Annotated in this window: 43 protein-coding genes, 1 pseudogene and 1 riboswitch (1 of these 45 running past the window's edge); of the genes and pseudogenes, 28 read left to right on the forward strand and 16 right to left on the reverse strand. The window is 37.1% G+C overall.

The annotated features are described in order from the left end of the window. Positions 1–217: the final stretch of a multi antimicrobial extrusion protein MatE gene (locus SLH51_RS11205; protein ID WP_335961346.1), read on the forward strand. It extends 1,130 nt beyond the left edge of the window; the window shows 217 of its 1,347 coding nt (coding positions 1,131–1,347); the start codon falls outside the window, past its left edge; it ends in the stop codon at positions 215–217. Between the two features lie 306 nt (positions 218–523). Here the strand turns inward: SLH51_RS11205 and SLH51_RS11210 are convergent, their stop codons facing one another. Then, the gene (locus SLH51_RS11210) at positions 524–1,525 is read right to left on the reverse strand and encodes a DUF3231 family protein (RefSeq protein WP_335961347.1); all 1,002 of its coding nucleotides are present in this window, start codon (positions 1,523–1,525) and stop codon (positions 524–526) included. Positions 1,526–1,747: 222 nt separating this feature from the next. Between SLH51_RS11210 and ssuE the strand changes: the two genes are divergently transcribed. Both ssuE and SLH51_RS11220 read left to right on the forward strand, forming a co-directional pair. Next, positions 1,748–2,290: an NADPH-dependent FMN reductase gene (gene ssuE / locus SLH51_RS11215; protein WP_335961348.1), complete on the forward strand. Its 543-nt coding sequence runs from the start codon at positions 1,748–1,750 to the stop codon at positions 2,288–2,290. 131 nt (positions 2,291–2,421) lie between these two features. Beyond that, complete coding sequence (locus SLH51_RS11220; protein WP_335961349.1) at positions 2,422–2,733, forward strand: hypothetical protein; 312 nt, start codon at positions 2,422–2,424, stop codon at positions 2,731–2,733. Positions 2,734–2,818: 85 nt separating this feature from the next. On the opposite strand, the gene SLH51_RS11225 is transcribed toward SLH51_RS11220, so the two are convergent. Beyond that, complete coding sequence (locus tag SLH51_RS11225) at positions 2,819–3,796, reverse strand: 2-hydroxyacid dehydrogenase (protein ID WP_335961350.1); 978 nt, start codon at positions 3,794–3,796, stop codon at positions 2,819–2,821. Between the two features lie 154 nt (positions 3,797–3,950). Beyond that, positions 3,951–4,065, forward strand: a riboswitch (TPP riboswitch). 133 nt (positions 4,066–4,198) lie between these two features. Between SLH51_RS11225 and thiC the strand changes: the two genes are divergently transcribed. Together thiC and SLH51_RS11235 are read left to right on the forward strand one after the other, a co-directional pair. Next, positions 4,199–5,983, forward strand: a complete 1,785-nt coding sequence (gene thiC / locus SLH51_RS11230; protein WP_335961351.1) for a phosphomethylpyrimidine synthase ThiC — start codon at positions 4,199–4,201, stop codon at positions 5,981–5,983. Positions 5,984–6,006: 23 nt separating this feature from the next. After that, positions 6,007–6,174, forward strand: coding sequence for a serine protease (locus SLH51_RS11235; RefSeq protein ID WP_335961352.1), 168 nt, complete (start codon positions 6,007–6,009; stop codon positions 6,172–6,174). A 312-nt stretch (positions 6,175–6,486) separates the two neighbouring features. On the opposite strand, the gene adh is transcribed toward SLH51_RS11235, so the two are convergent. Continuing rightward, positions 6,487–8,004, reverse strand: coding sequence for an aldehyde dehydrogenase (adh, locus tag SLH51_RS11240; RefSeq protein ID WP_335961353.1), 1,518 nt, complete (start codon positions 8,002–8,004; stop codon positions 6,487–6,489). A gap of 115 nt (positions 8,005–8,119) precedes the next feature. Here adh and SLH51_RS11245 point away from each other — a divergent pair. The 9 genes and pseudogenes from SLH51_RS11245 to SLH51_RS11285 all read left to right on the forward strand — a co-directional run. Then, positions 8,120–8,656 (forward strand): annotated as a pseudogene (locus tag SLH51_RS11245) (RNA-guided endonuclease InsQ/TnpB family protein); the annotation flags it as partial. A gap of 243 nt (positions 8,657–8,899) precedes the next feature. After that, positions 8,900–9,241: a hypothetical protein gene (locus SLH51_RS11250; protein WP_335961354.1), complete on the forward strand. Its 342-nt coding sequence runs from the start codon at positions 8,900–8,902 to the stop codon at positions 9,239–9,241. Positions 9,242–9,243: 2 nt separating this feature from the next. Further along, positions 9,244–9,384 carry a hypothetical protein gene (locus tag SLH51_RS11255; RefSeq protein WP_335961355.1) on the forward strand — a complete coding sequence of 47 codons (141 nt, stop codon included), beginning with the start codon at positions 9,244–9,246 and terminating at the stop codon, positions 9,382–9,384. A gap of 393 nt (positions 9,385–9,777) precedes the next feature. Beyond that, the gene (locus SLH51_RS11260) at positions 9,778–10,308 is read left to right on the forward strand and encodes an RNA polymerase sigma factor (RefSeq protein ID WP_335961356.1); all 531 of its coding nucleotides are present in this window, start codon (positions 9,778–9,780) and stop codon (positions 10,306–10,308) included. Next, positions 10,305–11,228 (forward strand): hypothetical protein, encoded by a 924-nt coding sequence (locus SLH51_RS11265; protein WP_335961357.1) that lies wholly within the window; start codon positions 10,305–10,307, stop codon positions 11,226–11,228. The genes SLH51_RS11260 and SLH51_RS11265 overlap by 4 nt, the downstream gene beginning before the upstream one ends. A gap of 124 nt (positions 11,229–11,352) precedes the next feature. Continuing rightward, positions 11,353–13,140, forward strand: a complete 1,788-nt coding sequence (pepF, locus tag SLH51_RS11270) for an oligoendopeptidase F (RefSeq protein WP_335961358.1) — start codon at positions 11,353–11,355, stop codon at positions 13,138–13,140. A gap of 239 nt (positions 13,141–13,379) precedes the next feature. Beyond that, positions 13,380–13,679 (forward strand): hypothetical protein, encoded by a 300-nt coding sequence (locus tag SLH51_RS11275; RefSeq protein WP_335961359.1) that lies wholly within the window; start codon positions 13,380–13,382, stop codon positions 13,677–13,679. A gap of 186 nt (positions 13,680–13,865) precedes the next feature. Then, positions 13,866–13,970 (forward strand): YjcZ family sporulation protein, encoded by a 105-nt coding sequence (locus tag SLH51_RS11280; protein ID WP_335961360.1) that lies wholly within the window; start codon positions 13,866–13,868, stop codon positions 13,968–13,970. A gap of 159 nt (positions 13,971–14,129) precedes the next feature. Then, positions 14,130–14,759, forward strand: a complete 630-nt coding sequence (locus tag SLH51_RS11285; RefSeq protein WP_335961361.1) for a LysE family transporter — start codon at positions 14,130–14,132, stop codon at positions 14,757–14,759. Here the strand turns inward: SLH51_RS11285 and SLH51_RS11290 are convergent. Further along, positions 14,743–16,113, reverse strand: a complete 1,371-nt coding sequence (locus SLH51_RS11290) for an amino acid permease (protein WP_335961362.1) — start codon at positions 16,111–16,113, stop codon at positions 14,743–14,745. The two genes, SLH51_RS11285 and SLH51_RS11290, sit on opposite strands and share 17 nt — an antisense overlap. A 165-nt stretch (positions 16,114–16,278) precedes the next feature. On the opposite strand from SLH51_RS11290, the gene SLH51_RS11295 reads away from it, so the two are divergent. Then, on the forward strand, positions 16,279–17,154 hold the full coding sequence (locus SLH51_RS11295) for a metal-dependent hydrolase (protein ID WP_335961363.1): 876 nt from the start codon (positions 16,279–16,281) through the stop codon (positions 17,152–17,154). 18 nt (positions 17,155–17,172) lie between these two features. Here SLH51_RS11295 and SLH51_RS11300 read toward each other — a convergent pair whose 3' ends face one another. The 3 genes from SLH51_RS11300 to SLH51_RS11310 all read right to left on the reverse strand — a co-directional run bounded on the left by SLH51_RS11300 (position 17,173) and on the right by SLH51_RS11310 (position 19,585). Then, entirely contained in the window at positions 17,173–17,358 is a 186-nt protein-coding gene (locus SLH51_RS11300; RefSeq protein WP_335961364.1) for a hypothetical protein, read from the reverse strand. A gap of 378 nt (positions 17,359–17,736) precedes the next feature. Continuing rightward, a complete protein-coding gene (locus SLH51_RS11305; protein ID WP_390183797.1) occupies positions 17,737–18,654 on the reverse strand; it encodes an MBL fold metallo-hydrolase in 918 nt (305 codons plus the stop codon). A gap of 52 nt (positions 18,655–18,706) precedes the next feature. Further along, positions 18,707–19,585: a dimethylarginine dimethylaminohydrolase family protein gene (locus SLH51_RS11310; protein WP_335961366.1), complete on the reverse strand. Its 879-nt coding sequence runs from the start codon at positions 19,583–19,585 to the stop codon at positions 18,707–18,709. Positions 19,586–19,795: 210 nt separating this feature from the next. On the opposite strand from SLH51_RS11310, the gene SLH51_RS11315 reads away from it, so the two are divergent. Continuing rightward, the gene (locus SLH51_RS11315) at positions 19,796–20,167 is read left to right on the forward strand and encodes a hypothetical protein (RefSeq protein WP_335961367.1); all 372 of its coding nucleotides are present in this window, start codon (positions 19,796–19,798) and stop codon (positions 20,165–20,167) included. 115 nt (positions 20,168–20,282) lie between these two features. Then, positions 20,283–21,038 (forward strand): exodeoxyribonuclease III, encoded by a 756-nt coding sequence (locus SLH51_RS11320; RefSeq protein WP_335961368.1) that lies wholly within the window; start codon positions 20,283–20,285, stop codon positions 21,036–21,038. Between the two features lie 62 nt (positions 21,039–21,100). Here the strand turns inward: SLH51_RS11320 and SLH51_RS11325 are convergent, their stop codons facing one another. Continuing rightward, positions 21,101–21,919, reverse strand: a complete 819-nt coding sequence (locus SLH51_RS11325; RefSeq protein ID WP_335961369.1) for a Cof-type HAD-IIB family hydrolase — start codon at positions 21,917–21,919, stop codon at positions 21,101–21,103. 194 nt (positions 21,920–22,113) lie between these two features. Between SLH51_RS11325 and SLH51_RS11330 the strand changes: the two genes are divergently transcribed. Further along, positions 22,114–23,166 carry an iron-containing alcohol dehydrogenase family protein gene (locus tag SLH51_RS11330; RefSeq protein WP_335961370.1) on the forward strand — a complete coding sequence of 351 codons (1,053 nt, stop codon included), beginning with the start codon at positions 22,114–22,116 and terminating at the stop codon, positions 23,164–23,166. Between the two features lie 87 nt (positions 23,167–23,253). Here the strand turns inward: SLH51_RS11330 and SLH51_RS11335 are convergent, their stop codons facing one another. Next, the gene (locus tag SLH51_RS11335; protein ID WP_335961371.1) at positions 23,254–23,424 is read right to left on the reverse strand and encodes a hypothetical protein; all 171 of its coding nucleotides are present in this window, start codon (positions 23,422–23,424) and stop codon (positions 23,254–23,256) included. A 153-nt stretch (positions 23,425–23,577) separates the two neighbouring features. Here SLH51_RS11335 and SLH51_RS11340 point away from each other — a divergent pair, with 153 nt between their 5' ends. From SLH51_RS11340 to SLH51_RS11355, 4 genes are all read left to right on the forward strand, one after another. Then, positions 23,578–24,210 carry an MOSC domain-containing protein gene (locus SLH51_RS11340; RefSeq protein ID WP_335961372.1) on the forward strand — a complete coding sequence of 211 codons (633 nt, stop codon included), beginning with the start codon at positions 23,578–23,580 and terminating at the stop codon, positions 24,208–24,210. A gap of 110 nt (positions 24,211–24,320) precedes the next feature. Further along, positions 24,321–25,793, forward strand: a complete 1,473-nt coding sequence (locus SLH51_RS11345) for a phospholipase D family protein (RefSeq protein WP_335961373.1) — start codon at positions 24,321–24,323, stop codon at positions 25,791–25,793. A 297-nt stretch (positions 25,794–26,090) separates the two neighbouring features. Continuing rightward, a complete protein-coding gene (locus SLH51_RS11350; RefSeq protein ID WP_335961374.1) occupies positions 26,091–26,873 on the forward strand; it encodes a Cof-type HAD-IIB family hydrolase in 783 nt (260 codons plus the stop codon). 212 nt (positions 26,874–27,085) lie between these two features. Further along, positions 27,086–28,375, forward strand: a complete 1,290-nt coding sequence (locus SLH51_RS11355; protein ID WP_335961375.1) for a glycoside hydrolase family 18 protein — start codon at positions 27,086–27,088, stop codon at positions 28,373–28,375. A gap of 121 nt (positions 28,376–28,496) precedes the next feature. Here SLH51_RS11355 and SLH51_RS11360 read toward each other — a convergent pair whose 3' ends face one another. Continuing rightward, positions 28,497–30,290 (reverse strand): ABC transporter substrate-binding protein, encoded by a 1,794-nt coding sequence (locus SLH51_RS11360; RefSeq protein ID WP_335961376.1) that lies wholly within the window; start codon positions 30,288–30,290, stop codon positions 28,497–28,499. A 319-nt stretch (positions 30,291–30,609) separates the two neighbouring features. Between SLH51_RS11360 and bioB the strand changes: the two genes are divergently transcribed. From bioB to SLH51_RS11375, 3 genes are all read left to right on the forward strand, one after another. Continuing rightward, positions 30,610–31,620, forward strand: coding sequence for a biotin synthase BioB (gene bioB, locus SLH51_RS11365; RefSeq protein ID WP_335961377.1), 1,011 nt, complete (start codon positions 30,610–30,612; stop codon positions 31,618–31,620). Positions 31,621–31,717: 97 nt separating this feature from the next. Then, positions 31,718–32,110, forward strand: a complete 393-nt coding sequence (locus SLH51_RS11370; protein ID WP_335961378.1) for a thiol-disulfide oxidoreductase DCC family protein — start codon at positions 31,718–31,720, stop codon at positions 32,108–32,110. 1,346 nt (positions 32,111–33,456) lie between these two features. Continuing rightward, entirely contained in the window at positions 33,457–35,553 is a 2,097-nt protein-coding gene (locus tag SLH51_RS11375) for a peptidoglycan D,D-transpeptidase FtsI family protein (RefSeq protein WP_335961379.1), read from the forward strand. 63 nt (positions 35,554–35,616) lie between these two features. On the opposite strand, the gene SLH51_RS11380 is transcribed toward SLH51_RS11375, so the two are convergent. Then, positions 35,617–36,183, reverse strand: coding sequence for an LOG family protein (locus tag SLH51_RS11380; RefSeq protein WP_335961380.1), 567 nt, complete (start codon positions 36,181–36,183; stop codon positions 35,617–35,619). 208 nt (positions 36,184–36,391) lie between these two features. Between SLH51_RS11380 and SLH51_RS11385 the strand changes: the two genes are divergently transcribed. Further along, complete coding sequence (locus tag SLH51_RS11385; protein WP_335961391.1) at positions 36,392–37,204, forward strand: ABC transporter ATP-binding protein; 813 nt, start codon at positions 36,392–36,394, stop codon at positions 37,202–37,204. Positions 37,205–37,282: 78 nt separating this feature from the next. Here SLH51_RS11385 and SLH51_RS11390 read toward each other — a convergent pair whose 3' ends face one another. The 5 genes from SLH51_RS11390 to SLH51_RS11410 form a co-directional block, all read right to left on the reverse strand. Next, positions 37,283–37,786 carry a cupin domain-containing protein gene (locus SLH51_RS11390; RefSeq protein ID WP_335961381.1) on the reverse strand — a complete coding sequence of 168 codons (504 nt, stop codon included), beginning with the start codon at positions 37,784–37,786 and terminating at the stop codon, positions 37,283–37,285. A gap of 177 nt (positions 37,787–37,963) precedes the next feature. Further along, positions 37,964–38,236, reverse strand: coding sequence for a DUF4363 family protein (locus SLH51_RS11395; protein ID WP_335961382.1), 273 nt, complete (start codon positions 38,234–38,236; stop codon positions 37,964–37,966). Positions 38,237–38,361: 125 nt separating this feature from the next. Continuing rightward, entirely contained in the window at positions 38,362–39,090 is a 729-nt protein-coding gene (locus SLH51_RS11400) for a DUF421 domain-containing protein (protein WP_335961383.1), read from the reverse strand. Between the two features lie 262 nt (positions 39,091–39,352). Next, a complete protein-coding gene (locus SLH51_RS11405) occupies positions 39,353–39,691 on the reverse strand; it encodes a YolD-like family protein (protein WP_335961384.1) in 339 nt (112 codons plus the stop codon). Beyond that, positions 39,688–40,917, reverse strand: coding sequence for a DNA polymerase IV (locus tag SLH51_RS11410; protein ID WP_335961385.1), 1,230 nt, complete (start codon positions 40,915–40,917; stop codon positions 39,688–39,690). The genes SLH51_RS11405 and SLH51_RS11410 overlap by 4 nt, the downstream gene beginning before the upstream one ends. A 287-nt stretch (positions 40,918–41,204) precedes the next feature. On the opposite strand from SLH51_RS11410, the gene SLH51_RS11415 reads away from it, so the two are divergent. Further along, positions 41,205–41,795, forward strand: a complete 591-nt coding sequence (locus tag SLH51_RS11415) for a polysaccharide deacetylase family protein (protein WP_335961386.1) — start codon at positions 41,205–41,207, stop codon at positions 41,793–41,795. Positions 41,796–41,937: 142 nt separating this feature from the next. Then, complete coding sequence (locus SLH51_RS11420) at positions 41,938–43,011, forward strand: polysaccharide deacetylase family protein (protein WP_335961387.1); 1,074 nt, start codon at positions 41,938–41,940, stop codon at positions 43,009–43,011. Positions 43,012–43,228: the final 217 nt, after the last annotated feature.

The following is a 43,228-nucleotide window of genomic DNA, read 5'->3' on the forward strand; positions in this document are numbered from 1 at the left end:
ATTTTCACAATCAGCTAATGTAATGTTAACCTTTATTGTCTTATTGGTCGTATCAGGATTGGCTCCAAATTGGAATGGAATGATCGGTGCGTTAGCCCAATCAGTAGGTATGCTTGCTGAATTGTGCGTCTTGCTTTTAATTCTTGTAAGAAACTCAAATAAATTAGAGCAAAAAAGAATGTATCAAGTACGGAAAGGCAAATCTGTAAGTGGATAAATTCTAAAAGATGAGGAGAATATTTTTAATCCTATAAATTGTTTATCCAACTAAAAATACTGGTCCCAGAAAGGGATCAGTATTTTTTCTTGCTTCTAATATCGATGTGAATTGAGTCTGAGGAGGTAAGAGAAGCAACCAAGGTTTAATTGGATCTTTTCAAATATTCGCAACACATTTGGAAAAAGTGATTTTACAATATACACAAGTTTTTGTAGCATTTTATCTCCTCCTTATCATTAGCTTGATGTAAAAAGGGTGAAAGTATAATCGACTTTTATTGGTAAACGATACGTTCGTAATCTGTTACCTAGAAGATAATTGGTCTCGATCTGCTGCTTCTGGAGGTTGTTCCAACCATCCTTGATCGATCATTAAATTTGCTCCGTCTTCTAGATAAATACCGACATTCATTAGAAAACGGATGTACATGGTGCCAATATCGTGTCTTCCGCTAACGGATAAGGCATTTCCGTTAGATCTGATCTTCATTGAAAACATGTCAATTTTATGTTGTAACATTAATTTATCTGAGAAAGGTGAATCGGTTGAGTTTGTTACTAAGTGATCCAGCAGTGGTTGAGAAGGTAAATCCTCTTTATGAAGTTGCTGGGAGCATGCATCAATATGTTTCTTTGTAATGTCTCTTCCTCTGACAAGGTATTCTCTAACTGGTTTTTTTTGGGCTACTTGGCTAAATCCTATTAAGAGGGTGTGACTTGTTACATTGCTTTGAATGATATCATAAAGATGCGCAATTTCTAACGCATTGAGTGATCTCACATTTCCTAAAAACCCAGTTAAATAACTTCTCTTTGTTACAAAATCTACTTTTGTTGGGATAGGAATATAGGGTGGCTTCTGTATAAAGCCTTTATTAGTTAATACATCATTAACTTGATTCATTAGTTTAGCAGTGGAAGTAAGACAATAAGTGAAAAATTCTCTAATATCTGCTCTCACCATTAAAGGAACAGCTACTCCGTAGATACTCATTCCTGCTTTACAAGCGTATTTTAAATAATGAAGATAAAATTCATCCATGAACAACTTAGGAGCTCCTAAGTTGACATCTTTCTTAGTGAACCCAAGTGGAATAGGGAAATTCTCGTTAATAAAGATCCCTTTGATTGTTTGTATAAATTCATCACTTAAATTTAAAGCACTCTCAAGAACAATTTTAATATGTTCGTCCTCAACGTGCTGAAGATAATAACTTAGAACATATTTAGACATGGTATTCCCCATATAAGTTGCCCAAAGTTTCCCAAGTTCTGCTGATGTTAATTTTTCATGAGTTACAGACATGGATTGTACTCCTTACTTTTTTTAATAAGTTTCCCTTTTGACCTTTATTTGCGTCATCCAATATCAACCAAAAAAAATATGTTTCTTATGCAGAGTTATTTTAAGATGTAAAATTTGACACAAATTAGAGACTGAAATACAGTTAGTATTATAAGTTATCCCTAAGACTTCGAATGCTGACAAGGAGAAAGTGGGATTATAAGTACAGGAGTGTGATGGTGAATGGCAAAAATCGTAATTATTTCAGGTGGTCCTTCCAAAACAACAAGACTAAAAGGGATTATTGATTATGCTAATAATTTTCTTAGTGAAAAAGGCTTAACAGTTGAGGAGCTACATGTTATCGACATCCCAGCTGAAGATTTAATTTTAGCAAAATATAATAGTGAAGCGATTGTAGCTGCAAATGCAAAGGTGGAAGACGCGGATGCGGTTATCGTGGCAAGCCAAGTGTATAAAGCTTCGTTTACAGGAATTCTAAAAACATATTTAGATTTATTGCCGCAAAAAGGGTTGGAGAATAAGATCGTATTGCCTTTAATGCTAGGTGGGACAATTTCTCATTTATTAGCCATTGACTATAGTTTAAAGCCAGTTTTATCCTCACTCGGTGCACAAAACATGATTAAAGGTGTTTTTACATTAGATACTTGTATTGAGCGTGGGGAAGATGGAAGTACGACGATTGAGCAAGAAGCGAAAGATCGTTTAGAGAAAGCTTTCATTGATCTAACAACTGAATTAAAGAAACAATCCGTTTCATAATTAAGAAATGACGAACTTGCTCATCAAAGTTCGTCTTTTTTGTTTTTTTGTTAAAAGTAAATGACGTTTTACACATATTCAGGTCAATTAAAGGCACAAACTAAGGAAAATAAGAAAGGAGCGAGGTCAAAATGCCGATTTATAATAGCAACACAGGAGCTAGTTCAGGTAGTCAACAGTTTCCTCTTCTCGGTCTTTTTCATACTGATTCAGAATCAGTAAAAGATGCTCATGATGCATATGATGTTTACGTGAATGAAGAATATGTTGGAAAGAAAATTCTAATTACGGAATCAGAAGAAGTGGAAGATGTTGTTGATTTCTTAAAAAAACAAGGTGTACAAAATATCTCTGCTGATTTAAACGGCGATCACTATGTAATAAGAACTAAAGATGAAGATCACGTTAAACACATACTTGATACGTATTTGCAGAATCGGTAATAAAGCCCTGCTATGACAAAGGCCATAGCAGGGGTTTACAGCAAGTCTTTATATACTTACTCTTTGAGTATATGAAGACTTTATCTTATATAGGCCACAATTCTTCGTTTATTAAACTTGGCGCCTTCTTCCGACTTAGTCCAGCATGTAAGTTCTTTGCTGCGAGCTTTGACATGTTAAACTCGCATTCGGTCGTTGATGACCCGATATGAGGAAGTGTGACGATGTTTTTCAATTGAAGCAATGGGTTATTTGGGTTCGTCGGCTCCTGTTCAAATACATCAACCCCTGCTGCATGAATATCTCCGTTTTTAAGAGCATGATAAAGTGCATCTTCGTCAACATTTTTCCCGCGGGAACCATTAATAAAGATCGCAGTCTTCTTCATTTTCTTAAATTCAGCTGCACTCATCATTTTGTATGTGTCGTTCGTTGCCGGAACCATTAAGCAAACGAAATCGGATTGATTTAGAAGGTCGTCAAGCTCACAATAAGTAGCTTTATACTGTTGTTCGACTTCTATGTTCCTTGAACGATTATGATAAAGAATGTCCATTCCAAAACCAAAATGGGCTCTTTGCGCTATAGCACGACCGATATTGCCCATTCCAATGATTCCTAATGTTTTATGATGTACATCGACACCATATTGGTCTGGTTGAAGCGAGATATCCCACTTTCCAGCTTTAACGACATGATCCAATTCTGGGATTCGTCTCGCTGTAGAAAGCAGCAGTCCAAATATGGCATCTGCCGTCGTATCATCAAGAACACCTGGTGTATTGGTAGCCATAATCTTGCGTTTCGTTAGCTCTTTAATATCTAAATTATCATAGCCAACGGATACATTCGAAACAATTTTTAGGTTGGGTGCTAAATCTAATAATTCTTTGTTTACTTTCAAGGCAAGACCAATAATTCCATCGGTTTCTTTTAAGGCTTGATCAAACGCTCGATTTCCTATGTATTCATGGTTTTGGAAGCTAGTTAGGTCATAGTTTTTTTCTAACTCTTTAATTACGCGATCATCTACGCGCATATACACAAGTATTTTGGGTTTCATATGATACACCTTTCTGTGAGTTGTAATCATTCATTAAACAGTACCATATAATTTTGAATGTCACCAATGTTGACTTAGGCATTTAGAGCTAATTCCCAAAAAAGTATTTGATTATTCTTTCCTTTCCTATATACTTATAACGAAAACTAATTTAATAGATAACTAGGGGAGTCCAATAAGCTGGGCTGAGAAACAAGAGCGTGAAAGATTGTTGACCCTTTGGACCTGATCTGGCTCATACCAGCGTGGGGAAGTTTAGAATGTTTCATTATGATCATACTTCTTTCATTTAGCCGGGTCCAACCATTTACTTTGGTTCCCGGCTTTTTACGTATCTTCATACTTCCTTCTTTTTATGTTCACAGATCTCGTCCTTTCTATTTTAAAAAAGGAGAGATTTTCATGTCCACACCATCATTGAACGAGAAAAACATTTCCATTATGTCTAGCTTTTCTGGTAGTAAAAAAGTCTATGTCGAAGGATCAAGACCTGACATCCGAGTGCCTATGCGTGAAATTGAACTAAGTCCGACTACTGGTACTGTCGGTGAAGAGGAAAATCCTCCAGTACGTGTCTATGACACAAGTGGTCCGTATACCGATCATCATTATGAAGTTGATATTACAAAAGGGCTTCCTGCTTTGCGGAGTACGTGGATTAAAGAACGTGCAGACGTCCAAGAGTATCAAGGTCGTGAGATTAAGCCTGAAGATAATGGATACATAAACGAAGATGATCCGCGTGCGAATGATAACGTGTTTCCTCGTTTAAAGCGTATGCCATTACGAGCCAAGCAAGGAAAAAATGTGACACAACTTCATTATGCGAAAAAAGGGATTGTTACGCCTGAAATGGAGTTTATTGCAATTAGAGAAAACCTCGACCCAGAATTTGTTCGTGATGAAGTTGCGAAAGGGAGAGCAATTATTCCTGCAAATATTAATCATCCAGAAACAGAACCAATGATTATCGGGCGTAATTTCCACGTGAAAATTAATGCGAATATTGGGAATTCTGCGGTAACTTCCTCCATTGAAGAAGAAGTTGAAAAAATGACATGGGCGACTCGTTGGGGTGCAGATACGATGATGGATCTATCAACGGGGAAAAACATACATACAACTAGAGAGTGGATCATTCGAAACTCAGCAGTTCCAGTAGGCACCGTGCCTCTATATCAAGCATTAGAAAAAGTAAAAGGAGTTGCTGAAGATCTAACGTGGGAAGTGTATCGTGATACATTAATTGAGCAGGCTGAACAAGGTGTCGATTACTTTACCATTCATGCGGGAGTACTCCTTCGCTATGTTCCATTAACAGCAAAGCGTCTAACAGGTATTGTGTCGCGAGGTGGGTCAATTATGGCTCAGTGGTGTTTATTTCATCATCAAGAGAATTTCTTATATACTCACTTTGAAGAAATTTGTGAAATCATGAAAGCATATGATATTTCCTTTTCTTTAGGAGATGGTCTTCGTCCTGGGTCAATTGCAGATGCAAATGATGAAGCACAATTTGCAGAGTTAGAAACACTAGGTGAACTTACAAAGTTAGCGTGGGAGCATGATGTTCAAGTAATGGTCGAAGGACCAGGACATGTGCCAATGCATTTAATTAAAGAAAACATGGATAAGCAGCTTGAAATATGTCATGAAGCTCCATTTTACACGTTAGGCCCATTAACAACAGACATTGCACCAGGTTATGATCATATTACTTCGGCGATCGGTGCAGCGATGATTGGCTGGTTTGGTACAGCAATGCTTTGTTATGTGACACCGAAAGAACATTTAGGTTTGCCAAATCGTGATGATGTCCGTGAAGGAGTTATTACGTACAAAATTGCTGCACATGCAGCTGACTTAGCGAAAGGTCATCCAGGAGCACGTGTCCGTGATGATGCTTTGTCGAAAGCTCGATTTGAATTCCGCTGGAGAGATCAATTTAATTTAGCGTTAGACCCAGAGCGTGCAATTGAATACCATGATGAAACATTGCCAGCAGAAGGAGCAAAAACAGCTCATTTTTGCTCAATGTGTGGTCCGAAGTTTTGTAGTATGAGAATTTCTCATGACATCAGACAGTATGCAAAAGAAAACAAACTGGAGTCAAGTGAAGCCATTGCAAAAGGAATGCAAGAAAAGGCAGAGCAGTTTAAGAAATCTGGAGGAACGATCTATCAGTAAGCAGCTTATAGGAGGTTTTACCGATGAAGGTCAATGATATCCAAGAGAAGATTCATCAGTTACAAGACCAATTGAATTATTGGGAAAATCACTTAAAAGATGTTCAAAATGACTGCAATCACGACTATCAAGAGGATTCATTTTATAAAAAATGCATAAGATGCCAGAAGATAGAGGCTATCTACTATTAAAATGTAGGACTTTATTTAAATCTATTTGCTAACTTTTGACACATATAGAGATAAAAACCACAAGCGTAGAACTATGCTTGTGGTTTATTCAATTCCTCTCGTTCTTCATTAGTAAAAAACCTCGATCTTGTTAAAAACCTTTTTCCTTCAGGTTTTTTTATCAAAAGTAGTGCGAGCATAATTGCGATGGCTCCGCACGCCGTGCGCCTTTTGAGAAGGTCGCTCAAAAGGCTTAAAACATAACGTCGGCTGCGCTCATCGCTTCGACTAAGCACAAAAAAGGTCAAAGACCGACCTTTTTTGTGCTTAGTCTTAAAAGAATCCTAGTGAATCGGAGCTGTAGCTTACTAGCATATTTTTTGTTTGTTGATAGTGTGTTAGCATCATTTTGTGGTTTTCTCGGCCAATTCCTGAATTTTTATAGCCGCCAAAGGCTGCGTGGGCAGGATAGGCGTGGTAGCAGTTCGTCCAAACGCGGCCAGCTTCGATGTCACGTCCAAAGCGATAAGCGTTGTTGATGTTTCGTGTCCAAACTCCAGCACCTAAACCATATAATGTATCGTTTGCAATCGATAGTGCTTCTTCTTCTTCTTTAAAGGTGGTGACAGAAACAACAGGACCAAAGATTTCTTCTTGGAAAATACGCATCTTATTGTTGCCTTTAAATACAGTTGGTTTAATATAGTAACCGTTTTGGAATCCTTCGATCGTATTTCTAGAGCCGCCTGTGAGGCAGGATGCACCTTCTTGTTTTCCAATATCTAAGTAAGACAAGATCTTTTCCATTTGCTCATTTGATGCTTGTGCCCCCATCATTGTTGATGTATCAAGAGGATTTCCTGTTTTGATTTCATTTACTCTTGCAAGGGCTCTTTCCATAAATTCATCGTAAATTGATTCATCAATTAAAGCACGTGAAGGGCATGTACAAACTTCTCCCTGGTTTAATGCAAATAGGACAAAACCTTCGATAGCCTTATTTAAAAAAGCATCATCATAATCCATCACATCTTTGAAAAAGATATTTGGTGATTTTCCACCTAATTCTAGCGTGACAGGTATGATGTTTTGGGAAGCGTATTGCATGATAAGTCGACCTGTAGTAGTCTCCCCCGTAAACGCAACTTTGGCAATTCGTGAACTAGTTGCAAGCGGCTTACCTGCTTCAACCCCGAATCCGTTGACTACATTTAACACTCCTGATGGTAAGAGATCTTCAATTAGTTCGACTAAGACCATTATCGAAGTGGGTGTTTGTTCGGCCGGCTTTAAGACAATGCAGTTTCCGGCAGCAAGGGCAGGAGCAATTTTCCAAACGGCCATTAGGATTGGGAAGTTCCAAGGGATAATTTGCCCCACCACACCGAGTGGTTCATGAAAATGGTAGGCAACAGTATCGTCATCAAGCTGGCTTAGTGATCCTTCTTGAGCACGAATCGCTCCGGCAAAATAGCGGAAATGATCAATGGCAAGCGGGAGATCGGCATTTAGTGTTTCACGAATTGCTTTTCCGTTGTCCCAAGTTTCAGCAACAGCAAGCATTTCTAAATTTACTTCAATGCGATCAGCTATTTTATTTAAGATATTTGCTCTTTCGGCGGGAGAGGTTTTCCCCCATGACTGTTTTGCACCATGCGCTGCTGTAATTGCTAATTCAACATCGTCTTTCGTTGAACGAGCAACTTCACAAAAAACGTCTCCAGTAACGGGTGTCACATTTTCAAAATATTGTCCTTCAATGGGAGCAACCCATTCACCATTAATATAATTTTCATATCGTCTTTTAAAGGATACTTTTGTATGCGGTGTACCTGGTTGATCATAAATCATTATAATTTCCTCTCCTCTAACAAATAGTATAAAACGTTTACATTAAAAGATATTAAATGATCTACTATATTATTCCAGTTTGCTAGTTTCTAGTGAAGATTATTTTAATCATTATTTGGTTAAGAGTGCTAATTGGATTAACATGAAGCAACATAGAGAGTTTCTTATTGAAAATAAAATCAAGTCATGCACGATTTCCATGACTTCATCGGGAAAATACTACATTTCAATTTTGACTGAATATAAAAAAGAGATAAAGAAGAAAGAAATTCAACAGGTTGTTGGATTAGATTTTGCGATGGATGGTCTATTTGTCGATAGCGAAACAGGTAAGAAAGCCAATTACCCACGTTTCTATCGTCAAATACTTGGTAAATTAGCAGTCGAACAAAGAAAATTATCTCGCAAGAAGAAAGGCTCTTCAAATTGGAACAAGCAGCGCATTCGAGTAGCTAAACTACAAGAGAAAGTGGCGAACCAACGAAAAAACTTTCTACATCATCAATCAAAATAATTAGCAACAAACTATGATGCCGTTATCATTGAGGACTTAGATATGAGAGGAATGTCACAAGCACTCAAATTTGGTAAACGTGTAGCTGACAATGGTTGGGGCATGTTCACAGCTTTCTTGCACTACAAACTAAAAGATTATTGAGGTAGAGAGTACGTTCTCGCTACTACTTTTGGTTTTGACGACGATCATTTTTACAGAAAGGCTCGGGTGAGGAATGCGGAGAATCAAAAGAATAATAATTTGTAAAGGACTTCCGGTTTATCCCATTTTGTAAAAATAATCTCATCATCTCAAAATAAATATAATACAATTGTTTAAGATAAACGATATCACATAAGCACTCTCTAAAACATACATTAGGTTAGGGGGTGTTTTTTTATGATGTATGGAAATAATGGAAATTATAGAAAGCCATTTCAACCTCCAAATCCAGCCAATAAGCAGGGGCCTATAAACACACCTTACTCCATACAAGATTTATTTAAAGGAAAAAATTTAGATCTAATTGCCGCAGCTTTATTATTATCAGGAAAGCTTAAAGTTGATAGTGTTGAGTTATTTCGTGGTGCTCCAGCAGTCTCTGTAACATTACTCGGAAAATATATTACACCTAACAAGGAGAAACAGAATGCTTTAGCAGATTTTCTTGAAGAAAATGGAGATATGACTCTGGATGATGTATTTGAGGCCATGCAAAGGCGAATGGAGAAGGAGGATTAGGAATGGGGAAAAGTAAAACGGTTAACTGTAGTTCAAGCTTTGATGGGAAGGCTTTCACAGGTGGAATCATGCTTGCTATTTTACTTTTTTTGTTGATTTTTGGTTCAACTGATATTGAAGGATTAACTGATGCACCTGAATAAATGGAATAGATTATTTTATCATAGACATTAGACAATTAAATAAGATTTATTCTGTTTCCTTATAAATCGTAAGGAAATATTACATAAGATAGGTTATTACTTCGTGGTCAATCAGAAGAACAAAATCTTTCTAACACAATAGAACTGGATTTAGGTTACCGACATGATTAAAAAGCAACTATGATAGTGAGGAAAATGCGACTATACTATCATGTCAAAAGCATTTTAGAACTTCTACAAGCATATTCATAGAGATGAAGGGCTTAGCGCCGTTCTTGTAAGCATTGCATCCGTGATGCTTTTTTCTTTTTGTTATAAAATGAAACTTCTTGGTACAATGGTTCGTTTAATAAATATCGTAACAAGTTAAGTTGAATAACGGAGGGTACAAAAATGGAAGAACAATTAATCGAGCGGGCGAAACAAGGGGATGATGATGCCTTCCAGCAATTAATTGAACAGCACCTAAAAACCGTTGAGAAATTTGCATTTCAAATAGGGGTCTCCTCGACTCATATTGAAGATGTCACTCAAGAAGTATTTTTGAAAGTCTATCGTTTTATTCACAAGCATAATAGAGGGAAATTTACGACATGGCTCTATTCAATTACATTAAATGTGATTCGTGATTTTTATCGAAAAGAAAAGCAAATGAAGCGCAAAACAATTGAATTACAAAAGTATGCTACTCAACAGACATATATTCAGGATCACTTTGATGAGGAAGCTAGAGAGCTTCATCAAATGATTCATCGACTTGAGGATAAATATAAAATCCCAATCGTTCTTCATTTTTTCCATGGGCAAAACTATCAAGAGATTGCGAATGTGTTAGGTGTGACAGAAGGAGCAATCAAAACAAGAGTTTTACGTGCGAAACAAAAGCTAAAGGCGGAGTATGAAAAAGTAGGTGAGCAACTATGAATGAGAGAGATTTTGAAAAAACGTTAGAACGATTAAATAGTCATTATGAAGATATGCCAACTCAATCTTCTACTACAAAAATAATGGCAAACATCAAAAAGAGTAAAAAGCGTAAGTGGAATTGGGCAAGGTCTTATCAAAAATGGCAAGTAGCTGCTTTAATCATTGTGATGGTTGGAATTGGATACGTGTTAGGAGCTAGCCAATTCATGAACCAGCCTGAAATAGCAATGGAAGAGACAGCCATAGGTGATACAACTGCTGATTCTGCTGGAACGATGGAAAGCGCAAGTTTTTCAACGAAGCAGGCAGAGCCTTTTGGGGAGGAAGAAGAAGCCGCTGCAGAATCTGGTGAAGAGATTAACATATTAAGATCAGAAGATGTAATTGACGATTCATTTCCTATTACAATCACAGATGAAGAAGGAAATGAAGTCGAGAAACAAGTAAAGGTATTAGAAGATAAACAATTTTCGTTTTCGACGTATTATGATGCCAACTTTCATGTAGAAGAAGTAGTAAGCGGGGATGGGCGTTCGATTCAGATTTATGCTGATTATGGAGAAGGACTAGTTGAACTAGCTTTGTTTGAAATCTTTCAATTTGAGAGTGCCATGAGTTATGACGATCAAGTGGAAGCATATCGTATGATGATGACTGAGTCAGGTTATATAGAACTTGAGTCAAATGACTATCTACTTGGTATTGGTATTCCTGGTCAAGCTGTACAAGAGTTTTTATTTCAAAAAGATGATGTGAACATACATGTTGCACCAGTTCAACATGGTGAAGAGTATTTGTTCTTTAAAACAAGTACGGTAACAAATAAAAATTCTGAGATGATTGAATACATGGAAGGGTTTAATAGAGAACTTACTGTAATATTAAATCGAGATTATTTTAAGTGGATCTATAATTAACCTTATTGTTGGAGGCAGCTATGAAACATGGCTAGCCTCTTTTCTTTTGGTTCTTACTTTCAAATGTAGTAACATATACCTTGTAAGGTAGTACATACCATAGAGCTGAAGGGAGTTTGGTAAAATGACAACGTATAAATCAAGAAAAGATGTCCCGGTAAGTGAAACGTGGAATTTAGCTGATATTTATGAAGAGCTGTCACAATGGGAAGCAGATTTACAGTCGGTAGAAGAGCGTACCCAGAAGTTGAAAGCGTTTGATGGTAACATAAACGATGCACAATCTTTATATGACTATTTAATTTTAAGTGAGGAAACAGGTTATACGTACAAGAAATTGTATGTATATACGATGTTTCAGGTAGATCTAGATACAAGAGACACGAAAGCACAATCCTTGCAGGATCGTGCCAAGCAGCTTGGCGTAAAACTTAGTTCAGCAACCTCCTTCTTTATGCCATTTTTACTCAGTCTAGATGAGAGTACGTTGAAAGGGTATATCAAGGAAGTAAAAGGTCTTACGTACTTTGAAGAAGATTTATTAGAATCTTATCGTTACAAAAAACATGTGTTGCCAAAAGAAAAAGAAGAAGTATTATCTGAACTTGGCGAGGCGCTCTCTGCTCCTAGTAACACATTTGGCATGATTAATAATGCAGATATCAAATTTGGTGACGTGACAACAAAAGACGGGGAAACAGTAGAACTTACAAGGGGAATGTACTCTAAATTAATTGAAGATGACAATCGAGAAGTGCGTCAAGAAGCTTATAAAGCGTATTATAAGCCTTATGTCCAATTAAATAACACAATCGCATCTACTTTATCTTCTGCTATTAAAAACAATGTAACATTGTCAAAAATGCGTCATTATCCGTCAGCATTAGAAAAGTCACTTTTTTCGGATATGGTTCCAAAAGAAGTGTACGACAATCTTATTGAAGCGACAAAGGCAAATATTGAACCGTTGCACAGATATACGAAAATCCGAAAGCAAACACTCGGACTTGATGAGCTTCGTCAGTATGATTTAAATGTACCGCTTGTAAAAGATGTGAAAGAAGAGATTTCATTTGATGAAGCGTATGAAACAATGTTAAAAAGCTTGGCACCACTTGGCGAAGAGTATGTAGAAACACTGAAAGGCTTTAAAGAAAAACGTTATTTTGATGTGCGAGAAACACCTGGAAAAAGATCGGGTGCGTATAATTTAGGACTTTACGGTGTTCATCCATTTGTTTTATTAAATCATCAAGATGATTTAGATAGCTTGTTTACACTCGTACATGAATGTGGGCATGCGATGCACTCATGGTATTCATCTAACCACCAACCACAAATTTCAGCAGGTTATTCGATCTTTGTGGCAGAAGTAGCATCAACCGTTAATGAAGTCCTACTCATCCGCTATTTATTAAAGCATACAGAAGATGAGAAAATGAAAAAGCACTTACTTAATCATTTTATTGATAGCTTTAGAGGAACTCTCTTCACACAAGTAATGTTTTCTGAGTTTGAAAAGATTACACATGAAAAAGCAGAGAAAGGTGAACCATTAAATGCCGAGGTCTTTAATGAGGTGTATGAAACGATCTTTAGAGAGTTTAACGGAGATGAAATTGTGTTTGATGAGGAAGTAAAATACGGTTGGTCAAGAATCCCGCATTTTTACCGTCCTTTTTATGTTTATAAATATGCAACAGGCTATGCATCAGCCATTCAGATTGCCGATCAGCTCTTAGAAGGGAAGCCAGAAACACTTGAGAACTACTTGACCTTTTTAAAGAGTGGGAGTTCTGATTATCCGTTGGAGTTATTACAAGCAACAGGTGTTGATCTGACAAAGCCTGAGCCCATTCGAAATGCACTTGCTATATTTGGTGAGTTAGTCGATGAGTTTTCTAACTTATAATAATGTTTGACCTACACATTTGAGCGTGTAGGTCTTATTTACGTAGAAACAAGTCTTGTTTTGATGTATGTTTTTTCGACTAGAATCGCATCTTAAAGTAAGAGAATGATTTTTCAACCATTAAGCAATGAGCGGGACTATTTCACCTATATTTGGATATATAACAAAGCTAATAGAAGAAAAAAAGAAATCACTAAAAATTTAATTTCACGTACCAAAATGAATTGGAGGAATTAAAATTGCAAATTTATTTTTCACCGGAGTTTATGAAAGATGATGCACAAGTATTAAATATAGTTACCGACTCGAATAAACCGGTTGGGTATATGGCCTTTCTTATGGAAGAAGATAAAAAGATGATGTATGTTTATGGCCAGCTGCAGGAAGAAGGGGTGTATGAGGATTTTAAAGACCTCGTCAAGCCTTATTTACAAGGATTGAAAAAACTCAAGCCTGAGCTAGAGGTTTATTCGTACTTGTCAGTTGGGGGTAAAAAGGTTGAGTTAGAGGAAGAGGATGAATCAAAGAAAGAGAAGTAATTCTATTCTACATGAGCCTGTTTCATTTCATCTCTAAAGTGTTTTCGTATAATGATATTTTTTCATTTTCATAAAGGGAGCTCTATTATTTTTTTGAAAATACTGTAAAGAGCCCAAACGAAATTCAAAATTATACATACGATAAGATTGTAAGAAAACACAGACTTTATGAGGAGATGATTTTTCATGTCAGGAACTGCAGGACATTGCGGAGGTTTTGCGTTATTAGTTGTTCTATTTATCTTATTAGTAATTATCGGTGCTAGCTGGTGTGGCGGATACGGTTATTAATAAGTAAGAAGCTGGCTCATATCGAGTCAGCTTTTTTCGTTATTAAAATTCTTTAGCTTATTTAAATTCATTCTTCAGTGGTAAGAATGTGCATTTCTTCATATGAATGTACAAGCGGTTGGGTTGTCCAACTTACATTATTCATTGGAGGATGAATGTATGAGCGTGTTTTTAGGCTATATTATTTTAGGGTTGAGTTTAGCTGCACCGATTGGTCCAGTGAATGCAGCTCAATTAGATCGAGGCATAAAAAATGGTTTTTTTCATGCTTGGTTAGTGGGATTAGGCGCCACTGTTGCAGACGCCTTGTATATGCTGCTAGTGTTCGTGGGGATTGTACAGTTTATTGAAATTCCTATCATTCAAACCTTTCTTTGGATTTTCGGATTTTTTGTATTGGTTTATACTGGAATTGAAAGCGTTTCGGGTGCTGGCAGAATTTCTGTTGACAATACAAGGAACAAAAGTGAATCGCATATAAAATCATTTTTCTCAGGTTTTTTTATGTCACTTTTTAATCCGCTTACGATTCTTTTTTGGTTAGGTATCTTTGGCTCCATTTTAGCCAAGACCGTAACTACATATGGAACTGGTCAAGTTATTTTGTATAGTGCGGCTATTTTTATTGGAATTACAGTATGGGATTTAATAATGGCTACATTCGCAAGTACGTTACGTAAATATTTGACAAATCGACTCTTAACGATTGTATCCATTGTTTCTGGTTTTTCTCTTATTGGTTTTGGTGTATATTTTGGAATTCAAGCTTTGCTTATTTTAATTTCGTAAACAGAGAAGGATTATCAGGTGGTTGATCGTCCTTTTCTTTTTTCCAAAAATGTCGCATGATTAATGTCACAATAGCGACAATTATGACAAAAAGCAGACTAATATAAAAACCAGGACGACTTGTATGATGAAATAAAGTGCCCCCAACTCCTAATAGTACCAAAATAAAGCCCATAGCCCGTTTTACTTTATCCATTGTTGTAAGCTCAAGCAATCGGCCGTATGAACCGAGAATAAATAGCCAGTTATATAACAACATGATTCCAGCTGCAGTTGTGACATATTCATATAAGCGACCAGGGATAGCAATCGCTAAAATGATGGATACAACCATCCCAGCTGTTGTTAAGCCGATCGCTGGCAAGGCAATTTGTTTGCCAACTCTTTTTGCAAAAAGACTGGGAGCATCCTTGTCTTCAGCTAAGGTTACAAGAATTCGAATGACAGCAAACAACGAGGCGACCATTGTTGAAAAGCCAGCAATGATAAATACAGCATTAAAGAAATGGTTGACGTAAGGAATATTGAAAGCGTTAAGAGCAGTAACGAAAGGGCTCTGTTCTGTTGTAATGTTATTCCACGAAACCATCAGTAGAGCAAGTCCCACAGAAGTAATATAAATAATAGCTAAAACGGTCAGCATCACTTTTCCTGATTTTGGAGCGTCATTCATATCTTTTAATCGAATGGCGAGTAAACCCATAATTTCGATACCGGCAAATCCGTAAAATCCATAAATGAACGCCGGTAACAACCCCTTTACTCCGTTTGGTAGAATAGAGTCGTATGTTCTTGGAACAGGTATGGTTTCATCAGCTTGTCCGAAAAGTCCAAAGAGAGCAAGAATGGCAAGAATGATAAACATGACGATCGCGGCGATTTTTAATACGGCCAAAAGATTCTCGACGCGGTCAAAACTCTTTGTCCCAACTAATATAACAAGAATGCCCAGTGCTGCATAAACACATGCAAAGACCCATAATGGGACGTTGGGGAACCAAAAGCGAGTAAAAATCGATAGAGCGGTCATTTGACTACCCATAATAAGCATTTCAGAGAGCCAATAGACCCAACCACTACTAAATCCTGCCCAGCGTCCATACGCAGTTTTTGCGTAAGATCGAAAGGAACCTTTTTCAGGATGGTTGATCGTCATTTTCGCGAGTGCCTCAAAAACGAAATAAGTTCCGATTGCCGCAAAAGCAAAGGCTAAGAGCACAGAAGGTCCTGCCATGTCAATTGCAATACTTGAGCCTAGAAAGAAACCTGTACCAATCGTTCCAGCTACACCTAATAGCGAGAGTTCCCACCATCTTAATGGCTTCTCAGCTTGCTCAGCTGCTTTTGTTTTCATTCTCATCACTCCTCATTTCGAAGTTATTGTTCGGAAAAATCCAGTTGTTTATGTAATGAAACAATCACAATTTATGGGAATCAACATAATAAAGGCTTATTATTTTGCATTTTTCTATGTGGACGATATGATAAAATTGTAAATAACTTTTAGGACTGAGGATTCTTGGATACAATTACGCACACCTTATTTGGCTTAACAACCTACGGAGCAATAAATAAAAATGAAATGAACGAAAAAACAAAAAGGGCTCTTTTGTTTTCATCATTAGTTGGCAGTCAAATTCCTGATATTGACGTCATCGCGAATGTAACAGAAACAGGTAGAATTATGGAGCAAATGTGGCATAGAGGGTTGACGCATTCCTTTTTCTTAGTTCCTATGTGGGCTCTTATTATTTATGCAATTGCTTTTCTAATTTGGAAGCGGAAGGATAAATTGATCTTTTTTATCGCATGTTTAAATGTCTTTATACATAATGCATCAGATGCATTAAATGCATGGGGAACAGGGGTATTTGAGCCTTTTTCACAAGTTAGAGTGACATTCGGGGTCATTCCGATTGTCGATTTTGTTATTTGGGTTGCCATATTATTAGGTTTTCTAATCATACGGGTAAAAAAGGAAATCCTCAGGCATAAAATTTGGCGTATAGTCTGGTGCTTCATCCTCATATATGTTGCCGTGCAAAGCATTCAAGGCTATATCATACTTAATGAGGCGAATGAGGGATATGAACAGGTAGCGCTGTCGGCAAGCTTTGTTCCTAGTCAATTTACAGTGATAGGGAAGAAGGAGCAGACGATTAACCTGTATAGTGCAAATATTTGGAGTAAAAACCGTTTACTTGAGACGGTTATCTCTAGTGAAGAGGCTAGTCTGGAGCCTTTATTTGAGAAAAATCCTAAAGCTGTTGTATTAATGGAGTGGGCACCTTTTGTTGTAGTCGTGGAAACTGATGAGAGGCTAGGCGTGTACGATCCGCGTTTTTTACGAAACGGAGAATCTTTTCTGTTTGAGTATATTACCTTAACTGAGTGACTAGAGTGACTGCCATCGTCACTCTTTCTTTCTATACCCATCGTTATTATTTACTTGATTTTTTGTATAATGAACAATAATGGACATTAACTCTGCTTTGGATATGAAATCTCCGAATTCCTCTGTATACTTCTGTTGCAGTTTTTCTAAATGATGAAGTGAGCGTTTGCTTAGTCTGGAAAATTGTTTGTCTGTAAAATCCATTTGAAATCTCCTTTCTATTCAAAACCTATATATTATATGAAGTCATTCAAGAAATTGTGCTAGGTAGGAAGAAAAAAATTTCAAGGATTAGCAAAAGCTAACCTTCTATTGGTGAAATAACGGAAGTTAACATAATCCCGGTTCCTTCTCCTTTTAATTATGGGAGTCGACAGGGAAAGTCATTTACTGTGTTAATCGACGCTATGATTAACTGACGTTAAAGAGTTCGAGAACGTGAAAACTTATTGTTCTCAATCGATTCCAATTTGTTTAACACTCATGTAAGTGCGGATTAAAAGGAAGTAAGAAATAAAAGTAAGACCTAGGGTGATTTGCACTAATGCGAATTCATCCTGGGTCTATTCTTGCGTGTGGGGTTTAGCTGAATTTCGTTTCTCCGATCTTCATGATCGTTAGCTTGTTAGAAGATATCTCCTTACGTTGCCACTCTATTTGCAGTCGTTTTAAAGCCTCGGGACCTGTGTCCATGGATAGGCGGTATGTTCCATAGTGCATCGGAACAAAATTTCGTGCTTGAAGATCGAGGAAGGCCTGTACAGCCATTTCGGGATTAATATGTTGCAGGCCTGATAACCATTCAGGTTCATAATCGCCTATAGGCATAAATACGGTATCTATACAAAAACGTTGACCAATTTCTTTGAACCCTCTAAAATACCCAGTATCACCAACGAAATGAAAGGTCTGTTCCATTGATTGGATGATCCATCCACCCCAATGTGTCATGTTTTTGTCAAAGAGGTTTCGTCTACTCCAGTGCTGTGCAGGAACGAAATGAAGAGTGATTCCTTTGTATTGAAAATAGTCCCACCAATTTGCTTCATGTACGTTTTTAAATCCTTTCATTAGAAAGCGTGTTTTTAAGCCAAAGGGAACATAGTAGTGGGGATCTCCTTTTAATTTTTTTAAGGAAGGGAATTCGAGGTGGTCAAAATGAGAGTGAGAAATAAGAACAAGATCAATATTTGGTAATTGATTAATGGCAATGCCTGGTGGTACTAAGCGTTTTTCAAGCCCCATCCAATTTGCGAATACCGGATCTGTTAAGATATTTAGTCCGTTTAACTGAATGAGAAAGGTCGAATGCCCAATCCATGTGTATGTTGTTTGTGATCGGTTTTGTTGCAACTGTGTACTATTATTATGTTCACTGACCGATATTAAACTCGTTAAATCTTTGCCAGAATTACGGATTTTAAAATAATGAATGAGTTGACGAAGGGTAACTTTGTTTTTCTCAATGTTATCTAAGTTCCGAAATGGTTTCCTAAAGATTTCTCTCACTCCCTTGTTCGAGGTATAGGGAAATCAAGAAGTGTAGCTTACACTACACCTCTTTGTCACTCAAGTCTCCCTCTCTTAAGACGGGAAGAGTGCAACACCTGAAAGATCCACCTGACTTAATAATTTCAGTAATGTCAACTTCGATAACCTCGTAGCCTCTTTCACGTAATTGCTCATTAACATTCGTGTTAACAGGAAGACTGAAGACTTTTTTGTTTCCGATTGATAGTACATTTGTACCAAGTGTAAACTGTTCTTCTTTCGTCACCTCCATTAAATTAAATCGAGAAGATAAGAAGTCAATTTCTTTCTGCTTTAAAGCCCCTGGATAAATAAGTGCATCTGTTGGAGATAAAATATTAAAAACACAATCTAAATGCAAGTACTTCTCTGTAAAAGGAACCGTTACAACCTCATTGTGTGGTAAGATGCTTTGTAAATGATTGATTGCGTTTTTATTGGTTCGATTACTTACTCCAACATACATGGTTTCGCCATCAACAATGACATCACCACCTTCAATCATATCTCCGAGTAAATTATAATAAGAAATTCCTTCTTGTTTTAACCAACCTTTTAGAACTTCTTCTTCGCCTTGTCTTACTTTGTTCGCCATTTCGGCTGCGAACATAACATGACCAAAGGTGAACCCGATATCACGTGTGAACACTTGCTCAGGAAACATTTTTAATGCGGGTAACAGGACCACATCTACATCATGCTCTTTTAAAGCTTGCACAAATTTCTTATGTTGAGCCATGGCAAGTTCAATGTGAATCCCTTCATCTTTAAACTTCTTTTGCGTTTCATTAATGACATCGCGGATGGTCATATATTCAGGCTTACATAAAATAACTTGTTTCAAAACATCATATTCAGATCGTGCAAATGGTTTTTGTGGTTGTTTAGAGAAAATAGACATTCATTATCCTCCAGTTTCGTATTCAGTCGTCATCTGAAATAGTTTTCCCAGTAGTAGCAAAAATATATAAGCTATTGCATCACACTTTTTAGGTTACAGGAAAAAAATATTAGCAGCAAGTTTGTTATAATTGGAATGGATGTTTTAAGTGCCTTTGAAACGATCATAATGAAAAAAGTCACCAATTTTCTTGATATATAAGGAGGACATGTGGAACAACTTATCAACTTTTTGGAAACGCAACCTACATGGCTGTTTCTTATTGGTGTTGTCATTGTCGTGTTTTTTCTCATTTCGTTACTGAAAACAGTAGTTAAGTTCGCTGTGATCTTACTTGTTGTGAGCATCGGAGCTGTCGTTTTATTTGATATTGCACCAGAAGTTCTTACTGAAATAGGAGTGGATTCTGTTAAACGAGGAACTGTTATTGTCCAAGAAAAAGTAATTCCGATGATTTCAGCAGGATATCTTGGCGAGTTGTTCGAACAAAATGATTCAGTAAATGATTTATTTGAGCAGCTTGAATTAGATGTTCATACTGAAAAGGATGCGATAGCGGATATGCTCGAGGAGAACAAGTGATTTTTTTGTAAAATAAACCGGACGTGAATTCGTTCGGTTTATTTTCATTTACCGTAATTAAGTTCTTTAGTAAGATGAATAATAAAGCGAATGAATAAAGGAGTACTCTTAAATTATGAAACTAGTTTCTTGGAACGTAAATGGTATTAGAGCATGTGTAACAAAAGGTTTTTTAGATTATTTTGAGGAAATGAATGCAGATGTATTTTGTTTACAGGAAACAAAATGTCAGGAAGGTCAAATTGATTTGCCATTGGAAGGGTATTTTCAGTATTGGAATTATGCAGAACGTAAAGGGTATTCAGGTACGGCTGTGTTTACGAAGAAAGAACCATTGTCTGTTCAGTTTGGAGTAGGTGAATATTTTCCTGAGAACGAAGGGCGTGTAATTACGCTAGAATTTGAAACATTTTATCTTGTTACAGTTTATACACCAAATTCAAAGAGAGACTTATCCAGACTTGAATATCGACTTGAATGGGAGCATCAGTTTAGGAAGTATTTGCAGCAATTAGAAGAAAAAAAGCCTGTTATTGCCTGCGGAGATTTGAACGTGGCCCATCAGGAAATTGATCTAAAAAATCCAAAATCAAATCAAAAAAATTCAGGTTTCACAATAGAAGAGCGTAGTGAAATGACGAAATTACTTGCTGCTGGTTTCGTAGATTCTTATCGCTATTTTTACCCGAAAGACGAAGGGTGCTATACATGGTGGTCTTATATGAACAAAGTGAGAGAGCGCAATATTGGATGGAGAATTGACTATTTTATCGTATCAGAACAACTAAAAGACGTACTTATGGATGCGCACATTCATTCTGAGGTAATGGGAAGTGATCATTGTCCAGTTGTATTAGATATTGATCTTTAAATGCAGGAAAGAGGTGGGGGTGCCACGAAAAGCTAACGATACTTTTCGTGGCACCTTGCTTTTTATACAGATGCTTTTGCTAGCACAAACTTTTCAATAACTTTTGCAACACCATCATTCATATTCGTGTCTGTTACATAGTCGGCCATTTCTTTAATATCATCAGGAGCATTGCCCATGGCAACTCCAAGACCAGCAAATTCAATCATCGCAAGGTCATTATAGCTGTCTCCCATTGCGATCACTTCTTCACGTGTAATGCCTAGAGATTCAATAAGAGAGTTTAAACTCGACCCTTTCGTTACCCCTTTCTCGAGGAATTCTAAAAAGTAAGGCTTTGAGCGCATAATACTTAAAGAGCCATCAAATTCATCTTGAAGTCGCTGTTCAACTTTTACAAGCTTCTCTGGATCTTCACACATTAACACTTTTACAACAGGTTCTGTTACTGTTTGAACAAAGCTTGTAATATGTTTTACTGGCAAACCAGTGAGTCTTCCTTCCGTTTTTGTATATTGATTCTCTATTTCCGTTACAATTTCATCTTCGACATATGTATGGATGTAGACCCCTTCTTGCTTGCTTAATTCATATAAACGATGAGCAACTTCTGGTTGAAGAGTACTACTGAACTGTTCTTCTTTTGTTTTGTAATTAATGATTTTTGCACCATTATAAGAAAGTATAAAACTACCGTATTCATGTAATAAAAGGTCTTCTGCAATAGCGTTCATCCCTTTAGTTGGGCGACCAGAAGCTAAAACGACTTTTACCCCTTCTTGCTGGGCTGCCATTAGTGCTGTTTTTGTCCGTGTAGAAATGGTATGGTCATCTCGAAGCAATGTGTCATCTAAATCAAGTACAATCATTTTATATGCCATGTTTTTAGTTCCTTTCTGAAAAAAGAATATAGATCAACTATAAAGCAAAAACAACTAGGAGACTAGTTAAAATATCACTTTTAAAAATGAAGAAAGGTAAACTGTATGAGGAGCTATAGTAAACATTGACGTATGTGTATAGGTACGTTATCAATAGTATATGTATAACTTCTTGATGAGTGGGGTGCCATAAAATGGACAATCAATTAACAAGCATATCAATTCCTACAATTTTAGAAATAGGTGAAGGGGTTTTAACAAAATTAGAAAGTTTTTTATTGGAGCATAAGTTACGTGAAGTTGTAATCTATTTTGATGATTTTTCATATGAACAATTCAGTAAACAACTGCAAGAGTCGTTTAAAATGGTTCGTCTTATCGCTATCAATATATCACCGTCAATGGATATACATGACCTTCTTTCAAAGGCATTTGAACTTGGAAATGTTGATGCAGTTATTTCAATTGGTGGAGGGGCTGTAGTAGACTACGGGAAGTATATATCTTACATAAGGAAACTGCCATTTATTAGTATGCCGACATCTGCCTCAAATGATGGGTTTGCCAGCAGCAATTGTTCGATTCATGTGAACGGGAAGAAAACAACGGTACCGGCAAAAGTACCTTTTGGAGTGATTGTTGATTTATCGATCATTAAACAAGCACCAAATCGCTTTATTTTTGCTGGTATTGGAGACTTAATGTCTAATATAACAGCATTGTATGACTGGGAGTATGAGAATCAAAAAGGAGTAAGTACGATTAACGCATTTGCTGCAATGATAAGTAAAAAAGCAGTAAATAGTTTTGTACGTACTCCGATGGAAGATATAAAGGCTACGATATTTTTGAAAGAATTGGTTAGTTCGATGACGATGGGGGGCATTGCTACAGTCATTAGTGGAAATAGTGCTCCGATCAGTGGGTCAGAACATCTTCTTTCTCATGCATTAGATCAAATTGCAAAAGAACCGCAAATGCATGGCATTCAAGTAGGGATTGCGACCTATATAATGGCCAAAGTTCAAAACCATCGCGCAGAGCGGATAACAAAAGTATTTGAAAGGACAGGGTTCTTTAAATACTGTTCAACTCTTCCTTTACGAAAAGACGAATATATCGAAGCAATTGATCTAGGCCCAACGATTAAGCCAAATCGTTATACATACTTACACAATAAACAATTTCAAATAGAAGCAAAGAGAGTAGTGAACGAAGACCCAATTCTTATTGATTTGTTTTCATGAGTAAGGAAAAAGTGACTCTAAATTGCCTGATTCTTTATGTATCATAATGATTAGAATAGGCAATTTACTTTGAGCCACGTAAGCCAATTACATCGAGCTTCGTTCAATGGCATTATCCCAATTAGGGAAATAATGCAGAGCACTTCTCATTAGTTCAGGGTGCGTTTTTTTTATCTTTTTCTTGTTCAGACTCTCGCCCTCAGCGCTTAATTGTTGGATTTCCATAATGACTTGTTCCGAACTCATAGTAACGTCCATATCGTAACCTCCTTGACAGATTTATTACAATATTCGCCTTAGAAAAATTATTTATACTCATACATAAACTTTTTTAATAAACTTATATTTGAAGGAGAACAAAAAGGAGTAATTAAGAAATTCTAATTTGGGTAATAAGGAGGATCTATTATTATGACTATTGGTACCATTATTTCACTCAATATAGGGCAAACAAAGAACATCTCTGATGAAGATGAAAAACAAATCGACTCCGCTATTTATAAACATTCAGTTTCTGACACTAGTTTGTATTTATCAACGACAAACCTTGAAGGCGATGAGCAAGCAGATTTAGTTAATCATGGAGGATCAGATAAAGCTGTTTGCGTATATCCATTCGAGCATTATTCATATTGGGAGAATAAGTTCGGTTTTGATCTTCCGATTGGAGCCTTTGGTGAAAATATCACCTTACGTGGGGTCCCTGAGTCCAAAGTATTTATTGGAGATACGTGGCAGTGGGGTGAAGCCATTGTTCAAGTTAGTCAACCGAGGCGACCTTGTTTCAAGGTGGCGAAACGACACGGAATTAAGAAATTACCTTTATATATTCAAGAAACAGGGTTTTCAGGCTATTATCTACGAGTGGTGAAGGAGGGCAATGTTTCAGGAAAAGATCCTTTTAGTCTTCTTAATCGAATGTCTGATGTATCGATTGAACATGTTAATCGAATTACATTTTATGACAAAGAGAATTACGAGGAAATCAAGAAGTTACTAAATCTGAAAGAACTTTCTGAAGCTTGGAAGGCGTCGCTAAAGTAATAACGTAGATTGTTTATCTTTTAACGAGGTAAAAACGATAGAATGTAACATATTATCGTATTAGTGTTGTTAAAGAGCTGTCATCTTGGAAATGAATAGGAGAGATGCGGATGCCTGAATTAGAAAAGAAGCCAATCCTGAATCGAACTCAAAACAAGTGGGTGTATTGGTTAAGCGTATGTTTGGCAATCGTCGTTTTTCTAGTCATCTTTGGTCTTTCGTATGTAAGAGTCACATCTCCTCCAGAAGGCATTTCATATGAAGGAGATGTGCATTTTATTGATGAAGTTGAATTCCTTACTGATAATACTTATGAGAAAAATGGTGAAGTGCATTATGAACAGGAAATTTTTGATCGTGTCTATGACATGATTGAGAGTGCTGAGAAATTCATTTTACTTGATATGTTCTTATTTAATGATGAATATGACCGTGAAATGGATTTTCAAGCTTTATCAGAAGAGTTAGCCAATACACTGATTGCAGCGAAAAAACGAAACGAAGAATTACACATAGTGGTCATTACTGATCGAATTAACACATTTTACGGGTCTTATCAATCTGATATTCATTCTAGCCTACAAGAGAATGGGATAACGGTTATTTATACGAATATGAAACCGTTACGTGACTCCAATCCGATTTATTCTTTAGCTTGGAGAAAAGTTGTTCAGTGGTTTGGTACTCCAGAAGGCGGCTGGCTTCCCAATCCGTTTAGCCCTGATTCAGATAAGGCAACCGTTCGTTCATATTTAGAACTGCTTAATTTTAAAGCGAATCACCGAAAAGTAATTGTTACAGAAAAACAAGGGATGGTCACTTCTGCCAATCCTCATGATGCAAGCAGCTTACACTCGAATATTGCCTTTTTATTTGATGGAGATATCTTAGAAGAGTTGATTGAAACAGAAGTGGCAGTCGCAAAGTTAGCGGGTTTTGATCTAAACGAGCTTATAAATTTTGATATAGAAACAAACTTTCCTTCAAACGGGCAATATGAAATACAGCTTTTAACTGAAGGGAAAATAAAAAAGCATCTAATACAAGAAGTTTCACAAACGATAGAGGGAGATCAGATATCAGTTGGGGCTTTTTATTTATCTGATCGAGACGTAATGAAGGAATTGCTTGCAGCCAGTAAGCGGAATGTTCGTGTGAGACTAATTCTGGATGCAAATAATGATGCATTTGGACGAGAAAAGAATGGAATCCCGAATCGTTCTGTAGCTTCAGAACTAATTAAGAAATCAAATTCTGATATTGAAATAAGATGGTATAAGACAAACGGAGAACAATACCATACAAAATTAGTCTACATTGATAAAGAGAAGAATGATGTCTTACTTGGTGGCTCAGCCAATTTTACAAAACGAAATCTAGCAGACTATAATTTAGAAACGAACGTAAAAATTACCGCTGATTCCACTACTGAAATGATGCAGGAAGTAAACGAATACTTCGAAACACTTTGGACAAACGACCAAGCGACTTACACAGCTGACTACGAAGAATTCGCGGATGAATCGTACGTGAATCAACTCATATACCGCTTCCAGGAATGGAGTGGAATGTCGACTTTTTAGAGAGTTAGAGCAAAAAGGGCCGGTCTTGTCCTTTTTGCTCTAACTCGAAGCTATGAGCGAAGCCGCTACAGGGTGTTAAGCTTCTAGGAGTGGGTTTCTCCTAGAAGCGCGTAGCGAGAGAAGCCATAGCCCGCACTTAAGTGCAATAAGCAAAAAGGGCCGGTCTTGTCCTTTTTGCTCTAACTCGAAGCCGCTATATTATGTGTGATGAAATAAGATGAGTGAAATACATTCGAATTACGTGTATGATGACTATGTGATATCCAATTGAAAAATATGTTAAAAAGGAGTTTGATTATGACTGAGAAAAGCATTGTATTCTTTGATATAGACGGGACATTATTAGACCATCAAAAAAACTTGCCAGCTACGACGAAAGAAGCGATTTTCACGTTAAAGGACGAAGGTCATGAAGTGGCAATTGCAACAGGACGTGCGCCATTTATGTTTGCAGATTTGCGTAAAGAGCTCGGAATTGATACATTTGTAAGCTATAATGGGCAATATGTGGTATTTAGAGGAGAAGTTTTGTTTGAAAACCCATTAAATAATGCGGCATTACAATCTATAACTGACATGTCAGTGGCTAATAACCATCCAATTGTTTACATGGATCATGAAGATATGAAAGCAAATGTTCCTCATCATGACTTTATTGTTGAAAGCATCGGTACGTTGAAAGTTGAGCACTTTCCAACACATGATCCCGATTACTTTAAAGGGCGCAACATCTATCAATCCTTATTGTTTTGTGAAGAAAATGAAGAGACATCTTATGAGAAGGAATATAGTGAGTTTGACTTTGTGAGGTGGCATCCGTTGTCTGTAGACGTAATTCCAGCAGGAGGATCAAAGGCAATTGGGATTGGGAAAATCACTAAAAAACTTGGTCTAGCAAAAGAAAATCAGTATGCTTTTGGAGATGGATTAAATGATATAGAGATGCTGCGTGAGATTACAAACAGTGTTGCAATGGGGAATGCACATCCATTAGCAAAAGAGGCAGCAAAGCATGTAACAACTGATGTTGACAAAGATGGAATTTTACAAGGGTTACAAATGGTCGGATTACTAAAATAGAAGGTAAATCGTTTGCTTAGGCTGCTCGAGAAAAAATCTCAGCAGCCTTTTTTAAAGCTGTGCCTGTTTCATCATCTTGATAATGTCTGAGGTGGGGTATTCCAATTGTATATTTGAGAATGTCCTTTTTATTTCCTTATAGGCAGGCACTCATTTCTTGATCTTTGAATATTGTTGAAAGAAACAATAATCAAGTTTAGGAGGATGAGGTCGTGGAAATTCATGTTGTTGCCCCTGGAGAATCGTTATGGAGCATTGCTCAAATTTATAATGTAGGGTATCAAGTTATTGTTAATGCAAATCAGCTTCCCAATCCTGATCAACTCGTTGTCGGTCAAGCGATTGTGATCCCTACTACTGATCGTTTGCATTGGATTGAACCTGGTGAAACTCTTTGGAGAGTGAGTCAACGCTATCAAGTGTCTGTTAACGATCTTTTAAAGATTAACTATATAGAATATCCGGAAAATCTACCTGTTGGATACAGGCTGAATATCCCGAACGAGTATAGACAAAAGCCATCAGTAGATGTGGGTGCGTATGTTGATTTAGGAATCACAGGTGAAGAATCACCACAATTTGTCGATGAGGTAGGCGAATATTTAACTTATTTGCAAATTTTTAGTTATGAACTGAACGCAGATGGGACCCTTACGTCACTTAACGATCAGGCGATTATTAATGCTGCTTATGCGGATCGAGTTGTTCCGTTAATGGTTATTACAAATCTTGAAGATGGTGGATTTAGTACCGATCTAGTTACAACAGTTCTTCAAAACGAAGAGTTACAAGATCGCTTACTTGATGAAGCGATCGCTATTATGGACGAAAAAGGATATTTAGGATTGGATTTTGATTTAGAATATTTAGGAGCCAAAAATCGTGAACAATACAATCAACTAATGAGAAAAGCGCGTGAACGGTTGGATGAAAGGGGCTATCTATTGTCAAGTGCTCTCGCTCCAATTGTGGAACCAGGTATGGTAGGTGTCCTGTATGAGGGGCATGATTATGCGACACATGGGGAAATTGCTGACTTTGTCTTTTTAATGACTTACGAATGGGGCTGGACGGGAGGTCCGCCAATGGCGGTTGCACCAATTAACCAAGTTAGAAGAGTCATTGAATATGCAGCCTCGGTTATGCCTAATGATAAAATCATGATGGGAATTCCTCTTTATGGTTACGATTGGACATTGCCATTTGTAGAAGGAGAAACGAGGGCAAGGGCGATTGATCACCAAGAAGCGATTCGTTTAGCCGCTACGTATAATGCTGAAATTGAATACGATGAAGAAGTCGCGGCTCCTCATTTTACGTATTATGATGAAGAAGGTTTGCAGCATGAAGTGTGGTTTGAAGATGCACGTAGTATTCAAGCAAAATTTGATCTCGTGAAAGAGCTTGGGTTACGTGGGTTTTATTATTGGGTTTTAGGCTGGGATTTCCCGCAAAATTGGTTATTGATTAATGAAAACTTTAATGTGAATAAACGCATCTAACATATAGGGAGCTTCCCCCGAATGAACTAACTTTATATAATGCTTAAGAAGTAATATAAACATTATTATTGGTTAGCTTAACGGGGGCTACTTTTGTTTTAGAAATCTTACTATCATCGTATTAATCGTTTGATTTTCCTAATTTATACCAAAGCTTTTGGTAATTTAGCTGGTTATAATGGTTCAGCTCGATACCTTCTAACTTATCATCGGCTTCGATAGTAATGTTTATTTTCCGTTGATAGAGAAAAATAACATAGTAATGATCGAATAGAAACGACTCTACTTGTCTCATTTGTTGATATGCGATTTCGGTCGATTCTGCATGACGTACATCTGCTAGCATGAAATCAAGGTGCCTTTTCACATCATAAGACAATGTATTACGTATAATACTAGTAGAAGAGGAAAGAGCATTTAACATGGAAACAAGGTGATTTTCGGTTAAATTCATTCCTGAGATAATTAAATCTGTCTGTTTTAGATGTTGTTTCATAGCTGCTAAGTCGTGAATAGTTACAATCGTTGTATTTAGAGTAATGCCTAATTGTCTAAAATACTTAGTTAGTCTTTCTAATTCAAAACCAAAGTCATTCTCGTGTTCAAAGCAAATGAACGAAAGAGTTAGTGTCGTAACTCCTTTTTTTTGAAGCCATTTTTTGGCTTTTTTTATTTTCGATTGCTGTCTCAAGTCATTTGTTGTCTCATCGAAAAAGCTGTCAGGAAACGAGACGTCATGATGGGGATGACCTTGAAAAAGCTTCGGTCGATCAAGAGAATAAGACAGCATTTTTTTGAATTTTGGATGGGTATGGATTCCTTCTCTTTGATGATTGACAACTAAATATATGCCACCTAGTTCTGGTTGAACCCATTTATATTGCTTTATGGAATTTGAGTAATGTTTGGCAATTCGATACTTCACCTCTTTCTTACGTGAAACAGGCGAAGTAGGAATATGAAATAACTCTATCTTGTCTAATAATGGTTGGTAACCAAAATAGTTGGAGAAAGATTCAAGAATAATGTATCCCTTTTCATGTTTGTTCACCTTATAAGGACCATTTCCAATTGGATGGTTGCGAAACGAATCCGGATTCTTTTTAAAGGTACTAACAGGTATAATCATTGATTTATAATCAGTAAATAAGTGTAAAAGCAATGGAGTAGGTTTTGATAAATAAAGCTCAATCACTGTAGGTGAGGGAGTCTCTATTTTCTCAATTTCATCAAATATACAAACCTTCCATCCATCTAGTGGATATTCCCTCCAGAATTCGATATTCTCTTTAATTACTTCTGAAGTTAATAGACTTCCATCGTGAAAGTAAACACCTTTTCGTAAATAAAAACGCCATACGAGGCCGTCTTCAAAAGATGCCCAATCGTGAGCGATCTCAGGAATGAAGGAGTTCGTTTTATTATCATACCGGAGCAGACGATTAAAGATTTGCTCACCTAAATGTTTCTCATAGTTTGTTGACATCTCAAGAGGAACAAATGTATGAATAGGATGGTAGTAAGGATAGCGAAGAACATCTAGACCTTCTTCGTGTATATGGTTAGGAGTCCATTGGAAATGGTCTTCTAACGACTTAACAATGGAGGAATCTAATTCTTTTTGGTTTTCCATCCACTTGAACGCGTTTTCAATATCTCCATTTTCTATCATAGACTTGACATTTTGTTTTTCGAGCTCATGTGGATCTACTAAAAAAGTGAGAGTAGAAACTTTTCCTCGTCCCGGATTTGGTTGCCAGGAAATCCATTCATTGTTTTGCATATTTTTAATAAGCGTCTTTGCATGTCGATCTGTACAACAGAATTCAGCAGCTAATTCTTGAATATAAACATTTGCGGTTTTAGGTCCCCATTTTGAATAAAGGGTGAAATAATGATTCTCTAGCTTCGTCACTTTTTGTCCCCCTTTACTTAAAAAGATGATTAAAATTTTTAAAGAATTTCTGCTTGTTTCTTCTTTTTACCATAGATTGCAACCATAATCTAGGTTTTGCTTGTATTTTCTGAATTTGGTGGAGCAAAGGAGTGACTAAGAGGGGGGATATGAAACTTTGTTACTTATAACAACTGCTTATTTTAATGTTAATGCATTTGACAATTGCAGTTTACAATATTACTATTTATTTGTTAACTTAATATTTTTATAGGTTGACATTCGTGGTGACGCTCCGTGATGATACATACAGAGTTTATATAAAAGTGGAGGTATGAAAATGAATCAATGGACAGAACTGGCCAAACGAGTATTAAAAGAAGAAGAAGTAACAGATGCGGAGGCGCTTTCAATTTTAGAGTGTCCTGACGATGAAATTCTATTACTTATGCATGCGTCATTTCAAATTCGAAAGCACTATTATGGAAAGAAAGTGAAATTGAATATGATCATGAATGCAAAATCTGGACTTTGTCCTGAAAATTGTGGTTATTGTTCGCAATCGTCCATTTCAGAAGCGGCGATTTCTTCCTATAAAATGGTGACAACAGAGACGCTGTTGGAAGGGGCAAAGAGAGCTCACGATTTGAATGTAGGAACCTACTGTATCGTAGCAAGTGGCAGGGGTCCATCCAACAAGGAAGTTGATCAAGTAGTAGATGCTGTTAAAGAAATTAAAGATACGTATGGGTTGAAGGTTTGTGCCTGTCTTGGGCTGTTAAAGCCAGAACAAGCCACGAAATTAAAAGAAGCAGGGGTTGACCGTTATAACCATAATATCAATACATCTAAAAGCAATCACCTAAACATTACAACATCACATACGTATGATGACCGCGTGAATACAGTAGAAGTTGCTAAAAGTTCAGGGATGTCTCCTTGTTCTGGTGTCATTATAGGGATGAAGGAAACGAAGCAAGATGTCGTCACGATGGCGCGAAGTTTAAAAATACTAAATGCCGATTCCATTCCTGTTAATTTCTTGCACGCTATTGACGGTACACCTTTAGAAGGAGTAAATGAGTTGACTCCACTTTATTGCTTAAAAGTGTTGGCCTTGTTCCGGTTTATTAATCCTACAAAAGAAATTCGTATTTCAGGTGGACGTGAAGTCAACCTCCGCTCATTACAATCACTTGGATTATATGCTGCCAATTCAATTTTTGTTGGTGATTACTTAACAACTGCAGGACAAGAGGGAACAGAAGATCATAAAATGTTAATCGATTTAGGGTTTGAAGTTGAGACAGTAGAGGAAATGAGAGAGAGTTTAATAGCGAAAGAGAAATAAGCTTTTAGGAAGGGGAATATAGTTGAAATGCGTGTGTGATTATTTACAGCGCGTTTTCTTTCTTCTATGATTGAGTTAGAGAGCAGGTGAGGCATAGATGGGGCAAATTATTTTATTTGATGGCGTTTGTCATTTCTGTCAGGGGAGTGTGCAATTCATTCTGAAGCGAGATTCTACTTGCACGTTTTCTTTTGCATCATTACAAGGAAATACTGGAAAAGAACTGATCAAACAATACAATATAGGCGAGGATTTAAATAGCTTGGTTTTAATCGATGAAGATTTGTACTATGTGAAATCGGATGCCGTTTTACGAATATGCTCAAAATTAAGAATGCCATGGAAGCTTCTTTCGGTCGTACGTATTGTACCTCGTCCAATAAGAGATCTTATCTATGATCTAGTCGCTAATAATCGATATAAATGGTTTGGCAAAAAAGAGATATGTACGATCCCGTCTGCAGAGATGAGGAAGAGATTTTTGGATTAAGGGGCTGTCTCATAAGTTATAAAAGAGTTGGCAATGGCTTCGGAGGTGTCCCAAAAGGTTAAAACCAGACTAAACTGTATCCTATAGAGTGGACACTGATAAAAAGGTCTACCTATAGGGTACCTTTTTTATTTGATCGTCTTCCAATTTATTTACATTTATTTTACATTTTTTTACTGATTTTGTTTATGATAATAATACAACTTACAGTAAAAGAGGTTATTTTATGCACTTAGCATTAGCGCTCATATTGTTTTATCTAAATATAAAAAAGAAAAATTATCATAACATTAGAATATATTTCCCTAATATTTTTTATGTTGTTTTGTTAATGCACTGTATTATTACTTTTTTAAACATTACCTTCTTTGGGAAATGAAATCACCTTTTTTAAAAGTAAAAGTCGTTCGCGCTTTGTATATTTTCTTCATCATGCCTCATGTGATCCTTTTGTATTTATCCGAGTTTCCTAGAGGGATTTCTAAGCAAATTATTTATATTTTAAAATGGGTAGGTGTCTCTTCTTTTCTTGAATTTATTGTTTGGAGAAAATCAAAAGCGATTACTTTTCAGCATGGGTGGACGATTGCATGGTCAATTAGTGTATATATGAAAATGTATACATTTAGTTATCTTCTTACTCATAAGCCACGCTTTGTTTTGAATGCTTCTCTTCTCTCGCTCATTTGGTTTATCTATATTTTTAAACCGCCTTTTAGCACAGGTTTTTTTGAAGGGCCAGTTTTGAAATATATAAAACGTTTTACATGTTCTAAATATAGAATTAAATCAATTGTGCTTAGATTGGAGAAATAAATTAACGTGAAGTGGGTTAACACAATACTATGTCATAAAAATGTCTTATGTATCACTGTTTGATGCAATGATGATGAAATATCAAATTGTGAAGAAAACAAAAGCTAGTTTAGTTTCAACAATTTTCTTTCATTAAGGATTGTTATTTCCTTACCATTTTTATCATTGGTATATGAAGACAAACAAAATGAAAGCGCTATCTATCATTTATCTCATGGAAATGAGTGCAAGAATTTGAACTGCCTTTTTTGAAAGAGTTTCATTTTCACGCTTTTTAATGTATGTATGAATACCCTAAACATAAAAATTTACAAAAAATCCTAAAAATCTATGGGGTATTATGTTAAAATAGTCTGCATGATACATAGTTTCGGTATTTTATTCCATATGCTTTTTTGAAATAGTGCTAAATGGTACATAGTATGTCAGTGAAGTGCAATTTAGTGATTAAATGGGCATCTAGATAGTAGTATTGGGGCAGCAGTGTAGCAGTGAGTGATAATATGTACGTTGACAAAGGTGTGAATGGCATGAAAAAAAAGAACAAGCAAAAGAAAAAGAACCATTTAACGTTTCGTTTAAATGTACTTTTTTTTGTTGTATTTCTATTGTTTTCTGGTTTGATTCTTCGGTTAGGATTTGTGCAAATTGTTGAAGGGGAAAGTTTTGTTAGTGAGCTTGCTTCCACAACGAATTCAACGGCTCGTATTGATGCGCCAAGAGGAGTTATGTACGACCGTTTTGGAAATGTTGTAGTAGATAATCAATTGGAGTTATCCGTAACCTATACAAATCCATCTAGAACGACAAAAGCGCAAACAATGCTTGATATCGCAAAAGATTTAGAACCGTTAATTGATATTGACACAGATCGAGTAATTGAACGTGATATTCGTGATTACATATTAATTAATATGACAGAAAAAGAGCGCTATGAGCTTGTTAGTCGAGAAGAAAGAAGTAAGTTAGAGAGCGCTTCCGAGGAGTATCAATTGGAGGTTGAATCGATTCCTCAAGAGCAAATTGATTCAATTTCAGAAAAGGATCTGCGTGTGTTAGCGATTTTCCGTGAGATGGCAAGAGGGTATGCAAACTCACCACAACGAATTAAACAACGGATTACTGAAGAAGAAGCACATGTAATCAGTGAGAATTTGGATCGTCTACCTGGAATTGATATTTTGAGAGACTCTAGTCGTTCTTATCCATACGGTGATGCATTTCGTAGCTTTTTTGGATCCACTAGTACAATTCCTCGTGAAAAGCTGGACTATTATTTATCAAGAGGATATGACCGTTCAGACTTAGTAGGGACAAGTTTTTTAGAAGCTCAATATGAGGAAGCATTACGTGGGAAAAAGGCAGTTGTGGAGAGTATAATGGAGAGACAAGGAAGTAAGACGATTGATAAAGAAGTAAAAGAACGTCTTGGACAACGAGGGAATGATCTTGTTTTAACAATTGATATGGAGCTTCAACAAAAGCTTGAGGACATTGTCGAATATGAAGTGCGTAAAACAGGCTATTCATATATTAAGGATCGTTCTGCATATGCGGTGTTGATGAACCCGCGTACGGGAGATATTTTAGCGATGGCTGGATTTACTGGTGAAGGGGAACTCCGAACTGATCATATTGGGAATGTGAACAATATGTATGAAATGGGATCGTCGGTAAAGGCAGCTTCAGTCTTAACTGGTTTTCAATCAGGTGTTGCACAACCCGGCACAAGTTTTAATGATAGACCGATTATTTTACCAAGTACGGAACCAAAAAAGTCATGGAGAACGTTCGGTTGGCTTGATGATCGACGTGCTCTTGAACAATCCTCAAACGTCTACATGTTTGAAATAGGAATGCGAATGGCTAATTGTCATTATACGGCTCCAAATACTCGATGTGGCTGGACTACTGGTTCCATCGATCGAGCTTATAACGAAGTTCGAAATAGCTTTAGTCAGTTTGGGCTAGGTACAGAAACAGGAATTGACTTACCATCTTATTCATCTGGGCTCATAGGCGGAAGTGAAATCCCAGGGAATTTACTGGATTTAATGATCGGACAGTATGATAACTATACTCCTCTCCAATTAGCTCAGTATATCGCAACAGTTGCTAATGATGGCTATCGAATGGAGCCAAGGTTAGTGCGTGAAATTAGAGAGCCATCAACGAATCCAAATGAACAAGGCGCGATCATTCAAAAGTTCGAACCGAAAATTTTAAATCGAGTCGATATGAGTGATGCGCATATTAACCGTGTTCAACAAGGGCTACGGGATGTAATGACACGTGGAACAGCAAGTGGAATGTTTGCCAACGCACCTTACCAACCTGCTGGAAAAACAGGAACAGCCGAGGTGACTGTAACGGTTGGTCAAGGGGAGAATCGTCGCTCAATAGCTGGAAATACGCAATCTTTGGTTGGTTATGCGCCGTATAACAATCCTGAAATTGCTTTTGCAGTTATCGTTCCAGATATCAAACTAGATAGCAGGGGTGGTAGAGCGGGAGTTGCTCAAGAAATTTCGAAAAAAGCGCTTGAAGCGTATTTTGATTTACAAGACGTACGGAATGGTCCTACGCCTGTTGATGAACCAATTTTAGAAGAAATCAATATAGATTAAATGGAAAGAGAGTCTCCAAGGTGACATACCATGTGAGACTCTCTTTAATTATAGTCGTATTTGTCAATCCCACTTACTCAGATACTTTGGTGTAAATTGCTCCATCTTTGTCAGCAGTTCATCTGGACAGTCGGAAATAATTAGCTGATCTAAGAACTCTGCCTTTAGAAAGCCTTCTGTTGTCATATGTTCTAAAAGAGATAGCAATTTATCATAAAAACCATTGGGATTAAAAACTCCAATCGGCTTATGATGGTAGCCAATCTGTTGCCATGTAAGAGCTTCGGCCAACTCTTCTATTGTTCCAATTCCTCCGGGGAGGGCGATGAACCCGTCTGCTAATTCATACATTTTCGCTTTTCTTTGATGCATGTCATCAACAATAATAAGATCAGTTAATTGAACATGTTGAACATTTTCATGAATTTTTTTCGGGATGACGCCTACAACTTCTCCATGCCTCTGTAACACATAGCGAGCAAGTTCACCCATTAAACCAGCGTTGCCACCACCGTAAACGAGATTAATCTTATTTGTTACGAGTGCTTGAGCAAATTGGTGAACTTCTTTCGTGTAGCTTGCATCATTTCCGAAACTTGACCCACAAAACACACAAATATTCTTAAACATCTTTTTCCCACCATTCTAGTAAATTCTCCATTATAAAATAGTAATCGAAAGGAACTGATTTGTAAATTGTGGTAAAAGTTTTAGTTATCTGAATTTTTCTTAGGTTGAATTTTCCTTTTGCATGAAATGAAAAAACGAAGGGGGAAAATGATTGTTTAAGTCGAATCTTAGGTTAATATATGGAATTTTATATAGGAGGAGAATGATGATAGAAAAAATTGTATCATTAAAAGATGTATTGTGGAAAAGAGATGGAAAGACAATTTTACATAATATTACGTGGGACGTATCCCTTCATGAACATTGGGTCATTTTAGGGTTGAATGGATCTGGAAAAACGTCGATATTAAATTTGCTGACAGGGTACCAATGGGTATCTCAAGGAGAAGTTCATGTCCTTGGTCAGAAGTTTGGCCAGACGAATATACCCGAACTTCGTAAATCAATTGGTTGGGTTAGTTCTGCTGTTGATGAAAGGTATGCAACACGGGGGCAAGACACAGCGCTTGAGGTTGTCTTAAGTGGGAAGCATGCATCAATTGGATTGTATGAAGAAATCACAGAAGTTGATATTCGACGTGCGAAACAGTTGCTTGTCAAGTTGAAAATCGAGAGGTTGACAGATCAACGGTTTGTGACACTATCACAAGGGCAAAAAAGAAGAGTCATTATCGCTCGAGCTTTAATGCCATCACCGAAAATTCTTATTTTAGATGAACCTTGCAATGGGTTGGATTTGTACTCAAGGGAACAGTTGCTAGAGACGATTCAACAGTTAGCCACAGCGAAGGAGGGACCGACACTTCTATATGTAACTCATCATATTGAAGAAATGGTGCCTGCGATTTCACATGCTCTTTTGCTAAACAGCGGGACGATCGTTGCGAAAGGAGATAAGCATTCAACGTTAACCGAAAAGAATTTAGAACAGACGTATCAACTTCCTGTTTCCATCGACTGGAAGGATGAACGACTATGGGTGAGTATCAAGTCAAGCGAATCCGCTGCACTAGATCAGTAGATGATAGAGATCTAACTTTACAAGAAAAATGAGCAATGGGGGGATATCCATTGCTCAAATTGCTTTTCTTAACATGGTTTAGTTGAACTCTGGTAATGTCTCGTAGGCCATTTTTTTTATGATTTCTTCATGCTGTGGATAGTCTTTTAGAAGTTCCTTCTGTGTAAAGAGCTCGAAGTCTTCATATTCAAAGCCTGGTGACACCATACATCCTACAAGTGAAAACGTGCCTTGCCCAGATAATGAAGATCCGAAGATCGCATTTTTAGGAACCAATACTTGTGGAACCTCTCCTTTATCGAGGTTTAATCCAAGACGTGCTTCTTCATACTCTCCATTTTCATGTATGATATGAACTGATAGTGAGCTACCTGCATGAAAATACCAAAGTTCATCTGACTGTAAACGATGAAAGTGTGAAACATCACCGGTACGCAACAAAAAGTAAATGCTTGTATATAGCATTCTCGCTTTACTTTGAATTTCCTCGTCTGATCTAAAAGACCGCTTAAAAAAGCCCCCCTCTGGATGAGCCTCCAAATTAAGATGCTGAATCCAATAATCAGCTTGATTTTGATTCATAATAAACCCTCATTTCTCATATGTACTCTCTTCAGTAAACCAAAAGGAAACAAAAGAATCAATAAGGAAGCTAATGGAATGACTTTTTTTCTCTTTTGACATCTCCTTGACATATTTATGCTATTATACTAACAACTGTAATCACGAAGACAAATAATAGAAAAAAGATGCAAAGTTCTAACTGAAGTTAGCCCATAGTTCATAAAAATAATAAATTTCTACTAAGGCACTGTTTTTGTCCTGTCCTTTTATTGATCCTTCAATTCGAGAGAGGAGGCCACTTATTTCGTACATGGTTTCCCTTTCAACACTGTATTGAATTCGCTTTGATATAATATTCCATGCAGTTTTAGCGTTTGCATGTTCACGCTGTGCCTCGTCCCAGTGATTTTCTTTGACATGAGATTCAATATTTTGCATGAATTTTTCTAGCTGGTCATCGTCGTTCATAGGTTCTTTCAGCCAACTGCCACTAATCATTAAGGTGAAAGTTAGTAGGATGAACGAGATAGGAATTGTATAAAAGAGTATTTTTCTCAAAGCGTATTCACGTTCCTTTGTTAAAATCGAATTTGTTAGTAGGGCCCTTCATAGTCACTGATGTCATTGGTATTTGAGACATGATCTTCCACTGGATCTACATAAAGTGAATCATTCGGTAAGATAGCAGCATAGGAAACTTTTGCTAAGTCATCAAATCCTTTCTTGTTGAGTTGTGCTTGTACCCAGGTGAGATCTTTGCCACGTTGTTGGATATTTTGTTGTAATATGACTCCGTCGACGATAATTTCAGTTGTTAATTTGGCACGGGTAATGGGGATATGTAAATCTTTTTTTTGTACGTATTGAAATTCGCTTTTTCGTAGAACAGATAATGTTCCGTCTGGCTCTAATAACGCAACCTCGACTTCAGTAGGATCAAAGGTGCTTTTGCTACGCAGTTGAACCATTAGTTCATCTCTTGTAACGCGGGTTTTCTTTAAGTTGTTCTCTAATATTTTCCCATCTTCAATAACGGTAACAGGTTCTCCATCAATGACCTTTGATAAATAACGATATTTTATATTGATGTATTGTAGGATCAAAGTGAAAGCGATGAAAACAGTTAGGGCAATCCAATGGGTTAACGCTTTTGAAGAAACATCCGTGGCCATTGTTCCAGCAATGGAACCAATCGTAATGCCATTGATATAGTCAAACATAGTCAGGTTTCCAATTTGTTGCTTTCCAATTAACCGAGCATAGATGAGAAGGGTGAAAAATGTTATGATTGCTCTCACGATTACTACAAGTGCCTCGTTCATTTGATCCCCCAAGTAGTGTTTGTATTAATGTAATTATTTCCATATTAGCTTTTATTATGTAGCTTTTTATTTTTTGGGAGGATCCTTACAAAAAAGAAAAGCAAAAAGCGTCTGTGAATTAACAGTGTGTTAATTCTTAGAAGTGTGAACTGCTTAATTGTTGCTCGGACATCTATGGTTCTAGTATGTTATGTGAGATTTAAAGGGAGCTATGCAACTATGAGAAAGGCAATTCGTTCCAAGCACGAATTAACAAGTCGTACTATTGCCTTGCTACCGATTTTAAGCAGTCAATTGCGATGGTTCTAATTTCTTCGCTCATTTTTAATTTGAGCTTTTTTGATGACCAATCAAATTTATCGACAGTACCAACAAGGTTGTGTAGAATTCCATCTTCCCAATAGGTTACGTGCACATTGAGCTCATGCTTCAGTGAATCCATGACAATGATGCCGATTTCTTCGAGCTCCTGTTCATCTAATTGGGGTTTCTTGACCTTCTTTAATTGTTGTTTCCTATCTAGTAGTGCTTCTTTGTGCTCAGGCAAAAACATTCTGCTGCTTTCCCAAAGAAGATTTCCACGCTGTAAATGTTGACTCATTTATAATGCCCTCCTATCTTTTGTGCGCGTTCAAAGGCTTGGCCTGCCTTTGTTAACGAGGAAGCTCGAATAAGCGCCGTTGTGCCATACCTTTCTTTAATTCCATCCATTACATAGCCAAGGTCTACTTTTTTATTTCGGGCTGTGTCAAATAAACTAAGCTGCAGTTCATTATCATGACATAGTTTAGTAAGGCTAACACTGAGTTTTCTAATTGGATTTTGATCCCAAAATTGAAGAAAGAGCCCCTCAGCCAGGCGAAAAACATCCATTACGTAGTTGGTTGGTTCATATAATGTCGCTTGTCGATGGAAGCCAGTTTTTATTTCATAACTTGCCCCGCTTACACTAACGGTTACGGTTTGCCCCATGACCTTGGACTTGCGCGCCCTCATACAAACTTCTTCACATAGTTCAAGAAGAACGACGCGAATTTCAGCCAGGCTTATGTAATCACGTGGGAGTGTCATCCCGTGACCGATTGCTTTTTGACCATCGTGAGAAGCCGTCGTGACCGGCGATAAATCGTCTCCATTAGCCGTCATCCAAAGAACATGACCGTTAATGCCCCATTGATCTTTTAGACGTGGAAGAGGAACAGCTGCTAATTGTCCGATTGTACGAATTCCCATATTCCGTAAGTGGCTAGCCATTCTTCCGCCTACTCCAAACATCTTCTCAACAGGGAGTTGCCATAAGGTCTGTTCAAGTTCCTCTTTTTTTAACCAAAAGATTCCTGTTTTGTTTTTCTTTGAAAAGTTGTCACAAGCCATCTTCGCTAAAACTTTATTTTCTCCAATCCCAATCCTTGCTCGAACTTTTGTGCTTCTCCAAATCTCTTGTTGAATTTTTTTGGCTATTTCAAGTGGTGGACCAAATAACATTTGACTGCCTGTCACATCAATGAATTGTTCATCAATTGAATAAGGCTCGACTAAGTCGGTATACTCTTCTAAAATATTGGTAATCTCGACTGAAGTCGTAATATAGTCTTGCATTTTAGGAGGAACGACAACTAAATCAAGACATTTTTGCTCAGCTTCCCATAAACGTTCGCCGTTTTTTATACCACTTTTTTTCGCAAGAGGACAGGCAGCTAAAATAACACCTGAACGCCTTTTTGGATCTCCAGATACAACGAGTGGTTTATGTTGTAAATGAGGGGATCTTGCTTTTTCGATGGAAGCATAAAAAGATTGCATATCGACAAGGAAGATTGTTTTCATCGAACTTCACACTCCAGATAAGAACAAATGTTTGTGTTATTATTATATGCGAAAGTACGTTCTCTATTCAACATACATTTTGTGGAAAAGATGTTTGGTCAGGGTAGTAGAAAGAAGAAGCTAAGAAACTTGACTGTTTTTCCTTATCGGGATAAAAATGTGAGCAAGGAATGCTAAGTTAAAGAGAGAGTCATAAAATATACTAAGAGAGCAAGGTAAAGTGTTACGTAAAAATGAGGGAGGTATTACTAATGCGTAAAAGTCCATGAATTGTTACCCGTGAAGTTGTGTACAACTTCAAAGAGAAAGATGTTCTGACAAATGTGAAACACCGTGATGAAAAAGGGGTTGTTCTCACATTTGATGATGGTCCGAGCAAATATTTAGACAGGTTTCTTGATGTTTTAGCAAAAGAAGAAGTAGGAGCAGTCTTTTTTTGGCAATCACGTTTGCTTCATCATAAGAGATCGTGGAAGCGAGTATTAGAAGAGGGGCATGTTATAGGAACACACGCCCATAGTCACCCAAACCTTGTTAAGCTAGACTACAATGAACAAATGAAAGAAATCAATACAAGTAAAAAAATAATAGAAGACATCACGGGGCAACAGGTCCGCTATCTTCGACCGCCATTTGGACAGTATAACAAGGATACAATAACAGTCGCATCAAAATTGAAGGTAGAAATGGTTATGTGGGAAATTTCCTCATTTGATTGGGAGTTAAAACATCATCCTAACAAAATAGTTGAGAATGTCACAAGTCATGTTCAAGAAGGTTCGATTGTTCTTCTTCATGAACTTGAACAAACGCTTCATGCCTTGCCAACATTAATTAAAAAGATCAAAGAGAAGGGGTTCCAGTTCCAGACACTATAAAATGAAAAAGAGAAACATCAAGTAGCAAGAGGCTTAAAACATCGAATTAGTATGAAATCGTATAACGACACGGTATCTCTTAAATAATCCTCCTTAATTTGGAAAAGCTAACAAGTAACCATAAGCTAGGAGGAGGGACTTGATGTTAAATAGAAGAACAACTTTCTTAATTTTGTTCCTTTTTACCCTTCCAATGTACAATTTTAGTGCATATGCGCAAGAGTTGAAATTGCCAGAAGCACCTATTTTTATAGATCAACAATCATTTGAAACAAGATATATTATGAAAGGTGGGAATATACTTGTTCCTGCATTATTTCTAAAGCATACAGGGGTAAGAGTCGATTGGAATAAGTCGTTTCGCTCCGTTGTCTTTCGTTATAAAGATAGGCAAATTGCCTTGCCCGTAGGGAAAAGCTATTTTGACGACTATGGAAGTGCTACAGGAGTATGGAGGCGCTTACCTTTATCTACGAAAACAATACAATTTGATGGAGAAACGTTCGTCCCACTTATTGATGTTGTAAAAAAATTAGGGATGCAGGTATCGTATGAAGGAGAACGAACGTTTATAACAACAAATATCGACTCTCCAAAGGGTGCAATCTACAAAGGGGATTCAACTAAGAAACAAGTTGCACTAACATTTGACGATGGTCCAGATGATTACTATACCCCACAAATATTAGAAATATTGAAGGAGAAAGCTGTGCCAGCAACATTCTTTGTCGTCGGCAAAGAAGCGGAAGCGTTTCCGTATATGACGAGAAAAATTGTAAATGATGGCCATGGAATTGCCAATCATACATGGGGGCATCCTGTCCTTCCTCAAGTAACAACATCTGAATTAGTAGAAGAGATTCAATCAACACAACAAGTACTGCTTGAAACTGTTGGACGTGTGCCAGATTTAATTCGACCTCCATATGGTGCGGTTACGAAGTCAGATTTGCTAGTACTCAATGAAATGGGCTTAAGGGTGATCAAATGGTCAGTGGATACGATTGATTGGAGCGGGCAATCTGGAGACGAAATTTTAAATATTGTTCGCCGAGAGATTTCTCCTGGTGGAATTATTCTTCAGCATAACTTTCAAACAGATGAACGTCTACTAGACGGCACAATAGAAGCATTGCCGATAATTATTGATGAATTGCAGGGACGGGGATATCAGTTTGTTACAGTGCAAACACTATTAGAAAATCAGGAAAACTGAATGAACTTAGTAGAGAAGCCACGACCATAAAGATCCTCGAGGAAACGGAATTTCTCCGCTTGTTTAGCCTGCTATGAGATAACTCATAGCAGGCTAAAACGAAGCCACTGAAAAACTTACGTTTTTTTCAATTGAGCATAAAAAAAGGAGACCTCCATTCTATTTTGAATGGCAAGTCGCCTTTTTTGTTTTAATAATCTGGTATCTTCTTCACAAT

The sequence above is a fragment of the Halalkalibacter kiskunsagensis genome, assembly GCF_037027555.1.
GTDB classification, from domain to species: domain Bacteria; phylum Bacillota; class Bacilli; order Bacillales; family Bacillaceae_D; genus Halalkalibacter; species Halalkalibacter kiskunsagensis.

Bases quoted from the DNA above. Each gene is read 5' to 3' on its own strand.
- SLH51_RS11300 (WP_335961364.1), bottom strand. From the start codon at position 17,358: ATGGATTTTACAGACAAACAATTTTCCAGACTAAGCAAACGCTCACTT.
- bioB (WP_335961377.1), top strand. From the start codon at position 30,610: ATGAATCAATGGACAGAACTGGCCAAACGAGTATTAAAAGAAGAAGAA.
- SLH51_RS11375 (WP_335961379.1), top strand. From the start codon at position 33,457: ATGAAAAAAAAGAACAAGCAAAAGAAAAAGAACCATTTAACGTTTCGT.
- SLH51_RS11345 (WP_335961373.1), top strand. From the start codon at position 24,321: ATGCCTGAATTAGAAAAGAAGCCAATCCTGAATCGAACTCAAAACAAG.
- SLH51_RS11285 (WP_335961361.1), top strand. From the start codon at position 14,130: ATGAGCGTGTTTTTAGGCTATATTATTTTAGGGTTGAGTTTAGCTGCA.
- ssuE (WP_335961348.1), top strand. From the start codon at position 1,748: ATGGCAAAAATCGTAATTATTTCAGGTGGTCCTTCCAAAACAACAAGA.
- SLH51_RS11325 (WP_335961369.1), bottom strand. From the start codon at position 21,919: ATGGCATATAAAATGATTGTACTTGATTTAGATGACACATTGCTTCGA.
- SLH51_RS11250 (WP_335961354.1), top strand. From the start codon at position 8,900: ATGATGTATGGAAATAATGGAAATTATAGAAAGCCATTTCAACCTCCA.
- SLH51_RS11390 (WP_335961381.1), bottom strand. From the start codon at position 37,786: ATGAATCAAAATCAAGCTGATTATTGGATTCAGCATCTTAATTTGGAG.
- SLH51_RS11210 (WP_335961347.1), bottom strand. From the start codon at position 1,525: ATGTCTGTAACTCATGAAAAATTAACATCAGCAGAACTTGGGAAACTT.
- SLH51_RS11235 (WP_335961352.1), top strand. From the start codon at position 6,007: ATGAAGGTCAATGATATCCAAGAGAAGATTCATCAGTTACAAGACCAA.
- SLH51_RS11335 (WP_335961371.1), bottom strand. From the start codon at position 23,424: ATGGACGTTACTATGAGTTCGGAACAAGTCATTATGGAAATCCAACAA.
- SLH51_RS11395 (WP_335961382.1), bottom strand. From the start codon at position 38,236: ATGAACGACGATGACCAGCTAGAAAAATTCATGCAAAATATTGAATCT.
- SLH51_RS11255 (WP_335961355.1), top strand. From the start codon at position 9,244: ATGGGGAAAAGTAAAACGGTTAACTGTAGTTCAAGCTTTGATGGGAAG.
- SLH51_RS11310 (WP_335961366.1), bottom strand. From the start codon at position 19,585: ATGTCTATTTTCTCTAAACAACCACAAAAACCATTTGCACGATCTGAA.
- SLH51_RS11400 (WP_335961383.1), bottom strand. From the start codon at position 39,090: ATGAACGAGGCACTTGTAGTAATCGTGAGAGCAATCATAACATTTTTC.
- SLH51_RS11420 (WP_335961387.1), top strand. From the start codon at position 41,938: ATGTTAAATAGAAGAACAACTTTCTTAATTTTGTTCCTTTTTACCCTT.
- SLH51_RS11220 (WP_335961349.1), top strand. From the start codon at position 2,422: ATGCCGATTTATAATAGCAACACAGGAGCTAGTTCAGGTAGTCAACAG.
- SLH51_RS11340 (WP_335961372.1), top strand. From the start codon at position 23,578: ATGACTATTGGTACCATTATTTCACTCAATATAGGGCAAACAAAGAAC.
- SLH51_RS11260 (WP_335961356.1), top strand. From the start codon at position 9,778: ATGGAAGAACAATTAATCGAGCGGGCGAAACAAGGGGATGATGATGCC.
- SLH51_RS11290 (WP_335961362.1), bottom strand. From the start codon at position 16,113: ATGAAAACAAAAGCAGCTGAGCAAGCTGAGAAGCCATTAAGATGGTGG.
- thiC (WP_335961351.1), top strand. From the start codon at position 4,199: ATGTCCACACCATCATTGAACGAGAAAAACATTTCCATTATGTCTAGC.
- SLH51_RS11320 (WP_335961368.1), top strand. From the start codon at position 20,283: ATGAAACTAGTTTCTTGGAACGTAAATGGTATTAGAGCATGTGTAACA.
- SLH51_RS11370 (WP_335961378.1), top strand. From the start codon at position 31,718: ATGGGGCAAATTATTTTATTTGATGGCGTTTGTCATTTCTGTCAGGGG.
- SLH51_RS11410 (WP_335961385.1), bottom strand. From the start codon at position 40,917: ATGAAAACAATCTTCCTTGTCGATATGCAATCTTTTTATGCTTCCATC.
- adh (WP_335961353.1), bottom strand. From the start codon at position 8,004: ATGATTTATGATCAACCAGGTACACCGCATACAAAAGTATCCTTTAAA.
- SLH51_RS11350 (WP_335961374.1), top strand. From the start codon at position 26,091: ATGACTGAGAAAAGCATTGTATTCTTTGATATAGACGGGACATTATTA.
- SLH51_RS11405 (WP_335961384.1), bottom strand. From the start codon at position 39,691: ATGAGTCAACATTTACAGCGTGGAAATCTTCTTTGGGAAAGCAGCAGA.
- SLH51_RS11380 (WP_335961380.1), bottom strand. From the start codon at position 36,183: ATGTTTAAGAATATTTGTGTGTTTTGTGGGTCAAGTTTCGGAAATGAT.
- SLH51_RS11330 (WP_335961370.1), top strand. From the start codon at position 22,114: ATGGACAATCAATTAACAAGCATATCAATTCCTACAATTTTAGAAATA.
- SLH51_RS11225 (WP_335961350.1), bottom strand. From the start codon at position 3,796: ATGAAACCCAAAATACTTGTGTATATGCGCGTAGATGATCGCGTAATT.
- SLH51_RS11265 (WP_335961357.1), top strand. From the start codon at position 10,305: ATGAATGAGAGAGATTTTGAAAAAACGTTAGAACGATTAAATAGTCAT.
- SLH51_RS11280 (WP_335961360.1), top strand. From the start codon at position 13,866: ATGTCAGGAACTGCAGGACATTGCGGAGGTTTTGCGTTATTAGTTGTT.
- pepF (WP_335961358.1), top strand. From the start codon at position 11,353: ATGACAACGTATAAATCAAGAAAAGATGTCCCGGTAAGTGAAACGTGG.